The organism is Stenotrophomonas sp. YJH_SMC_36 (assembly GCF_059369935.1).
Genome location: NZ_JCAFTD010000001.1, coordinates 1 through 56,644, shown reverse-complemented (window position 1 = coordinate 56,644; position 56,644 = coordinate 1). Strand labels below are relative to the sequence as shown.

The window sequence follows — 56,644 nt, the reverse complement described above, 5'->3', positions numbered from 1 at the left end:
ATCGACGACGCATGGAGCGGAATCCCTCCAGCCGTGAAGAAGAACCACTCCCACCGGTCGATCCATTGGGTATTGAGGACAGGCGAGCGCTGAAGATCTTCCGGGATGGGGGCCAACCCATCTTCACCGATGCAAAACCGGCATCGGCCATGGATGGAAAAGCCGACGTCCTCGACGTTATCGCGATGGCCACCCGGCGCGAGCCCCGCTGGAGCTACCTGCGTCGCCGTCAGGTATTTCGCATCACGTCCGCCGCGACGAATACTGTAAGGCCGTCTGGGCCACTGGCGCAGCCGTCCGCGGCCATCAGGCCACTCGGAATGAGCCAGCGTCTGATGTATCCGGACGGTTCACCATGAGCCGCTCTGTCTGGGCCCTGGGTTTTCTGCTGCTGGCCCTGGCCTGGTCCGTACTGATGGTGCTCTACGCAACAGACCCGGCAGAGAGCGCCGGCACTGCGGCGCTGGTACCGTGGCTGGCAGGTATGATCGTGGCCGCTCTCGCATGTACGGCGGGGCATGCGCTGCAGCAGGCGTTTGTGTCTCCGCCGGCTCGCCCTTCCCCACAAGCGCCCGCGCAGGCACCATCAAGCGTGGTCGCCGCACTCCATGTGCGCGCGTGCCACGCGTGGATTGCGGGTTGCCCTGCGGCGGAACTGGCGTCCGCGCAGGCGCTTGATCAGTACACCACGCCTGCAGCGCGTAGCGACGTTGACAACGACTCCGCTGAACACGGCATGCGACTGCAGGTGCAGCTGGCCCTGGCAATGGACATGCTGGCCTCTCACGTCCCGGATGGTGGCCCGTTGCCGATCCTGACGCTGGCACCGCCAGTTACAGGAACCGGCCGCTATGCGGCCCGGCATTGGCCGGGCCTGATGAAAATGCAATCCGATCAGTCTGCTCGACTGCTGGTGCGCGAACGCGATCTGGACGGCCCCTCCCTTGTGCCGCTGCTGCAGGACCTGCACAAGATGATGGATGAGACAACCCTGTTGGACAGCATCGCGCTGCTCAGCATCGATGGGCGCCTTGTCCGCGGCGACACAGCGCAGCAGACGCCGCGCCAAACTCCCAACGACAGCATCGTGCTGCTCTGGGTCAGCCGCGAGCAGCTGCCGTCACGCATCCGCAATGAGTCCGTTGCCGGAGCGCGTGCTGACACAGATGCCCTGCGCGTGCCCTACCAATGGTGGCGAGATGAAATGGAGTCGATGATCCCACCGCGCTTCGCCACACCCGAAACCCATGTCCACCCGAGTTCGACCTGGCGGCAAGCCATGTCTGGCGAGATGACGGAGGGCGTTCCAGACCGCGCCACGGGTGCACATGACCCCTGGTATCCCGCACCGTGGACACACGAGCAGGTTGTGCAGTGGGACGCTGCTCCCGTGTTGGCATCGCTGCCACCTCCGGCCTTCATCCCGATCCTGCCGCACATGGACGTTCCGACATCCGCGGGTCCCCTTCAGCAGCGCATCGCAGAAGCGTGGAACGCGCTTGCCACCAGCCTGCCCGACAGTTCGCTACATATCTGGTACGACAGCCACTCTGAGCCAGGTTGCCTCCACGCATTTCGGCTTGCCCTGGCTGGTCTGGCCGAGCCCATCAACCTGGTCGACCCGGAACACGCCACGGACATCCATTCCCGGGTGGGAGTGTTGGGCAGTGGTGCAGGCGCGTCGATGCTGTCGTTGGCCATACACAGTGCAGGCAACCATGTGGTCGTCGTTGCATCCGCAGATGGACTGCTGCTGCAGCCGGTCCTTTCGCGCATCCCATCCAATCAGTCGCTACACGAGGAAACTGCATGAGAACCTATACCGCGCTGCTTCTGGCATGGGTGCTACCGATCACGCTGGCAGCATGCAAGAAAGACGCCCCGCAGGCCGCTGAAGCTCCTCCCCGCCCCTGGTACGCCCCGGAGCCCTGGAAGGCAGGCCCCGAAGTCCCGCAGCCGCTGCTGCAGACTGTCTGGAAGCTGAGCCACCTTCCGCTGGACGACCATCACCCTGCCGTACAGCTGGACCCTCGCTCCCAGGCGGGCTTTGTCATCTTCGAGGCCGATGGCAGCCGTCTCACCGGCTTCGCGGGTTGCCAGCCGCTGACCGGTGTCTACCATCTGGAAGGCGAGCAGACGCTGGCCATTGAAGCCGTTGCCCGCACGGGTGCGCGCTGCCACAAGGCCATGTTCGACACGGTGGGTGACCGCTTTGCCACCGCACTCAGCACCGCAACCGGCTACCGCTTGGGCAAAGACGACGCGGTGCTGGAACTCCTGGACGGTGAACGGGTGACCGCCACACTGATCTATCGCGAACCGCCTCCGGGCCGGTGGTGACGCCATGCGCTCTCCCATCTGCCAAGGCGATTCCACGACGGGCGGCGGCGAGGTTATCCGCTGCCAACTCGCTGCCACCCACCGCATCAATGGTCATCCGTTGGCGGTGAGGGGCGATTACGCCACCTGTTCCCTCCACCCCGGCGAGCACAGCTTCGTCGAGGGCAGCAGCACCCATCTGGCCATGGGTCTGCCGATCGTGCTGGAAGGCCACCGGCTCAGCTGCGGCTGTCATGCCATTGCCGGCAAGGCCGCGCACATCGAGGTGGGGTGAGCCCCCCCGATGATCCGCATCCCCTCCACGCGCAGCGCGGATCTACCCGCACTTCGGCAGATCCACGCCTTCCCTGGATGCGCCCCCTTCCAATCAGAACTCCGCCGCCACCGTCATGAACACCTGCCGCGGTGCGCTGGCGTGGATCGCGTAGCGCTTGCCTTCCGGGTCGGTCGGCGCGAACGAGCTCAGCTGGCCGGCGTAGCGCTTGTTGGTCAGATTGGTCGCGTTCAACGAGACCCGCACGTTGCGCAGTCCCAGCCCAGGGCCGAAGTCATAGCCGGCACCCGCATCGAAGGTGGTCACGCCCGGCACCGACTGATCGTTGGTGTAGGTGTAATAACGCTTGCCGGTGTACTTGGCACGCAGGCTGGCGAAGAAGCCATCGCGGTTCCAGCTGATTTCGCTGGAGGCCATGCGCTGCGGCGTGTCCACCGTGATCTTGCCGGCCACCGGCACCACCGCGCCGCCGGAGATGTAGTCATCTTCGTAGGTGGTCTTGTTCCAGGACAGCGCGTTGTACCACTGCAGGCCATCGACCGGCTTGAGGATGAAGGTCAGTTCCGCGCCGTGGCTCTTCACCGAGCCGACGTTGATGAAGCGTGTCACGCACTCCGGTCGGGTGCCCACTTCGATGCTGGAGCACGGGTTCAGTGACAGCAGGCGGTTGTCGAACGTGACGTTGTAGGCGGCGATCGAGGCCTGGTACTTCTCGCCGAACGTGCGGAAACCGGCCTCCAGGCTCTTCGACTTTTCCGGTTCCAGGTCGGCGCTGGCAGCGAACGATTCCGGTGCCACCTGCAACGGGCCGCCACTGCCACCACCGACGAAGGCGGCGATGTTCTCGGCATACGAGGCGAACAGCTCGTTGTTGGCGTTGAGCTTGAAGCCCACGCCCAGCTGCGGCAGCACCGACTCCTTGGCCGTCAGCGTGCCGGACGCCAGGCGGGTCTCCACGCCCGGGCGGGCCGTGGCACGCATGCGGGTGTTCGGGCTCTTGATGCCGACATCAACGGTCAGGCGCTGGTCGAGGAAGCGCATGCGGTCCTGCACGTAGAACTGCTGCGTGCGGATGTCGTAGTCCTGGTTGAACAGCAGGCGGTCCGGATTCTTCAGGTACAGATCGTCCAGGAACGGACCGCTGATGTAGTAGAAATTGCGCGACACGTTGTGGTCGTTCTGCTCGTACCACAGGCCGGCTTCCAACTCGTGGATGCCAGCCGTCCATGACAGCGCTGCGGTCACGCCGTCGCGGTTGATCGTGTAGTTGGTGCTGCGGATGGAGATCGGCAGCATCCGGTCGGTGCCGGGGTAGGACGGCTGGCCCGGCGCCCACCAGTGACCCTGGCCGCGGTTGTCATGGTGGTAGGCCAGCAGTTTCAGGCGGCCCTGCTCGCCCAGGCGAAGGTCGGCATCGATCGAGTACAGGTTGTCATCGCGCAGCGCACGGCTCTGGTAGTACGCATCGTCGATGCTGGTGACGCCGCCACTGTAGGCACACCGCGCCGGATCACGCGTAGCCGGCGCGCAGTAGGCTGCGGCCACCGCGCGGTTCCAGTCCGGCGCATAGATGTTCCAGTCCCAGCCCAGGCCCCGGGCCAGCATGTCCTTGGACAGGTAGGCGTAGTTGGCCTGGCTGGCACGCGAGGTCGCCACGAACGCGCCAAAACGATGGTCGCCCACGTTCCACACGGCCTTGGCATTGAACTGGCGGGTGGTCTGGTTCTGATGCGGCGCGGCCCACATGTCCTGGTCCTGGTGAACGCCGGAGACATACGCAGAGAAGCCGTTGAGGTCGCCCGTATCCACGCGCAGGTAACCACGGCGCTGATTGTCGTCGCCGACGGTGACGCTGGCACGGCCGCCGAACTCGGTGGACGGATCGGCCGAGAAGTACTGGATGGTGCCGCCGAGGTTGCTGGTCGAGGCCACGCCGAGTGAACCGATGCCCTGCGACAGCTCGGCGCCGGCCAGGTTTTCGGCGATCAGCGCACGGGCGATGCTCAGGCCGTTGTAGTTGCCGTAGCTGTTGTCGCCCAACGGAATGCCATCGAGCGTATAGCCCAGCCGGCTCTTGTCGAATCCGCGCAGGCTGATGGTCTGCGACTCCTCATTGGCGCCGAACGCATCGTTGGACTGCACCGACACGCCCGGCAGCCGATCGAGAATCTTCTGGCCGCTGGTGCCTGGCGGGAGCACCTGCTTGTCGACGCTGGTGATGCGCTGCACCTGACGGGTCTCGCCTTGGCCGATCACCGAGACGGTATCCAGCGTCTGCGCGCTGGGCGCGGCGTCGATATCGGCGGCGAAGGCGCTGGCAGCGGCGGAAAGCGCGATCGCTACGGCGATCGTCAGGTGTCGAGTCTGCATGGTGGTCCGTTGCATGGGGGATGGGCACCGGCGTACGTGCGCGATGCCGCCCCACTATGCGAACGGAACATGAAAGCTTCTTTACGGAGGTGTGTGCCCGCTGGACGCAGTTCCTGCACGAACATCACTCCGGCGCCAGCTGGTCCATCCGTATCCGGTTGGCAAACAGCGAAAACGCCAGCATGCCGGCCAGGCCATTGGCCCGGCTGACCCAGTGCGGCAGCCAGCGTGGTGGCTTCAACACCCCGGCCTGGAACAACGGTGCGAACGCGATGGCGTCCTGCAGGCTCATCTTGCCCGCGAACAGCCACCGGCAGACCTGCAGGCGATCCTCGGCCAGCATGTGGCGGAAGAAGGTGTGCACCGATACCAGCCCGCGCAGGTACACGGTGTCCTTGGTGAAGGCCAGCCCGCCGCCGGGGGGCACCCCGCGGAACACGCGCTGGGCCGATGCGAAGCTCTCTTCCGGGTTCTGCCCGGCATCGCAGAAGTAGCGGAACACCTCGATGAAGTCGGCGCCCTCGCGGGCCATCGCGATGGCTTCGGTACGCAGGCTGATCCGCTTCAGGCGCTCGATGTCGATGCTGCCGGTGATCTGCTCGGCAAACGTGGCCAACCCTTCCTGGGTAGCCGTCACCCGCGGTGAGGACAAGGCCAGGCTGGGCAGCACCGGTTGCTCCCGGCCATTCAACGCGGTCAGCGAATGCACCAGCGCTTCGTGATGGAACAGCTGTGCACGATCGTAGGCGCTGAAGCGCGCACTGGTACGCAGGCGGATCCGCGTCGGTCCGGCGGCCGCCTTGGACACCAGTTCCGGGTCCAGCTGCACCTGGATGATCCGCGATTCGAAGAAGGCATCCAGATCGTTCTGCAGCTGCAGTTGCAGCGCGATCGCAGACACCGGCACCTGTTCTTCCGGCGCCAGCAGTTCATGGTCCAGCTCGGCCGCGATCTGGATGAAATGGCGCGCTGCATCGCGCGTGCTCGGGCCATTGCCCGGCAAAGGCTGTTCGGGGGCGCCGAACAGCTGCACCGAACAGGTGTCCACCGCTGCGGTACCCAGGCCCTCCAGCAGGCGTGCGGCCAGGTCCCAGCTGTGCGCGGACTGCTGCACGTAGTGACCCAAGGGATGCCCCGCGTCGCAGTCGGCGGCGATGGCTGCCAAGGTGCGGCGTTCCTCGCTGAAATCCAGCTTCGGGTAGTCCACCTTCGGCAACTGCGGTTGCCCGCGCGCGACGCTGTCCAGGAACGGTGCCTGCACCGTCGCCGGCCAGCTGGTCAGGCCCAGCAGGCGGATGCCACCCACGGCCTCGACCAGCCGCGCGTCGAGCGCCGCATGGTGGGCCACCTCGCGATCCAGCACGGCGGTCGTTTCCATGCGCGGACTATAGCGCCCTGCCAGGCCGTGCGCTGTCCACCGCGGGCCCCGGCATCAGCGGGGGCGTTACCCCGGCAACCCGGGATGAATCTCCATGCAGCCGCGCCCGTGGCCGGCTGCCTCATCAACGACGTCGCGGCTTTCCTGCCGGACGGAACTGCTGGCCCTTGCCTTTCCTGCCACCACGTTCCTGCGCGGTCTCGGCCTGGCGCACGGCCAGCTTGGCGGCGGCGGCCGCCACTTCTTCCTTCAACTTGAAGTAGTTCAGCAGCCGGCTTTCCTCGATCTCACCCGCGTCGATGGCCGCCCGTACCGCACAACCGGGCTCCTGGTGATGCGAGCAGTCGCGGAAGCGGCACTGTTCGGCCAGTGCTTCGATATCGGCGAAGCCCCCTTCGGCCAGCGTCTCCTCGCCGGTCGGCTTGAGCTCGCGCATGCCGGGCGTGTCGATCAGGCAGGCGCCGGTCGGCAACGGCATCAGCGCACGATGAGTGGTGGTATGACGCCCGCGTGAGTCGTTGGCGCGCACCGCATTGGTCTTCATCCGCTGCTCGCCAAGCAGCGTGTTGGTCAGCGTGGATTTGCCGGCGCCGGAGGAGCCCACCAGCACCACGGTGCGGCCCGGCCCCAACCATGGCTGCAGCACAGCCACGCTGCCAGCATCCAGGCCATTGATGGCATGCAGGGCGATCCCCTGCATTTCCAGTTCTTCCAGCACCGCCAGCGCATCTTCGCTGTATTCGGTCTGGTCGGCCTTGGTCAGCACCACCACCGGTTCGGCACCGCCGCCGCCCACCAGCAGCAGGTAGCGCTCGATACGGCGTGGATTGAAGTCCGCATCCAGCCCGCAGACGATGAACACCGTATCGATGTTGGCCGCGATCACCTGCTGGTGATAATGCTCGCCGGCGGCACCGCGCTTGATCGCGGTGCGACGTGGCAGCAGCGCCACGATGCGGATGCCGTCGAGCAGCACCCAGTCGCCGACCGCCGGCCGCTCATGGCTGGGAAAGCGTGGCCGCAGCCATTCCGGCAGCGATTCGGCTTTGATCGCAGCGTCCGGGGCGTCGGCCACGACATAGTGCGTACGGTGCTGCTCGATCACCCGGGCCGGGCGGGCCTGCGGGTGCTCGGCCATCATGGCCTGCCAGTCGGCCTGCTGCGCCGGGCCCGGCCAGGGCCAGCCGATGGTCTGCAGGGCGGTGAAATCGGGGGTCTGGGTCATCGCCTCCATTCTACCCGTGCCAACGCCGCTCCAGCCCAGCAGCGGCGGGCCCTGGGGGGCCTTGCCATGCAGTGCAGCAATTCCGCTACCATGGAACCTCCATGCCATCCGACGGCTCACCGACCATGTCAACCTCCGCGCCCAAGCCCCTGGCCACCCGCGAGCGCCTTTCCGAAGTGCGCTACGAAATCCGCGGAGAACTGGCCCGGCGAGCCCGGGAGCTGGAGGCGCAGGGCCGCAAGCTGATCAAGCTCAACATCGGCAACCCCGGCAATTTCGGCTTCCGCGCCCCGGAACACCTGCAGCGCGCGATCGCCGACGACATGGGTCGCACCGATCCCTATACCCACCAGCAGGGCCTGCCGGTGGCGCGCGAGGCGATCGCTGCCTACTACACCCGTCGCGGCGCTCCCGACGCGCACCCGGACCGTGTGTTCGTCGGCAACGGCGTCAGCGAACTGATCGACCTGTCGCTGCGTGCGCTGCTCAACCCCGGCGATGAAGTGCTGGTGCCGTCCCCGGACTACCCGTTGTGGTCGGCCTCCACCATCCTCAACGACGGCCGGCCGGTGTACTACCGTTGCGCCGCCGAGAACGGCTTCCAGCCGGACCCGAGCGAGATCGAGACCCTGGTGTCCTCGCGCACCCGCGCGATCGTGCTGATCAATCCGAACAATCCCAGTGGCGCCAGCTACCCGCGCGAACTGCTTGAACGCGTGGTGGACATCGCGCGCCGGCACAACCTGCTGCTGCTGGTCGACGAGATCTACGACCAGATCCTGTATGACGAGGCGGTGTTCCAGCCGGTCGCACCGCTGGCGGGCGACCATCCGTGCCTGACCTTCAGCGGCCTGAGCAAGGTGCATCGCGCCTGCGGCTGGCGCGTGGGTTGGGCGCACCTCAGCGGCGATGACGCACGCCTGGGCGACTTCCGCGCGGCGATGGACCTGCTCAGCGCGCTGCGCCTGTGCGCCAATGTGCCCGGCCAGTACGCCATCGAAGCTGCGGTGAACGGGCCCGATACCATTTCGGCACTGTGTGCCCCGGGCGGGCGCCTGTACGAAACCCGCCGCGCGGTGATCGAAGCCTGCGAGGCCAGCGAGCATCTGTCGCTGGTGGCCCCCGCCGGCGCGCTGTATGCCTTCCCGGCGGTGGTCGGCGCTGCCGCCAAGGGCTTCGACGATCACACCTTCGCCCTGGACCTGATGGACAACGAGGGCGTGCTGGTGGTGCCCGGTTCCAGCTTCAACGTGCCCTACCGCAACCACTTCCGCGTAACCCTGCTGCCGGAGGCCTCGGTGATGCGCGATGTGTTCGCCCGCATCGACCGCGTGCTGGCCCGCCGCGCCGAGGATGCAACCAAGGTCGTACCGATCAAGCCACGCCGTTCGGTGGCCTGAGTCGTGGGCTTGTCCTATCTGGCGCTGGGCGACTCCTACACCATCGGTGAGGCCGTCGCGGTCGAAGGCCGCTGGCCCCATCAGCTGGCCGCCGCGATGCGCGCACAGGGCGTCGCGCTGGCCGATCCGCAGACCATCGCCACCACCGGCTGGACCACGGACGAGCTCGATGCCGGCATCGACGAGGCCGCCCCGCAGGGGCCGTTCGACTTCGTCAGCCTGCTGATCGGGGTCAACAACCAGTACCGCGGCCGCCCGCTCGACGAATACCGCACGCAGTTCCAGGCCCTGCTGCAGCGCGCGATCGGTTTTGCCGGCGGCCGTACCGATCGGGTGCTGGTGCTGTCGTTTCCCGATTGGGGCGTGACGCCGTTCGGCGCCAGCAGCGGCCGACACCGTGGCCGCATCGGCATCGAAACCGACGCGTTCAACGCGGCTGCGGAGCAGGTCTGCAGTGGCCTCGGCGTCGACTTCGTCGACATCACCGACATCAGCCGCGTCCACGGTCACGACCCGGCGATGATCGCCGAAGACGGTCTGCACCCCTCCGCGCGCATGTATGCATTGTGGAGCGAGCGCGCCTTGCCGGTCGCCCTGCGCCGGCTCGGCGACGCCGGCTGACCCGATGGACGGCACGCCACGGAATGGCACGCCCCTGCCCTGCTCCCCGCTGACCGCCCCGCAGGCCCGCGCGATCGCCGAGGCGTTCCGACCTGCACAGGCCTGGGGCAGCCGCCGCGACTATTACTACACCCGCGGCAAACTCGGCAGCGATCCGTTGTACGACGGCGTGCTGCAACAGCTGCCCGAGGATGGCCAGCCGGTGCTGGACCTGGGTTGCGGACTGGGCCTGTTCGCGCATGTGCTGCGCCAGCGCGGGCGCGGCCAGCCCTATCTCGGGGTGGACGTGGACGCCGCCAAGATCGAGCGGGCGCGGCAAGCCGGTGAAGGCCTGCCGGCCGTGCGCTTCGAATGCCTGGATGTGCAGGCTGCGCTGCCGTCGCACGTCGGTCATGTACTGCTGCTGGACGTAGTGCAGTACCTGGATGCCGGACCGCAGCAGACGCTGCTGCGTGCCGCAAGCGCGCGGGTGTCCCCCGGAGGACGGCTGCTGCTGCGCACGCCGCTGGCGACCGGTGATGGCCGGGACCGCACCACGCGGGTCGCGGACCGCCTTGCCTGGCTGGTGGGCTGGATGGGTACCCGCCCGCGGCACTATCCCCAGCCGAAGACCCTGCTGGCGACACTGAGCGAAGCGGGATTGCGCGTCGCCGCACCACGGCCGCTGCACGGGCGCACACCGTTCAACAGCTGGCTGGTGGTGGCCGAACGGCCTGGATGACGCCTGGCGTGGCCCGACGCTACCGGAGCCTGCCCAATCCCCTGGTAGCGCCGGGCCGTGCCCGGCGGATTCCGTGCGCGCCGCTGCGCTATACCGAAGGCAGCGTTGCCTTCAATCCACGCTGATCCAGTGCCTGCAGCACGCGTTCGATGATTACCAGGTTGTGGCCATGGGCGGCCCCCTCATGCAGCAGCACGATGGCGCCCGGGCGAAGATCCGGCAGCAGGCGCTCCAGCACGCGCTCGGGCGTACAGCCGACACCATCGAAGCCGCGGGCGCTCCATCCCACCCGCACCAGGCCCAGGCGGCGCAGCACCGGGCCCACGAACGGATTGGTCATGCCCACCACCGACCGGTACCAGCGCACCGGCGTGCCCGACAATGCCTGCAGCGCATGCTGGCAGCCTTCGATCTCCGCACGCATCGCCTTCGGTCCCAGTCGCCAGAAGCGCGCCTGCGGATGGCTGAAGCTGTGGTTGCCCAGATCGTGCCCGCGGCGCAGGATCTCGGCCACCAGCGCCGGCTGGGCCAGCGCCCGCTCGCCCACCAGGAAGAATGTCGCCCGCGCCTGATGCCGATCCAGCAGATCAAGCACGGCCAGCGTGTCCGCACCGGGACCGTCATCGATGGTCAGCCAGACCGCGTCGTCCGCCTGCGCCAGGCGGCTCAGCACCGGCGTGTAGAAGCGGCTGTTGGGCAGGAACACCGGCACGATGAACAGCGCGTGGCTGGCCACCATCAGCGGCAGACCCCAGTGCCATCCCGCCAGCACCCAGGCCAGGATCACCCCCAACTGCGACGCCACCAGCCAGCGCAGCCAGCGCCATGGCCGGGGCGGAATGCGATGCAATGTTCCTGCGCTGCTCATACCCCATGATGCCATGAGGGGTAGAATCGAAGATTCGAATTACTGGACCCCCGACTTCCCATGTCTCTCGATCCTGCCCTGCGTTCGCGCATCGAATCCCTCCTCAACGCCAACCGCGTCGTGCTGTTCATGAAGGGCCAGCCGTCGATGCCGCAGTGCGGCTTCTCGGCCAAGGCCGTGGGCGCGCTGCAGGACCTGGGCGTCGAGTTCGCTCACGTCAACGTGCTGGCCGACCAGGAAATCCGTGAAGGCATCAAGGCCTACGGCGACTGGCCGACCATCCCGCAGCTGTACATCGACGGCGAACTGGTCGGTGGCAGCGACATCGTGCTGCAGATGGCCGCCAGCGGCGAACTGAGCAGCGTGCTGGGCCTGCCCGCGCCGGACCGCACCCCGCCGCGCATCACCGTCACCCCGGCCGCGGTGGAGATGCTCAAGGGCGCGCTGGCCGACGCCCCGGGCGCCGCCCTGCAGCTGAGCATCGATGCAGGCTTCCAGCCCAACTTCCAGCTCGCTCCGCATGACGAGGCTGCGATCGCCGCCGAATCCAATGGACTGCGCGTGCAGTTCGACCTGGCCAGCGCGCGCCGCGCCGAAGGCATCACCATCGACTGGGTGGACGACATCCGCGGCAAGGGCCTGGCCATCGACAACCCGAATGCGCCCAAGCCGGTGCAGGAAATCAGCGTGCGCGACGCCGACGACCTGGTGCGCGCCGGCAACGCGATCCTGGTGGACGTACGCCCGGCTGACGAGCGCGCCATCGCCGCCGTCGGCGTGCCGTTCAAGGTGTTCGACGGCAACGGCCGCGCCGAGCTGGAAGCACTGCCGAAGGACACCGCACTGGCCTTCCTGTGCCACCACGGTGGTCGCAGTGCGCAGGCTGCCGAGCAGTTCCGCGCGCTTGGCTTCACCAAGGTCTTCAACATCACCGGCGGCATCAACGCCTGGTCCGAAGAGGTGGACAACGGCGTGCCGAAGTACTGATCGGCTGCAGCGCGGAACAGGAGAACGCCGGCGCACGCCGGCGTTTTCCGTTTCCTGCCTGCCGCGCGCGTGGCTGGCGCCGCCCGGTCAGCCGGCAAACCCGCCTTCGGCCAGGTAGTCCAGTTCCTCCGGCGTGGGAATGCGGCCCAGCACGGCGTTGCGGTGCGGGAAGCGGCCAAAACGGCGGATGATGTCGCGATGCAGGTCGGCGTACTGCAGGTATTCCTTGTCACCCAGCGCGTCGAACATGGCCACCGAACGGTCCTGGTCCAGCGGATCCTCGGAATGCTCGAACGGCAGGTAGATGAAGGCCCGCAGCTTCGGAACCAGCTGCAGGTCCAGCCCTTCCTCGATGGCACGCATGGCGTAGTGCCGGGCCAGCCCATCGGTGGCGTAGGAGTGGGCGGTGCCACGGAAGCAGTTGCGCGGGAACTGGTCCAACAGCAGCATCAGGGCCAGCGCACCCTCGGCGCTGCCCAGCCAGTGTTCGCGCGCACGCGCGGCCGCAGCGAAATGCTCATCGAGGAACAATCGGCGGAACTGCGCGTCGAACGCATCGTCGCGGGCGAACCACTTCGCAGGGCCCGCCTCCTTCCAGAATTCCACCACCTGCGCGGCAACGTCCATTACCTACTCCCGGGCCCGGACGTCCCGCGCCCGGCCCTCATCATCATTCGTCGAAGCGCAGATGGCGGACCGACTTGCCGTTGCGCCGGATAAGCTTAAGCGCCTCGATGCCGATCTGGATATGGTTTTCCACGAACTGGGAGCTGACCTTGGCATCGGAGGCTTCGGTCTTGACCCCGTCGGGAATCATCGGCTGGTCCGAAACCAGCAGCAGGGCGCCGCTGGGGATGTGGTTGGCGAAGCCGGCGGCGAACACCGTGGCCGTTTCCATGTCGATGGCCATGCAGCGCATCGCGCGCAGCCGTTCCTTGAATGCCTCGTCGTGTTCCCAGACCCGCCGGTTGGTGGTGTAGACGGTACCGGTCCAGTAGTCGTACCCCAGATCGCGGATCATGGTCGAGACCGCGCGCTGCAGGGCGAAGGCCGGCAGTGCCGGTACTTCCGGTGGCAGATAGTCGCCCGAAGTGCCTTCACCACGGATCGCGGCGATCGGCAGCACCAGGTCGCCCAGCTGGTTCTTGCGCTTCAGGCCCCCGCACTTGCCCAGGAACAATACCGCCTTGGGCATCACCGCCGACAGCAGGTCCATGATGATCGCGGCATTGGGGCTGCCCATGCCGAAGTTGATCATCGTGATGCCATCGCTGGTGGCGCTGGCCATGGGCCGGTCCAGGCCGACGATGGGCGCACCGGTCAGTTCGGAGAAGGTGTGCAGGTAGCCGCCGAAGTTGGTCAGCAGGACGTGCGGGCCGAACTGGTCCAGGGGCACGCCGGTATAGCGCGGCAGCCAGTTGTCGACGATTTCCTGCTTGCTCTTCATGCTCGGTCCGGAACGGCGGGGACCGCCTATTTTCGGCCAGTGGGGCGACGCCGTCGAGGCACGCGGTCGCACCCTGTGAAGAAGGTCACTTGGCAAGCCCACCGCTGCCCGGCTAGCGTCAGCGGTTGCTTACGTAGCCGAGGGGATCTGCATGACGTCGACGTTGTTGCGCGCCGGGCTGGGGCTGGCGCTGGTTACGCTGGCCGCCGCGCCAGCACTGGGCGCCTCGCGCTTCATGGCCGATCCTTACCCCAGCACCTATCGGGCGCAGCCCGATGCGCCGGTGCTGATCCACAACGCAACGGTGCTGACCGGCACCGGCCAGCGCCTGGACAATGCCGACGTCCTGCTGCGTGAGGGCCGCATCGTTGCTGTCGGCCAGCAGCTGCAGGCCGAGGCCGATGTCACCCGCATCGACGCGCAGGGCAAGTGGGTCACCCCCGGGCTGATCGACGTGCACTCGCACCTGGGCGTATATCCAAGCCCGGGGGTGGGCGCCCACAGCGATGGCAACGAGATGACCGCACCGGTCACGGCCAATGTCTGGGCGGAGCATTCGGTGTGGCCGCAGGATCCCGGCTTCGCTGCCGCCCTGGCCGGCGGCGTGACCAGCATGCAGGTGCTGCCCGGCTCGGCCAACCTGGTCGGTGGCCGCGGCGTGACCCTGAAGAACGTTCCGGCCATCACCTACCAGGCGATGAAGTTTCCCGGCGCGCCGTGGGGCCTGAAGATGGCCTGCGGCGAGAACCCCAAACGCGTCTATGGCGAAGGCAAGGGTGTGACGCCTGCTACCCGGATGGGCAACGTCGCCGGCTACCGCGCAGCCTTCATCGATGCCGCCGACTACATCACCAAGAACACGCCCAAGGCAGCCAAGCGCAAGCGCTGGTTCGGCAGCGACAAAGGTGACAGCGCGGGCGATGCCGGTGGCAAGCGCGATCTCAAGCTGGACACCCTGGCCGGCGCGATCCAGGGCGACATCCGCGTGCACATCCACTGCTACCGTGCCGACGAAATGGCCACCATGCTCGATCTGGCCAAGGAATTCGGTTTCAAGGTGGCAGCGTTCCACCACGGCGTGGAGGCCTACAAGCTGGCCGACCGGCTGGCGGCGGACGGCGTCTGCGGTGCACTGTGGGCCGACTGGTGGGGCTTCAAGATGGAAGCCTTCGATGGCATCCCCGAGAACATCGCGCTGGTGGACCGGGCGAAGAACAGCTGCGCCATCGTCCATTCCGATTCGCCCGAAGGCATCCAGCGCCTGAACCAGGAAGCCGCCAAGGTCATGGCCGCCGCGCGCCGCGCACGCATGGCCCCGATCACTCCTGAACATGCGATCACCTGGATGACCGCCAATGCCGCCAAGGCGCTGGGCATCGAGCGCCAGACCGGCACGCTGGAGCCCGGCAAGATGGCCGACGTGGTGGTGTGGAACGGCAATCCCTTCAGCTCCTACGCATTGGCCGAGCAGGTCTATGTCGATGGCCGCCGCCTGTACGACCGCAATGCGTTGCCGGCAACGCCGCAGTCGGACTTCCAGCTCGGGCAGGAGGTGCACTGATGGCCGGTTCCATGCAGATGGCAAGGTCTTCCAGCCGCAACCGGGCATGGCTCGGCGCTGCGATCATGGTGCTGGCAGCCATCACCGGCACGGCATCGGCACAGGATCTGCTGGTGCGCGGCGCGACGGTTCACACCGCCAGCGCACGCGGCAGCCTGCAGTACGCCGATGTGCTGGTGCAGGGCGGCATCATCCGTGCCGTGGGTACGGGCCTGGCCGCACCGGCCGGCACGACCGTGGTTGAAGCCGATGGCCGCCCGCTCACGCCCGCGCTGTTCGGTGGCATCGCCGAGATCGGCATCGAGGAAGTCTCGGGAGAAGCGAGTACGGTCGACAGCAGCCTGAAGATCGGCGAGCAACCGCTGCGTCCGGAGTTCGACGTGACCCTGGCCTACAACCCCGCGTCGGTGCTCATTCCGGTGGCGCGACTGGAGGGCATCGGCTTCACCGCGCTGGGCGCCGTCACCGGCGGTGGCTTCGTGGCGGGCCAGGGCGGGGTGATGCGGCTCGATGGCAGTGCCGACCCGCTGGGTCCACGTGCGCTGTTCCTGCGGCTGGGCGCCGCAGCGTCGGAACTGACCGGTCATTCGCGTGCAGCACAGTGGATGCTGCTGCAGCAGATGGTGGATGAAGCGCGCGGCCAGGTCGCCGCCGATTCACCGCACGCCGTGCTGACACCGGCCGGTCGCCGCACACTGTCGCGCTATCTGGCCGGCCAGAGCCGCATCGTGGTTGAAATCGATCGCGCTGCCGATATCCGCCAGCTGCTGCGCTGGGCTGCACGTGAAAAGGTGAAGATCGCCCTGTCTGGAGCCAGCGAAGCCTGGCAGCTGGCGCCGGAGCTGGCTGCGGCCGGCGTACCGGTGTTCGTCGACGTGCTGGCCAACCTGCCGGCCAGCTTCGACCAGATCGGCGCCACCCTGGAAAACGCGGCACGACTGCAGCGTGCGGGCGTGCCCGTCAGCTTCGTGCAACGTGGCGATGCCTCGCATAACGCACGCAAGATCCGCCAGCTCGCAGGCAATGCGGTAGCCCATGGCCTGCCCTGGGCCGACGGGCTGGCAGGCCTGACCCGGGTTCCCGCACAGGCGTTCGGGGTGGCCGACCAGATCGGCAGCATCGAGCCCGGCAAGCGCGCCGACCTGGTGCTTTGGGAAGGCGACCCGCTGGATGTGGCGCACTATGCCGAACAGGTCTGGATGGGCGGGCGGCCGATGCCGATGCGCTCGCGCCAGACCGACCTGCGCGACCGCTATCTGCAGCGCAACGCGCAGCCCTGACCGACGAGGAAAGCCCCATGGCCCCGCTGCACTGGTACTTCGATTTCGTCTCGCCCTACTCCTACCTGCACTGGCAGAAGGTCAAGCAACTGCCCCAGTTCGCACAGGTACAGCCGGTGCCGATCGCCTTCGGGGCGGTGCTGCAGCAGCTTGGCAATCTCGGCCCGGCCGAGATCCCGGCCAAGCGGCGCTTCATCTACCGCCAGTTGCTCTGGAACGCGCAGGCGGAAGGCGTGACGCTGCGCTTCCCGCCTGCCCACCCGTTCAACCCGCTGGCCGCTCTGCGGCTGTGCCTGGCCGCAGGCGGCGGCGCGCAGGCCGTGGACGTGCTGTTCGACTGGATCTGGCGCGAGGGCAACGCCGCCGACAGCGCCGAGGCGCTGCGCGAACCCGGCGCGCGGCTGGGCATCGCGGATGTGGCGGCCGCCACGGCAACCGCAGAGGTCAAGGAGCAGCTGCGGCGCAACACCGAGGCTGCGCTCGCGGCCGGCGTGTTCGGCGTACCGACCTTGGCCATCGGCGACGAGCTGTTCTGGGGCAATGACGCGCACCCGCTGATGGCCGCTGTGCTGGCCGATCCGGACCTGCTGAAGCAGCCGGAATGGCAGCGGGTGGAGGCCCTGCCGATCGCGGTACAGCGCAGACGCTGAACAGGGCGCCTGCGCTTCCCTCGCGCGCGGGCTCCCGTTTTGAGATATTTTTCACACTTCCGAACCAACAACCGCCCTGGAGGGGGAGCCGCGGATGCGCATCGGAATCGTCGTCGACTCGGCCTGCGACCTGCCGCAGGCGTTCATTGCCGAACACAACATCGTGCTGCTCCCGATCACCGTACGGATCGGCGAAGCCGTACTCGCCGACCACCGCGACGAACAGGCCACGCTCAGCTTCCTGCACGCACACGTGGCCGAACATGGTGCCGAGGCGGAGACCATCCCCTTCAGCGTCAACCAGATCCGTGACCTGTTCCTGCAGCAGCTGGTGATCGACTACGACCACGTCTTCTGCATGACCATCACCAAGACCCGCAGCCCGATCCACGACAACGCCCTGCAGGCCAGCTTCGCCATCCTCAACGACTACAAGCCGGTGCGGCAGGCCGCGGGCTACAACTCGCCCTTCGCACTGCGCGTGCTCGACACCCAGAACCTGTTCGCCGCGCAGGCGGTGACGGCGGTGGAGGCGGTTCGCCTGCGCGACAGCAACGCCAGCGTGCAGCAGATCCGCGAGCGGCTGGAGGAACTGGCCGGCAACGTGCATGGCTACATGGTCACCCGTGACCTGTATTACATGCGGGCCCGCGCGCGGCACAAGGGCGACCGCAGTGTCGGCCTGCTCAGTGCCGCGCTGGGCAGCGCACTGGACATCAAGCCGGTGCTGCACGGCTACCGCGGTGAGACCGGCCCGGTGGCCAAGATCAAGGGCTTCGACAATGCCGTGCAGAAGCTCTTCGCTGTGGTCGGCCAGCGCGTGCGCAGTGGACTGATGACACCGACAGTCTGCGTCAGCTATGGCGGTGAGCTGGAGGAGCTGCGCGCCCTGCCCGGCTATGCGCAGCTGACGGACGTCTGCGCCACCCACGGCGTCACCGTGTACGAATCGGTGATGAGCCTGACCGGCATGGTCAACGTCGGCAAGGGCGCCGTTACCGTGGGCTTTGCCGATGGACCGCATCGGTTCGAATGAGGGCGGGCGACGCCTGCATGCAGGTGCGCCGGATGTACACAAGCATTGCACCGCGTCTATGCCAGCCTTGCCGCACTTCAAGGAGATCACCATGCCTGCGCAGTATCACATCAGCCTTCCCGACCCGTCCAAGGCCCGCGGCAACGACCCCGACCTGTCCTTCCATTCGCAGGGCGCCGCCGGCTTTGCCGAAGAACTGCAGGACGCCCTGCGCAGCGGCGCGCTGTTCGAGCGCTGGAAAGCCAAGCAACCCGATCCGGATGCAGTGGAGCCGCAGTGGGGCGTGACCGACCCGGACGCCACCGTAACCGGTGAGCAGAAGGACCTGCGCATCAACCTGGTGGCCACCACCCGCATCGACAGCGATGTGTTCAAGCAGCGCCTGCGTCTGCTGGCCGGCCATCACTGGGAACTGCGCGACGTGCGTTGAGCGGCGAACGCGCTGGCGTCTGCTGGGCTTAGCCCGTCGAAGCCCTCATCGCGCGGACGTGGGGCGGGCCTGGCCGTATTCGGCCCGCAGCGCATCGCCACGGATGAAGTCCGTCATCAGCTGGAAGTACCCGGCCGGCTGCCGTGTCGATACACGTTCCCCGGCCGCATCCAGCTCGAACTCGTACATGCCATGATCGGCGTCTGCATACACGGCCGTGTAGATCGGCCGTCCCTGGCCCTGCAGAACCGCAAGACGCCTGAGCGTCTCTACCGGCGGCGCATCGCGGTCCTGCCCGCCAAAGATCCACAACTGCGGCACCTGCAGATGCGTGAGCACCGGTAAAGGGTCGTAATGGGCCGGCACCCCGTCCAGCAGCCGCGGCCCCTGCTCGCGCGCAGTGACCTCCGGAGTCGACAACAGATACCCGGCAATGTTCCCGCGTACCGCAGGGAACCAGGGCGCATGCTGGTAACGCTGCTTCACCTCCGCCAGTACATCGAATCCCTCGGTGAATCCGCTTTCGACGATGGTCGCCACCGCATCGGCGATCTGCATCGCCTGCGCAGTGGCTTCCGCGCCCTGGCCGGCCCGCTGCATGTCGAAGGCGATCGCCTCGCGGTCTTCCTCCAGCGGCGAGACCGCCAGGCCGAAGCTGATCACGATGAAATCCACAGGCTCGATGCGTGCCGCCAGCGGCGCCACCCAGCCACCCTGGCTGCCGGCCTGGTAGCCGACCCGCTGCGCACGTGCCCCCGCCAACCGGCGTGCTTCGCGCGTGGCCAGGATCAGATCATTGGCCAGGGTCAGGTAGTTCTGCGTGTACCGCCCGCCAGAGCGTCCCGTGCCCCGCTTGTCGTACGCGAACACGGCGATGCCGGCACTGGCGAACTCGCGCTGCAGCGAGTAGCGCTCCAGCGCGGAGCTGTTCTCCGCACCATGCACCAGCACCACCAGTGGAACCGGCGCATCGCCCGGAGGCAGCGTCAGCCGCCCCTGCAGCGTTGCGCCGGCACCGCTGAAACGGGTGTCGATCTGCCGCAGCGGAATGCGCTCGCCCTTCATTCCATCGACGCTGATGCCGCGCTTCCCACAGTCCTTGAGCACCATCCGGTGCCCGTCCGGCTGCCCGGTCCAGCCGCGGGTACTGGTCCAGGCATCGCCCGCGGTGCGCTGCAGTGCGCCGCTGCGACCATCTGGCGTGCGCCACCGCAGTTGATCGCCCGCACCCGGGCCGATGTCCAGCGTACTGCCATCGGCCATCCGATAGCTCGCAGCGGCGCAAGGCGACGCCGCCGTGGCCGCGACCGCCTGCGCACTGAAGGCCATCGCGCTCCACGCGGCCAGCGACACCAGGGTTCTGTGCATGTCTGCTCCTCTCCACACTGGTGGGTGACGGTGAACCGGCTCCCGCGTGATCGCCAGCGCGGTGCGACGGAGTGCGGGTACCGCCGACGAAGGCGCGTCCGCGGGCGACAGCCACCAGCGGCGGAACCGCGTTCCCTTGGCGAATGCGCGGGGCGGGGTCTAGCGGCCGTCTGCACCGGCCGGCGCTGCGCCCTGCATCGCCACACGATTGCGTCCCGCGCGTTTGGCCACATACAACGCCGCATCCGCATCGGCGAGCAGCTGCCCGGCATCGGCTGTTGCCGGCGGATGCAGGAATGCGATGCCGATGCTGATGCTGACCCGCCCTTCCGGCAGCTGCAGCGCTTCCACCGCGCGTCGCAGCCGCTCGGCCAAGGCCTGTACGCCGTCCAACGCCGTGCCTGGCACGATCACCGCGAATTCCTCACCGCCGTAACGCGCCACGCTGTCGCCCGCACGCCCGGCGCTGTGCTGCAGCAGCGCCGCCACGGCCTGCAGGCAACGGTCGCCGGCGGGATGACCATGGGCATCGTTGAACGCCTTGAAATGATCGATATCGACCAGCAGCAGCGCCAGTTCGCTGCCGCTCCGCCGCGCCCGGTTCCATTCGGCCTGCAGTTCGGCATCGAACTGGCGGCGGTTGGCTACGCCGGTCAGGCCATCCTGGCGCGCGAGCTGGTCGAGCCCGGCCTGCCGTTCCAGCAGATCGATCTGCAGAAGCGCACTGCGCAGGCTGAAGCCCAACGTGGCCAGAACGAATCCAGCCAATGCCAGGGGCCTGGCATGGTCCACCACCAGGGTGCCCACCACCAGCAGCAGCAGCGGCAGGATGATCGGGCCGCCGGCCTGCACCAGCCGGGCCAGCCGTGGCTGCAGCACGAATCCGGTGGCCGGCGACCGCCGCAGTGCCAGCAGCGCCAGCAACAGGAACGGCACGTCGATCAGCAGATCGTTGTAGGCGCCGAAAGACTGTTCGGAGGTGAAGTGGTTGATGTAGTAGGCCACCAGCAGATAGGCCAGCGCGTACAGCGCCAGCGCGCGGAACACGCTGCGTCGCTCCGGGACATCACAGGACACCCAGCGCACGATGGCAAAGACAGCGATGCACAGGTTCTGGATATCGAACATGCGCTGCATGTTGGCCAGCGCCTGGTCGTCGATGCCGACATGGTCGGCAAATGACTGGGTATGCACGAAGAACAGCACGCCCAGCAGGGCCGCCATGATTCCGTCGATCACGCTGATGGCCCAGCGCTCCCGCCGCGAGCGGGCCAGGATGAACACCAGCGGCACGCCATACAGCACGTAAAGCAGCAGGCTGGCGCCCGGGGTGATGTCGGGGCGGTCGGCACGGAGTGCATCGAGCATGTTGATGCCCATGCCCCCCGCCCACAGCAGCAGTGCCAGCGCGATGGCACGCCAGCCCAGCGCGGCGCGATCCGCACGCGCGCGCCACAGGCATGCGGCGGCGGCCAGCAGCGGCGCGCCGGTGAGGAACACGAACGAACCCAGGCCTGCCGGCCCCGGCCACAGGGCCACGACCAGGCCATGGCCGAACACGTACAGCAGCGCCAGCACTACCGGCATGCATCCCCCACTGCGCAAGCCTGTCTGCACGCACGATAGCGCGACAGGCCGCCATGGAGGCGTGATCCACGCCACACCTGCTTCCCCTGCCCCTGCGCCGGGCATGGCGCGGCGCTACATCGACGCAGGCGGTCCGTCGCGCCGGGGCATGCGCGGTTGCGTCCCCGGGACCGCAGCTGTCACGCGGGCTATTCAGCCGTGCAGCGCGCGGGCGTGGTGAGCGATGTGCTCGCCGATGAAGCTGGCGATGAAGTAATAGCTGTGGTCGTAGCCATCCTGCAGGCGCAGGGTCAGCGGATGGCCGACGGCGTCGCAGGCCTGCTGCAGGCGCTGCGGTTGCAGCTGGCTCTGCAGGAACTCATCGGCCCCGCCCTGGTCCACCAGCAGCGGCAAGCGTTCGCTGGCCGCAGCGATCAGTTCGCAGGCATCCCACGCGGCCCAGTCGGCGCGGTTGTCGCCCAGATAGGCCTGGAACGCCTTCTGTCCCCAGGGCACCTGGCTGGGGGCAACAATCGGCGAAAATGCCGACACGCTGCGGTAACGCCCCGGATTGCGCAGCGCGACCACCAGTGCACCGTGACCTCCCATCGAGTGACCACTGATCGCGCGTGCCCCGGTCACCGCGAAGTTCGCCTCGATCAGCGCCGGCAGTTCCTGCGCCACATAGTCATGCATGCGGTAGTGCTTGGACCACGGCTCGCGGGTGGCGTTGAGGTAGAAGCCGGCACCCTTGCCCAGATCGTAGCCCTCCGCGTCGGCGACATCGTCGCCACGCGGGCTGGTGTCGGGCGCGACCAGAATCACGCCATGTTCGGCCGCATAGCGCTGCGCGCCCGCCTTGGTGATGACGTTCTGTTCGGTGCAGGTCAGTCCGCTCAGCCAGTACAGCACCGGCAGCGCCTGCGTTTCCGCCTGCGGCGGCAGGTAAACGGCGAACTGCATGTCGCAGCCCAGCGTGGACGAGGGATGACGGTACACGTCCTGCCAACCGCCGAAGCAGGCACGATGTTCGATGCGTTCCATGGTGTCTCTCCAGAAGGGTGGCAGCCCTGACGGCCTGCCACCCGGGATGGCTCAGTAGTGCACGACCGAACGGATCGACTTGCCTTCGTGCATCAGATCGAAGGCATCGTTGATCCCGTCCAGATCCATGGTGTGGGTGACGAACGGCGCCAGTTCGATGTCGCCCTTCATCGCGTCCTCCACCATGCCCGGCAGCTGGCTGCGACCCTTGACGCCACCGAAGGCCGTGCCCATCCACTTGCGGCCGGTGACCAGCTGGAAGGGACGGGTGGAGATTTCCTGGCCGGCGCCGGCCACGCCGATCACCACGCTCTGGCCCCAGCCACGGTGCGCGCATTCCAGCGCCGCGCGCATCACGTTGACGTTGCCGATGCACTCGAAGCTGTGGTCCACGCCCCAGGTGGTCATTCCAACAATGACCTGCTGGATCGGCTTGTCGAAGTCCTTCGGATTGATGCAGTCGGTCGCACCGAACTCACGCGCCAGCTCGAACTTGGACGGATTGGTATCCACCGCGATGATGCGGCCGGCCTTGGCCTGGCGCGCGCCCTGGATCACGGCCAGGCCGATGCCGCCGAGGCCGAACACTGCCACGCTGTCGCCTTCCTGCACCTTGGCCGTGTTGTGCACCGCACCGATGCCGGTAGTGACACCGCAGCCGAGCAGGCAGACATGTTCCGGGTTCGCCTGCGGATTGATCTTCGCCAGCGAGACTTCGGCCACCACTGTGTACTCGCTGAACGTCGAGCAGCCCATGTAGTGATAGATCGGCTCGCCGTTGTAGCTGAAGCGGCTGGTGCCATCGGGCATCACGCCCTTGCCCTGGGTCGCGCGTACCGACACGCACAGGTTGGTCTTGCCACTCTTGCAGAACAGGCATTCGCCGCACTCGGCGGTGTACAGCGGAATCACGTGGTCACCCGGCTTGACGCTGGTCACGCCCTCGCCTACTTCCACCACGATGCCGGCACCTTCATGGCCCAGCACCACCGGGAACAGACCTTCCGGATCATCCCCTGACAGGGTGAACGCATCGGTGTGGCAGACGCCGGTGTGGGTGATCTTGACCAGCACTTCGCCGGCCTTCGGCGGGGCGACGTCGATCTCGACGATCTGCAGCGGCTGGCCGGGAGCAAAGGCGACGGCGGCACGTGATTTCATGGTGGGATTCTCCAAAGACAGGCAGTAACAGATGGACGACGCTATGCTGCGCCGTTGCTTATTTCAGGTACGAGCGGATCAGCCCGCTCATCTCGCGCACGCGCTCGGCGCGCTGTTCATCGGACGATGCGGGTTGTCCGAACTCTTCGCGCAGGTGGGCTTCCATCACCTCGGACATCAGCCCGTTGACCGCCCCGCGGATGGCGGCGATCTGCTGCAGCACGGGCCCGCAGTCGGCGCCGGCTTCCAGCGCACGGTCCAGTGCATCGCACTGGCCGCGGATGCGGCGCACGCGGGCCAGGACCTTCTTCTTCTCTTCGGGAGAGTGCGGCATGGCAGGGTGACTCAGGAACTATACTGGGGGATAGTATACACAGGTGGCGGAAAGGTACATCCTGCGCCTCAGCGCAGGCGGTGCGCGGGTACGCCCTCGTGCGTCATCTTCACCGGCAGGATGCGGCCCTGCGCGTCGAAGTACAGGCGATCGATCGCGGTGACGCGGGCATTGCGGTCGGTCTGGTCGAGCGGCCGGCGGTGGTAGACGATGTACCACGTGTCATCGCCGGGCGCGTGGATCAGGGAGTGGTGCCCGGCGCTGGTCGCGATGGCCGGGTCCTGCTGCAGGACCCGGCCGATGCGTGTGAACGGCCCGGTCGGCGCGTCGGCGATCGCATAGGCCACCGAGTAGTCCGGCTCGCCCCAGCCGCCTTCGGACCACATGAAGTAGTAGCGACCGCCCCGCTTGAACATCAGCGGACCTTCCACGTACTCCGGCGCCGGCGTGATCTCCTTGAACAGCATGCCGTCGTCCCAGGGCAGCAGGCCGCTGAAATCCGCCTTCAGGCGCACGATGTTGGCGTGCTTCCAGCCGCCATAGATCATGTACCAGGCACCATCGTCATCCTTGAACACATACTGGTCGATCGGCTGCGCGCCATTGTGGAACGCGCCCACCAGGGGCTTGCCGAGCAGATCGCGGTAAGGCCCTTCGGGCTGGTCGGCCACGGCCACGCCGATGCCACCGGTCTCGCCGTCGTTCTGGATGTCATTGGCGGAAAAGAAGAAGTAGTAGCGCCCGTCGTTGGCCACCACCGAGGGTGCCCACAACGCCTGCCTGGCCCAGGGAATGTTCTCGATGGACAGCACGCTGTCGTGCCGGCGCCAGTGCACCAGGTCGGGCGACGAAAAGGCATCGAAGGCAACCTGTTCCGCATAGGGCCGCGAGCGCGTGGGGAAGATCCAGTAGGTGCTGCCGAATACGGCCGCCTCCGGGTCCGCGTACCAGCCCGGCAGGATCGGATTGCCGGACATCACCGGTGCCTGGCTGTCACGCGCATCCGCGATGCCGACGCCAGTGGCTGCGAGCAGCACGGCCAGTGCGGCCCCCCTCCCCCATTCGCGCAGTCCCATCAGAGCCACTCCCATGCAGGTTCGATCGCTCGAGTCTAGAACGATCGCCGGCGCCTTTCCGGGACACGCTGCCTCAAACCGCGCACCCTCTTGATCGACGGGAATCATCGGCGCATGGTGCCTGGCACAACGCAGGACCCGGGCCATGATCCCCTTCATCATCAATCTGGACGTTCCGGACCTCGCGGCCGCCGAGGCGTTCTACACACGCGCCTTCGGCCTCCATGCCGGGCGCCGTCTCGGCCCGGAGGTGCTGGAACTGCTGGGCGGCCCGACCCCGCTCTATCTTCTGCAGAACGAAGCGGGCAGCGCGGCTACCGTCGACGGTGACGTGCGGGATTACGAACGTCACTGGACCCCGCTGCACATCGACTGGATCGTGGAGGACCTCGACGCCGCGCTTGCCCAGGCGTTGGCGGCAGGCGCGGCGCTCGAGCAGGCGCCACGCGAGCGTTCATGGGGGCGCATCGCAATGCTGGCGGATCCGTTCGGACACGGCTTCTGCCTGATCCAGTTCACCGGCCCCGGCTACGACGCCTTGCTGGATTGATCGGCGGAGTGCACCGGGCCCGCCGCCAGCATCAACGCACGTAGGCGAATGATTCGTCCAGCCGCTCGAATCCGATCAGCTGCTGCACCAGCGCCTGCGCCTGGTCCTCATCGATCTCTCCCTGCTCGATCTCTGCGCTGCGTGCAAACAGGGCCTCCAGCGCAGTGGCCTGGTCGTCCCGCAGCCACGCGCGATGCGAGCCCAGCCAGCGCTGGAGATTGTCGGCCAGGTCACCGTGCGACAACAGCGTGTAGGGGGCCTCGTAGTCCGCCACCGCCTCCACCATCTTGCGGAACAGGAAATCCTGAAGGTTGCGGGCCAGTACGTCAGCGCGATCATCGTCGTGCCACACCAGCAGCACCGGCGGCTCGTCGCAGCCCGGCGCATTGGTCCAGAAGCAGTAGCTGTCACCGGCCCCCGTGCGGGCGAACGGCAGCAGCTGCAGATCCTGGCGCAATGGGTTGTAGTGATCCTCTGCAGTCAGCTCCTGCCAGGCCTCGAGCAGTTCGCCACGCTCAAGCGGCTCGTAATCCTGCGCATACAGCAGAATCGGCGGTACCGGTTGCAGCTCCGGAAGGCACACCTGCGCCCATTGCGGATGGGTCGCCCCCCAGCTCAGCCGGTCTTCCGTATCGAGCCGGTGGTAGAGAGCAGGAAAGGTCTGGCCGGTGGCCAGTTCGATCTCGGCAAGCGTATGCATGAACGTCCCTGTGATTGGATCGGCGCGCACTTTACCTCGACAGGCAGCGTCCGCGCAGGCATGGATCTATTCGCGCAGCATGTCCACGAATGCGCGCAAGGCCGACGCCATCTGCCGTTGCCTGGGGTAATACAGCACGAAGCCGGGAAACGGTTCGCTCCAGTCCTGCAGTACCGCCACCATCCGCCCGGCTTCGATGTGTGGGCGCGCGGCATCCTCGAGCACATAGGCCAGGCCGAAGCCATCCAGCACCGCGCGCATGATGGTGGTCTGCTCGCTCAGCGTCAGTCGCCCACGTACGTCGATTTCCAGCGACTGCCCATCGCGGTCGAACTGCCACTTGTACAGGTGACCGCTGGCGAAGCGGAAGCGGATGCATTCGTGCTGCAGCAGGTCGCGGGGATGCTGCGGCGCCGGGTGCTGGCGCAGATACCCGGGCGAGGCCACGATCATGCCGTGCAGGGCCGGGCCCAGCGGCACGGCCACCATGTCCTCGGGCACGAACTCATGCAGCCGCACGCCGGCATCGAAGCCTTCGGCAACGATGTCCACCAGCCCATCGTTCTCGGTCAGCTCCAGGCGCACATCGGGGTGCGCGCGCAGGAAGCGGGTCAGGCGTGGGCCGAGCTGGGTCGGCACTGCCGCGCGGGCCGCGTTGATGCGCAGCAGGCCCGTCGGGCTGTCCCTGAACTGGTTCATTTCCTCCAGCGCCTCGTGCACCTGGCCCAGCGCTGGCTGCAACCGGTCCAGCAGGCGCTGCCCGGCCTCGGTCAGGGCCACGCTGCGGGTAGTGCGATGGAACAGGCCCACCCCCAACCGCTCTTCCAGTGCCCGGATCGCATAGCTCACCGCCGAGGTCGACAGGGCCAGTTCGGCGCCGGCCCGGCGGAAGCTGCGGTGGCGGGCCACCGCCGCGAAGGCGGCCAGGTGGGTGAGATTGTCAGTGGCCATGATTGTGCAGTCTGCCTTGATGAATCATGCCGATATCCACGCTTTGTGGGCGGGTATGAGGGGCGTATTGTAAAACGCCTTTCCACAAACCCCGCCAAGGATTCCCCATGTCCCTCGCCCATGGTTATGCGGTGCGTACCAATACCGCTCCGCTCGAGCCCTTCACCTTCGAACGCCGCGCCGTCGGCGCCAACGATGTCCGCATCGAAGTGCTGTACAGCGGCATCTGCCACTCCGACCTGCACCAGGCCCGCGACGACTGGGGCGGCGCGGAGTACCCGATGGTTCCCGGCCACGAAATCATCGGCCGCGTGGTCGAAGTCGGTCCGGCCGTCACCCGCCTCAGCGTCGGCGATATCGCCGGCGTCGGCTGCATGGTGGATTCCTGTCGCCATTGCGATGCCTGCGACCACGACCTTGAGCAGTACTGCGAAAAGGGCCCGACCTATACCTACAACAGCCGCGACCGCAATACCGGTGAGCTGACGATGGGCGGCTACTCCGACCACATCGTGGTCGAGCAGCGCTTCGTGGTGAAGGTCTCCGAGACGCTGGACCTGAAGGCCGCCGCGCCGCTGCTGTGCGCCGGCATCACCACCTACTCGCCGCTGCGCCACTGGAAGGTCGGCCCCGGCCAGAAGGTGGGTGTGATCGGCCTGGGCGGTCTGGGCCACATGGGCGTGAAGTTTGCCAAGGCGATGGGCGCCACCGTAGTGATGATCACCACCACCCCGGAAAAGGGCGCCGACGCCAAGCGCCTGGGCGCGGACGAGGTGCTGGTCTCGCGCGATCCGGCGCAGATGAAGGCGCACGCCAACAGCTTCGACTTCCTGCTCAACACCGTGCCGGTCAGCCATGACACCAACCCGTACATGAGCCTGCTCAAGCGCGATGCCACCATGTGCCTGGTCGGCGTCATCACCGAGCTGGACCCGCCCCTGATGGGTGCCAGCGTGATCTTCGGCCGCAAGCACGTCACCGGCTCGGCCATCGGCGGCATGGCCGAGACCCAGGAAATGATGGATTTCTGCGCCGAGCACAACATCGTCAGCGATGTTGAGGTGATCGACATCAAGGATGTCAACCACGCGTGGGAGCGCATGGCGAAGAACGATGTGCGCTATCGCTTCGTGATCGACATGGCCAGCCTCAAGGCCTGACGGCCCGGCTGATGGAATGAAAAACCCCGGCGTGGAGGCCGGGGTTTTTTCTGCGCGCGACACCCGCCGGGCATGGCCCGGCGCTACCGGAATCATGGCGGGCATGGCCCGGCGCTACCGGAGCCATTGTGGGTAGCGCCGGGCCATGCCCGGCGGCCGCATTCAGTACGCGAATTCCCGGAACACCGGGTCCACGTTGCCGTGCCAGCGACCATGGAACAGCGCCAGCTTGCGCTCGGCCGGTGTCAGGCCGGATTCGACGATCTCCTGCAGCACATCCAGGAACTTGCTCTCGTCCTGGCCATCGGCATTGCGCGCGGCGCGGCGCTTCAGGCCTTCAACGGAAATCTTCACCGCCTCGCGCGCCAGATCGCGCACGGTGCCATCGCGGAACGGCAGGTTCATCGCATGCTTCGGCACGCCGTCGCGCAGGACATGGCGCTCGGCCAGGGTGAAGTCACGCACCAGATCCCAGGCCGCATCCAGCGCGGTGTCGTCGTACAGCAGGCCGACCCAGAACGCCGGCAGGGCGCACAGGCGGCTCCACGGACCGCCATCGGCGCCCCGCATCTCCAGATACTTCTTCAGGCGCACTTCCGGGAACGCCGTGGTCGTGTGGTCCGACCAGTCGCGCAGGGTCGGCAACTCGCCCGGCAGCACCGGCAGCCGGCCCTGCATGAAATCGCGGAAGCTCTGCCCGCTGGCATCGTGGTAGATGCCATCGCGGTAGGAGAAGTACATCGGCACGTCCAGCAGGTAATCGACGTAACGCTCATAGCCGAAGCCATCCTCGAACACGAAGTCGAGCATGCCGGTGCGGTCGGCGTCGGTGTCGGTCCAGATGTGCGATCGATAGCTCAGGTAGCCGTTCGGCTTGCCTTCGGTGAACGGCGAGTCGGCGAACAGCGCGGTGGCGATCGGCTGCAGTGCCAGCGAAACGCGGAACTTTTTCACCATGTCCGCTTCGCTGGCGTAGTCCAGGTTGACCTGCACCGTGCAGGTACGGGTCATCATGTCCAGGCCGAGCGAACCGACCTTGGGCATGTACGCGCGCATGATCCTGTAGCGGCCCTTCGGCATCCACGGCATCTCATCGCGCGCCCACTTCGGCTGGAAGCCCATGCCCAGGAAGCCCAGCTGGAGCTCGCCGGCCACCTGCGCCACTTCGTTCAGATGGGTACCGGTCTCCACGCAGGTCTGGTGGATGGTCTCCAGCGCCGCGCCGGACAGTTCCAGCTGGCCGGCGGGCTCCAGCGTCACCGACGCGCCATCGCGCAGCAGGGCGATGGTGTTGCCGTTTTCCTGCACGGGTTCCCAGCCGAAACGGACCAGGCCGTTGAGCAGGGCCTCGATGCCACGCTCGCCTTCAAAGGCCGGCGGTCGCAGGTCGTCCAGGCGGAAGCCGAACTTCTCGTGCTCGGTGCCGATGCGCCACTGCGCGCGGGGCTTTTCGCCGGAGGCGATCACCTCCACCAGCTGCGAGCGGTCGGTAATGGGCGTATCGGCGACGTGGCTGGGGCTCGACAAGGGGAAGACTCGCTGTACGGTGACGGGGGATGTGGGGCTGGGAGCCTTCCATCGCAAGGGCGCACTATAGCGTGGCGCCCCGTCGCAGCATGCGACGGAGACGGGTTTCAGCATCCTACCGACGACCTCTTGACCCTCGTACACTGCAAGGCATGACCCGTCATTCGCGCCATCCGGAACGACACAGGGCCGACCGCGTCGGCTGGCTGCGCGCCGCCGTGCTCGGCGCCAACGACGGCATCGTTTCAGTGGCAGGGCTGGTGGTCGGCGTTGCCGCCAGTGGCGCATCGGCCAGCACCCTGCTGGCCACCGGCCTGGCGGGCACGGTCGCAGGGGCGATGTCGATGGCCGCCGGCGAGTACGTCTCGGTGCAGACCCAGGCCGACACCGAAGGCGCCGACCTGGCGATGGAGAAGCGCGAACTGCAGGACGATCCGCACAGCGAGCTGGAAGAGCTGGCCGCCATCTACCGCCATCGCGGCCTGGCCCCGGCGCTGGCGCGGCAGGTGGCCGAGCAGCTCACGGCCCACGATGCCCTCGGTGCGCACGCTCGCGACGAACTGGGCATCACCGATACCCTGCGCGCCCGGCCGCTGCAGGCCGCACTGGCCTCGGCCGCAGCCTTCACCTGTGGGGCGGCCCTGCCGGTGCTGACCGCACTGCTGGCACCGGCCGACTCCGTGGCAGGGGTGACCACCGCCAGCACCCTGCTGGGCCTGTGCGTGACCGGCGCGATGGCGGCCCGCGCTGGAGGTGCGCCTGCCCTGCGCGGCGCCCTGCGCGTCATGTTCTGGGGCGCACTCGCAATGGCTGCAGCCGCCGGCGTCGGCCGGCTGCTGGGAGCCCACGTGACATGACCACGATGCTGCCCGCCGCAACGGCGCTGCTGGCCGAGATGTCTTCGCTGGCCGGTTGTGATCGCGCCGAGGGTTATGCCTGCATCACCGCGCGGCGCGAACATGGCGCCAGCTCGGTGGAGATCCCGCAACCGCAGTTCGCGATCCTGCTGGAAGGACGCAAGCAGGTACGTACCGCACACCAGACGCTGGAGTTCGCGCCCGGCGACATACTGCTGCTGACCCAGCGTTGCCGCATCGACGTGGTCAACCGTCCAGACCCGCGCAGCGGCCGTTACCTCAGCGCCATCGTGCCGCTGTGTGCGGAAGTGCTGGCCGCGGCGCGGACACTGTGGAACGAGGAACTGCCCAGCGCCGGTCCGTCGATGGCGCGGTTGTCGCTGGCCGAACATGGCGCCGTGCTGCGTCGCTGGCGGCAATCGCTGCAGGATGGCCATTACAGCGACGCCCGGCTGGCCCTGGCCTCGATGGTGCTGACCCTGTGCCGGCAGGGCCACGGCAACCTGCTGCTGCCCACGGCACCGACGCTGGGTGAGCAGATACGGGATCGCGTCGCCGCTGAACCTGCGCGCGACTGGCAATCGCGTGATCTGGAGGAGCAGTTCGCACTGAGCGGCGCCACCCTGCGTCGTCGGCTTGCGGCCGAGCGCACCAGCCTGCGCCAGCTGCTGACCGAGGCACGACTGGCCCACGCCATGCAGTTGCTGTACACCACCGACCTGCCGCTGAAGACCGTGGCCGCACGCGCGGGCTACCGTTCCGCGGCCAGCTTCAGCAAGCGCTTCGCCGAGCAGTACGGACTGGCTCCTACAGACATCTGAGGGGGTCAGGCAGGGCTGCGCCCTGCACCCGCAGAGGCAACGGCCGAAGCAACAGCAACAGCGGGCTATCCGTGGGAGGGCGGGGCACTGTGGATGGCCAGGACACGCCGTAAACCCATCCATGGGGGCTCGATGGCGCCATCCATGGCGCCAACGGTCCTGCCCACCCACAGTGCCCCGCCTTCGACAGATTCCGGCGGCTGATCGAACGAATTTCCGGGGTCAGATCCGTTTTCCTGCGGAAAACGGATCTGACCCCAAGAGCATTTCCGACAGATCGTGGAAAACTGTCGAAGGCGGGGTGGGTCCGGTTGCGGGGGCGTGAGCGCCATGGATGGCGCGACCGAGCCTACAGGGACGTATTTACGGCGTCCCCCGCAGCCGGACCCACCCCGCCATCCACGGATAGCCCGCTGTTGCTTCGGCCGTTGCCTCTGCGGGTGCAGGGCGCAGCCCTGCCAGCCCCCACTCCCTGAGCATTCCGCGCAGCGGTTTGAGCGCCGCGCGCACGCCGGCCACGGCACGCTAGCCGCAACGGAACCGCCCTTCTTCCATCGAGAACCCTCATGACCCTGCATCACCTGCCGCTGCGCGGCGCCCTGCTGCTGGCCCTGGCTGCGCTGCCGCTGACCGCACTCGCCGAAGCCACCTCACCCGCACCCACCCGGCAGATGCCCGGCGTCTATCACCACCGCATCGGCACCCTGCAGGTCACCGCCCTGTTCGATGGCGTGGTCGCACTCGGCCGGCAGGAAGTGGTCGACGTGCCGCCGACGCTGGTCACCCGCCTGCTGGAAGGCCGCTATGTCCCCGAAGACAGCAAGGGCCTGCAGACCGCGGTCAATGCTTACCTGATCCGCCAGGGCAATCACCTCACCTTGGTCGACACGGGCACCGCACAGTGCTTCGGTCCCGGCCTGGGCCAGGTACTGGGCAACCTGCGTGCCGCAGGCGTGGATCCCGCCGAGGTGGACGACATCCTGCTGACCCACGCCCACCCCGACCATCTGTGCGGCGTGCTCGACGCGCAGGGCAAGCCGGCCTATCCGAACGCGACGGTGTGGCTGTCCAGGGCCGACGCGGACTACTGGCTCAACCCGGCCAGCGAAACCACCGCACCGGAGGGCGTGCGCTTTGCCTTCCCGCTCGCCCGAACCGCCGTGGCGCCTTATCAGGCCAGCGGCCACCTGCGTACCTTCCAGCCTGGCGATGCCCTCCCCGGCGGTGCCCTGGCGATGGATACCCATGGCCACACCCCCGGCCACGTCTCTTACCGGTTCGACAGCCAGGGCCAGTCACTGCTGGTGTGGGGCGACGTGCTGCACTTCCACGCGGTGCAGTTCGCCCACCCGGAAGCCGCGTTCGAGGCCGATTCGGACCGCAAGGCGGCCACGGCCAGCCGCCGCAGTCTGTTGCAGCAGGCCACCGCCGGGACGTGGTGGGTGGCGGGTGCGCATCTGCCTTTCCCGGGCCTGGGCCACGTGCGCAGGGACGGCCAGGCCTATGCCTGGGTGCCGGCGGAGTATTCGCCATTGTGAGAGTGTGCCGACCAAGGTCGGCACCCACCGATCCGGTAGCGCCGGGCCATGCCCGGCGGGCGAGAGGTTATTCCAGGCCCAGCCAGCCACCGATCACGGCACGGGCTTCGTCCACGCCGGTGCGGTCCTCACCGGAAAACACCTGCACGCTGACGCTGTCGCCGTAGGCCGACTGCAGTTCCTTGCGCACCTTCTGCAGTGTCTGCATCTGCTGGCCGCGGCCCAGCTTGTCGGCCTTGGTCAGCAGCGCATGCGCCGGCAGGCCGCGCTGTACGGCGTAAGACAGCATCTGGCGGTCGTAGTCCTTCAGCGGGTGGCGGATGTCCATCACCACCACCAGCCCCTTCAGTGCCTCCCGGGTACGGAAGTACCGGTCGATGAAGGCCTGCCAGTGCGCCTGCAGCTCCAGCGGCACCTTGGCGTAGCCGTAGCCGGGAAGGTCGACCAGGCTTGCTTCCGGGGTGATCTGGAAGAACACCAGCTGCTGCGTGCGGCCGGGGGTCTTGGAGACGCGGGCCAGGGCATTCTGCCGGGTCAACGCATTGAGGGCGCTGGACTTGCCGGCGTTGGAGCGGCCGGCGAAGGCCACTTCGGCCCCTTCGTCGGGCGGCAGCTGCCGCGCGTTGTGGGCCGAGAGGTGGTAACGGGCGCGTTCAAGGAGCAATGACATGCGCATAGGATCGCATGTTGCGGCGCCGCGCGCCCGTGCCGACGGCCCCAGCGGGGATTTTGCTGCACTGCTTCGTTGACCGTGCGTGGAAACGCCGTTGATAATCCGGACGATGCCGGCGGCCACCGCCCGGCCCGGTCCATACGGAGCTTTAGCATGCGCCACGCTCGCGTTCTTGCCGTATCCGCCCTTGCCACTGCTGTCGTTGTTGCCGCCGCTGCGTTCGCGCAGACCACGTTGACCCCGCTGCCCGACAACGGGCCGATCAACACCGCCTCGCTGGAGGTGGATTTCAGCAAGACGACCTGGGGCGATGCCAAGGCTGGCCAGGGCAAGGCTGCGGCCTGCGCGGCCTGCCATGGTGCCGACGGCAATTCCACGGTCGAGATGTACCCGTCCATCGCCGGGCAGAGCGAGCGCTATGTCGCCCAGCAGATGGCCCTGATCGCCAACGGCCAGCGCAGCTCCGGTGCGGCAGTGGCGATGGTGCCCTTCGTGCAGAACCTCACCCCGCAGGACATGCGCGACATCGGCGCGTTCTTCGCCACGCAGAAGGCCACCGCCGGCATCGCCGACGACACCGCGGTGACCGAAGGCCCCTACAAGGGCATGAAGTTCTACCAGATCGGCCAGCAGCTGTACCGCGGCGGCGACGCGTCGCGCGGGCTGCCGGCCTGCATGGCCTGTCACGGCCCCAGCGGCGCCGGCAACCCGGGCCCGGCCTACCCGCATATCGGTGGCCAGCACGCCAGCTATGTCGCGCGCCGCCTGCAGGAGTACCAGGCCGGGCAGACCAACGAAACCGACAAGGCGCACTTCCAGATCATGGCCGCGGTGGCACAGAAGCTGACCGAACAGGAAGTGCAGGCGCTGTCCAGCTACCTGCAGGGCCTGCACAACCGGGCCGACGACGTGGCCACCGAAGCCACACCGGCACGACCGGCCGCCGCCCCCTGACCGCCACTGGTCGGCCCGGGCCGCCACCACGGCCCGCGCCTGCGGTATGTTTCCTTCACGCCGGCGACTGCGCCGGCGTTGCTTTTTCAACGGAGATGCGTGTCGATGAGGTTGATTCCCCGCCTGCTGTTGTCCCTGCTGGTGCTGCTGCCGATGGCCGCCAGTGCCGCCCCTGCCGCAGCCCCGCTGGTCGAAGGTCGCGACTACGAGCGCATCGCCCAGGCCGGTCCGTTCCAGCCGCTCGCCGGCAAGATCGAAGTGGTCGAGGTGTTCGGCTACACCTGCCCGCACTGCGCGCGTTTCGAACCACAGCTGGAAGCCTGGGCGGCCAAGCTGCCGGCGGATGTGCGCTTCACTCCGGTGCCGGCGGCGTTCGGGGGCGCCTGGGATGCCTGGGCGCTGGCCTATTACGCCGCCGAAGAAGTCGGCGTCGCCAAGCGCAGCCATGCGGCAGTGTTCAAGGCTCTGCACGAGCAGGGCACCCTGCCGATGCAGAATGTCTCGGCCGATGAGCTCGCCACCTTCTACAAGGCGTACGGCGTGGCGCCCGAGCGTTACACCCAGGCCCTGCGGGGCGACGCCGTGCAGAAGAAGGTCGACGCGGCGCGGGCATTCGCCCAGCGCACCCGCATCCCCGGTACCCCGGCGCTGATCATCAACGGCCAGTATCTGGTCCGCGGCAACAGCTTCGACGACCAGCTGCGCATTGCCTCGGCGCTGATCGCCCAGGTCCGCGCCAACCGCGGCCGCTGAACCAACGCCCACTCCCGACACGGCGCTGTCGCCGCCGCGTGTCATCATTTCCCCCTGGCCGGCGCCCGCCGCCGGCCCCACCATTCCAGATGCTGGAGACGCTTCCATGAAGATCCGCTACGCCCTCGCACTCGCAGCGCTGCTGCCGATCCTGGCGGCCTGCAAGGCCGACGACGGCACCGCCAACACCTCCGCCGCCCCGGCCGAGCCGACCACCGCCCCAGCCAGCACCGAGCCCGCTGCGGCACCGGCCGCTGACAGCGCAGGCGCGGCCCCGGTAGCCGAAGGCGAGAAGGCCGCCGAAGCCGCTCCGGCGGCCGCTCCGGCCCCGACCACCACCGCACTGACCGGTCCGGCGCCGGTGGCCGGTGAGGACTACCAGGAAATTCCGAACGGCCAGCCCTTCCAGCCGGTTGCCGGCAAGGTCGAAGTGGTCGAGATCTTCGGCTACGTCTGCCCGGCCTGCGCCGCCTTCCAGCCGCTGGTCGGCCCGTGGAAGGCCGGTCTGCCGGGCGACGTGAACTTCGTCTACGTGCCCGCCATGTTCGGCGGCACCTGGGACGACTACGCCCGTGCCTTCTATGCCGCGCAGACGCTGGGCGTGCAGGAGAAGACCCACGAGGCGCTGTACGCCGCCATCCACTCGCAGAAGACCCTGAAGGGCGAACGCGGCCGTGATTCGGTCGAGGACATCGCCAAGTTCTACGCCGGCTACGGCGTCGATCCGAAGCAGTTCGCCGCCACCATGGGCAGCTTCGCGGTGAATGCCAAGACCAACTCGGCCAAGCAGTTCGCGCAGCGCAGCCAGATCAGCGGCACCCCGTCGATCATCGTCAACGGCAAGTACCTGGTGAAGGGCAAGAGCTTCCCGGACATGCTGCGCATCGCCGACCACCTGATCGCCCGCGAGCGCGGTGCGGCCCAGGCTCACTGATCCAAGAGAAGCTGTCCCCGGCCGTGAATTCCCCCTCTACACGGACCCTGCGCCTGCTGACGGCCAACATCCAGGCCGGCTCCAGTACCCGCCGCTACAGCGACTATGTGACCCGCAGCTGGTCACATGCGCTGCCGGCGGGTCGCAAGCGCAGCAGTCTTGATGCGATTGCCACACTGGCGCGTGGGCACGACATCGTTGGCCTGCAGGAAGCCGATCCAGGCAGCCTGCGTTCGGGCTTCACCAACCAGACCCACTACCTGGCCCAGCGTGCCGGCTTCAACTACTGGAGCCACCAGCCGAACCGGCGCATGGGCGGGGTTGCATCCAGTGCCAACGGCCTGCTGAGCAAACTGGAGCCGGTGGAGGTGCAGGACCACGCCCTGCCCGGCCGCATCGGCGGGCGTGGCGTGCTGCTGGCCAGGTTCGGTGATGGCAGGGACGGCCTGGCCGTGGCCGTGGCCCACCTCTCGCTGGGTGCCGGTTCGCGGATGGCACAGCTCGGTTTCATTGCCGAGCTGCTGTCCGACCACCCCAATGCCGTGCTGATGGGTGACTTCAACTGCCTGGCCGAACGGCCGGAAATGCAGGTGCTGTACCAGAAGACCCGGCTGCAGCCTCCAGGCTGCATCGTGCCGACATTCCCCAGCTGGCGCCCGGACCGCGCCATCGACCACATCCTGGTCAGCAGCAGCCTGCAGACCCGCGCGGTCGAAGCCGTACCGGCGGCCTTCTCGGACCATCTGGCGCTGGCCATGGCCATCGACGTACCGGCCAGCGCCCTGCGCTGATCGGTAGCGCCGGGCCATGCCCGGCGAACGGAACCCAATCCGCCGGGCATGGCCCGGCGCTACCCCGCCTGCAATGCCGGCGCCTTCGACCGCCGCGCCGTCATCGTGCTCCCCACCGAAGCCACCACGGTGCAGCCGATCGCCAGCCACTGCAGTCCATGCAGGTGTTCGTGCAGCAACAGCATCGCCCACAGCGCGGCCACCGCAGGCTCCATGCTGATCAGGATGCCGAAGGTTTCCTTCGGCAGGCGCTTGAGCGCCACCATCTCCAGCGACATCGGAATCGCACTGGACACCAGTGCCACCAGCAGGCCCGCCAGCAGGATCTTCGGATCGAGCAGGGCCGCGCCGGCATGGATCACCCCGACCGGCACCACCACCAGCGACGCCGCCAGCAGGCCCAGCGACACCGAATGGCCTGCATGCAGGTGGCCGGCGCGCTTGCCGAACACGATGTACAGGCCCCAGCACGCCGCCGCACCCAGTGCATACAGCACGCCCACCGGGTCCAGTGCCGCCGCACCGCCCAGCGGCAACAGCAGGAGCAGGCCGACCACTGCGCATCCCACCCACAGGAAATCGATCGGGCGCCGTGACGACAGCATCGCCACGGTCAACGGCCCGGTGAACTCGATGGCCACCGCGATGCCGAACGGGATCGTGCGGATGGCCATGTAGAACAGCAGGTTCATCAGGCCCAGCGTGAGCCCGTAGCGCAGGATGGTGATCGCATCCGCGCGGCGGGTCTTCCAGCGCCAGGGTCGCCAGAACAGCAGCAGCAACAGTGCGGAGAAGCCCACGCGCAGCGCGCTGGTGCCCTGCGCGCCGATCAGCGGGAACAGGTGCTTTGCATAGGACGTGCCAACGGACAGCGCCGTTACCGAGCCGAGCACCGCCAGCGCCGGCAACATCGGCGCGAATCGTGAAGTCTGCATGCGTCCAGTCTATTGCGTCGACGGCGAGCACTTGGCTCAATTACCGGCCCGTCCATGCAACTTCTGCTCGCCATGGCCACTGCCCCCGTGCTGGACAGCTTCGACCGCGCCATCCTCGCCCTGCTGCAGCGGGACAACACGCTGCCACAGCGGGAGATCGCCGAAGCCGTGCACCTGTCGACGCCGGCGGTGCAGCGGCGGGTCAGGCGTCTGCAGGACAGCGGTGTGATCGCGGCCAATGTGGCCGTGGTGGCGGCGGCGCGGATCGGCCGACCGCTGACCCTCATCGTCGAGGTGCGCATGGTCAGCGAGCAGCGTGATCGCGTGGCGCCGTTCAAGCAGCGCGTGCAGGACGACCCGGCGGTGCAGCAGTGCTATGCCATCACCGGTGACGGCGATTTCCTGCTGGTGCTTTCGGCCACCTCGATGGAGGAATACGACGCCATCAGCGAGCGGCTGTTCGGTGGCGACGACAACATCGAACGATTCCGCACCGCGGTGGCACTGTCCACGCTGAAGCGCAGTTTCGAAGTCCCCCTGCAATGAACCGGCCTCGACACCCACCGCGCCATACTGGCGCGGCATGAATCCTTCGCCCCGCACACCCTCCACGTCTTCCGCCCGCCTGCTGCGCCGTTGGCTGCTGCGTGCGTTCCTGCTGGTCGTCACCGTCGTTGCCGCCCTGTCCGTCTGGAACAGCCGCTGGGCCGAAGCGCCGAAGATGCTGTGGTCATTGGCCCGGATGCCACCGGCCACCGAGCTGCCGGTACCGGTGGACGGCGTGCGGCCGCCGATACCTTCGGCGCGCCGCGCGGGCGAGACCGCAGCCATGCCGGCATCGACATCTTCGCCGCGCGGGGTACCCCGGTCCGCAGCGCGACCCCGGGCGTGGTTGCCGAGGTGCGGGAAGGCGGCCTGGGCGGCCGTCAGGTCTGGGTGATCGGCCCCGGCCGCGAGCGCTACTACTACGCCCATCTGGAGAGCTGGGCCGCAGGCCTCGCCCGCGGCCAGGTCGTAGCCGCGGGCGATCTGCTCGGCCACGTCGGCGACAGCGGCAACGCCAAGGGCACCCCGCCGCACCTGCACTGGGGCATCTACGGCGCAGACGGCGCACGGGATCCTCTGCCACTGCTGCGCCGCTAAGCCGCCGGACGGCGGTCGTCCCCGGCACCCGGACGATCCTGCCCGCGCGCCCCTGTTCATGATTTGTAAATAGGAATAGTTCGTATTAACATTCCTTTCGATTGCAGCGTCGCCAGGAAGGCGCGCCCGCCTTTCCCCTACCCTTAGCGCCTCGCCTCCTGGATGTCGGCCGAACGCGCATGCTCGTCCAGGAATCCCATGAACCGTCCTGCATTCCGTATCCCGCAGCCTCAGCGGCTGTCCGTTGCCGTGCTCGCCGCACTCTGCGCCATCGCCCCGACCGCCTTCGCAGAAACTGCCACCGATGCGACCACCCTCGACAAGGTGGTGGTCAAGGGCGAGCGCGCGGAGGGCTACTCGGTGCGCCGCACCTCGGCCGGTACCCGCTTCGACCTGACGCCGCGCGAGATTCCGCAGTCGGTCAGCATCATCAGCCATCAGCGCATCGAAGATCAGAACCTGGACGACATCATCGACGTGCTGGCCAACACTACCGGTGTGACCAGCACGCAATCGGACAGCGAGCGCACCGAGTTCTATGCGCGCGGCTTCTACATCGACAGTTACCAGTTCGATGGCCTGCCCACGCAGATGGTGCAGAACTGGAGCTACGGCGATTCCGGCCTGGACCTCGCCCTGTATGACCGCGTGGAGGTGGTGCGCGGCGCCACCGGCCTGCTCAGTGGCGCAGGCAACCCGTCTGCCTCGGTGAACCTGATCCGCAAGCATGCCGACAGCGCCGAGCTGGCTGGCAGCGTATCGGTGAACGTCGGCAGCTGGGGCCGTACCCGTACCACCGTGGACGTGGGCAGCGCGCTGAACACCAGCGGCACCGTGCGTGGCCGGGTGATCGGCAGCTACCTCGACACCGACGCGCAGATGGACCGCTATAACCAGCACAAGACGCTGGGCTACGCGGTGATCGACGCCGACCTGACTCCGGACACGCAGTTGAGCGTGGGCTACGACTACCAGCAGAAGCGCGCCAATGGTGCGACCTGGGGCGGCTTCCCGATGCTGTTCTCCGACGGCTCGGCCACCGGCTACGACGAATCGTTCAACGCCAGTCCGAACTGGACCTACTGGGACACCACCAGCAAGCGCGCGTTCGCCACCCTGCAGCATGCCTTCAGCAATGGCTGGAAGTTCAAGGTCGGTGCGACCCACGATGAGACCAAGGCCGACGACAAGCTGTTCTACCCGGCCTACAACGACTGGACCAGTGGTGCCTCGTTCTTCGACAGGACCACCGGCGCCGGCATTTCGCCGTCGGCCGGCTTCTACAACACCGAGCGCAAGGTCAACGCAGTCGATGGCTATGTCGACGGCCCGTTCCGGCTGTTCGGCCGCGATCACCAGTTCATGGCCGGCCTGAGCTACAACAAGCGCGAGTACGCCAACTACGGCGACTACCAGATTGGCGGCCCCGGCCAGAGCTGGGACCCGTTCACCAGCTACCTTGGCTGGACCGGCGACATCTCCGAGCCGAACTGGAACCCGCTGGCGCTGGCCAGCGAAGGCACGATCACCCAGAAGGCCGGTTACATGGCCACGCGCCTGTCGCTGGCCGACCCGCTGAAGCTCATCGTCGGCGCACGCTACACCGACTGGAAGAGTGAAGGCGAAGGTGCGGACCGCTCGCACAAGGTCACCACGCCCTATGCCGGCCTGGTATTGGACATCAACGATACCTTCTCCACCTACGCCGCCTATACCGAGATCTTCCAGCCGCAGACACTGAAGGACCGCAACGGCAGCTACCTCGATCCGGTCGATGGCAAGAGCTACGAAGTGGGCGTCAAGGGCGCGTGGTTCGACAACCGCCTCAATGCTTCGCTGGCGGTGTTCCGCATCGAGCAGGACAACGTGGGCCAGGCCACCGGTGAGCCGGTGCAGGGCAGCCAGAACGAATTCGCCTACCGCGCCGCGCGCGGCACGGTCAGCCGTGGCTTCGAATTCGAACTGAACGGCGAGCTGGCCCCGGGCTGGAACGCGACCTTCGGTGCCTCGCGTTACGTGGCCAAGGATGCCAACGATGCCGACATCAACACCAACCTGCCGCAGACCGCGCTGAAGCTGTTCACCAGCTACACGCCGCAGTCGCTGCAGGCACTGACGGTCGGCGGTGGGGCGAACTGGCAGAACCGCATCTACTATGCGGTGCCGGCCTACGGCCGCATCGAGCAGAACGGCTATGCCCTGGTCAGCGCCTTCGTGCGCTACCGCATCTCGCCGGAGTTCAGCGTGCAGGCCAACCTCAACAACCTGCTGGACAAGCAGTACCTCTCGCAGATCAACGGCTACGGTGCGTACGGCGATGGCCGCAACGGCTCGCTGACGTTCACCTGGTCGTTCTGATCAGCTGCAGGGCGCAACCGCCCCGCTCCTGTAGCGCCGAGCATGGGCTCGGCGCTACACCCGCAAGGCAGCGCCGGAGTGTCCGGCGCTGCCCCTCATCACATCAGAACCGCAGGTCCGCGCGCATGTACCAGTAGCGGCCACGCGGAATGTCATAGGTCGACGCGTCATAGCCGTTCAGCGAGCACGACAGGCAGATCGGCGGATCCTTGTCGAACACGTTGTTCAGGCCAGCGGTCAGCTGCAGTCCCTTCATCCAGTCGATCCTGTAACCCACCTGCAGATCATGGAAGGTGGTCGCCGAGAGCGTGTTGGTGCCCGCCACCTGGTTGCTGCACACCGGGAACGCCACGGCGTCGCCACAGTCTTCGGTCAACTCGGAGATGTGCCGCACCGTCCAGTTCGCGCTCCAGTTGTCCAGTGTCCAGCCGATGCTGGCGTTGCTGGTCCATTCCGGAATCGAGCTGTCGGCCACTTCCACGCCCGGCTTCTGTGGCTGCCGCTGGCCGGCCGCACCGGTGGCCTCGTAACGACCGACGAAGGTGTTCTTCCAGCCCAGCTTGAACTGGCCGATCGAGGTCTGCGGCAGGGTCCAGAACAGGTCCACGTCCCAGCCATCGGTCTTGATCGAACCCAGGTTGGTCAGTCGGTTGTTGAAGCTGCTGACCGCGCCGGTGCTGGCACGGGTGATGCCATCGCAGTACACCGGATCCAGCGTATCCACACACAGGTCCAGCTGGGTCTGCGCGTTGATCGCCTGGATCGCGCCATCGATGTTGTGGCGGTAGAACGTCACTTCCACGTCGAAGCGCTCCGACCAGGAGGTGTTGTTGCCGAACCACGGGCTCCAGACGAATCCGGCACTGAAGCTGCGTGAACGCTCCGGTTCCAGCTCGCGGTTGCCGCCGGTGGTCACCGAGATCTGCGAGTTGGCCTGCTGGAAGCCGGCCGGCACGCCCAGCGCGGCACAGTTGGCGGCGCTGCCACGCGGCGGCGTGCCGCCCAGGCCGATCGAGCACGGATCGAACAGCTGCAGGTCCGCGCGCGCGGCCGAGCCGTACAGTTCGCCGATCGACGGCGCGCGGAAGCCTTCGGCATAGGTGGTGCGCAGCACGAAGTCATCGGTCACCTGCCAGCGCAGGCCGTACTTGGGCGTGAACTCACCACCGAAGGTGGAGTAATCCGAGTAGCGGCCTGCCAGACTCAGGTCGAGCTTCTTGCCCAGTGCCGAATCGGCGAAGATCGGCACGCTCAGTTCCAGGTAGGCTTCATTGACGTCGTACGAGCCGGAGGTCGGCTGCGACGGCACGCCGTTGTAGTGACCGATCACCGTCAACGGGTCGGGCTGGTACCAGCCTTCGTACTTGCGGTACTCGTAACCGGTGGCGAAGGACAGCGGGCCGGCCGGCAGGTTGAACAGATCGCTGGACAGATTGGCGGTGAACAGACTCAGCTCGTTCTGGCTGCGGTCGCGTACCACCGGCTGGATCCAGCGCAGCATGTCCGGGGTGATGGAACCGGCACCGCCGAAGATGTTCAGCGGCACGCAGCCCGGCGTCGCCGCACATGCGGCAGGATCGCCCAGCGCCAGGTTGACGTTGTAGATGTTGTAGCTGCCGTAGTTGGTCTGTTCGGCCTTGTTCTTGCTGTACATGCCGTTGACGTCCCAGAACCAGCTGCGGTCGGCCGCCTGGAAGTTGCCGACCAGGCCGGTGGCGAAGTACGTGGTGTTGACCTCCTGCTCGAACACGCGCGCGCCACCTTCCACCGGGCGGCGGCCGACCAGGCTCATGTTGCCGGACGACACCAGGTCGAAGCCGAACGGGTTGTAGGGATTGAGCGCCGAGATGGTGATGTTGTCGGCCAGCGGATTGCCAGTGGCGCCATCGGGGCCGAAGAACAGCGGCTCGGGGCCAGCCTGGTTGGTCGACTCGCGACGGTTGCCCAGTGCCTTGACGTACCACTGCACGTTGTCGGTGATGTCAAAGCGGAACTGACCGAAGAGGCCCTTCCGCTCCGACGGCGTCAGCACCATGTTGTACTCGGCGAAGTTGAAACGGTCAGCGCTGGTGAAGCAGTGGTAGTCGTCAGTGCGGTTGCAGCCGGCACTGCCGTCATAGCGTGGATTGCTCACGCCGGTGTTGGGCACGATGTTCTGCTGCGCGCCCGTGTTGGGGTCGACGAAGGCGAAGCGGCCCTGCGGAATGGCACCGCTGCCGAAGGCCAGGCCGGTACCGGGAATCGGGAAGCGCGACTGTTCACGGTCCTTCGCATACACCGGATCCTGCTTGGTCCAGCTGGCGCCGAGGAACAGACTGAAGCGATCACCGCTCTTGCCCCAGGCCAGGTCCACGCCCTTCTGCGTGCCGTCGCCCTTGCTGTATTCGCCGTAGTTCAGGGTCACCTGGCCGCCATCGAAATCACGGCGGGTGATGATGTTGACCACGCCGGCGATGGCATCGGAGCCGTACAGCGACGACGCGCCGTCTTCCAGCACTTCGATGCGCTCGACGATGGCCAGCGGAATGGTATTGAGATCGGTCGCGGCGCCGACACCCGACGCCGATGACTCATTGACCCAGCGGATGCCATCGACCAGCACCAGCACGCGCTTGGCCCCCAGGTGGCGCAGATCGACCTGCGCCGAACCCGCACCGACGCCGCTGCCATCCGGGGGGAAGCCGAAGTTGCCGGACGAATTGAACTTGGCATTGAGCGCCGAACCGGAGCCGGTGAGCTGCTGCAGCACTTCGCCGATCGAACTCAGGCCGGTGCGCTCGATGTCGCCGCGCGTCAGGGTCTGGATCGGAACCTGGCCCTCCACTTCAGCGCGCTTGATGCGGGTACCGGTGACTTCGACCGCGTCCAGGTTGGTGGTGGACTGTGCGGCGGCGCCCAGCGGTGCCAGGGCAGTCACGCACAGGGCGACGGCAACCGCCAGGGGGCGGTGGTGCAGGTGATTCATTCGCTCTCTCTCCAAAGGAATGTCGGGACATTGGCTGCCGTACGCCCCTCCTGCATGGCGGCAGCGTCTCCTTTGTAAACAAGTAGTCAAAATCACGGCGTGATGACCGACACCCTTTCACGCGGGCTTGACGCGATTGACGGGCAATCGCATCAGATAGCGACAGATTCTGTGCCGTGTCCCAGCCTTGGCGCGCTGACCACGCGCCTGTTGCGACAGCAGGTGCCGGCATCCGCGGAGTGCTCCAAAGCACTCTTGGTTGAGGGGCTGTCCATCGACAGCCCCTCATCCGCTGCTCAGCGCACGAACGCAATGCGCTCCATGCCGGTGGCCTCGGCCGCCGCCAGGATCCGTGCCATCCCTTCGTACTCGGCCGCCGGATCGGTCGCGATGCGCAGCTCCGGCAGGTTGCCGGCGTACTTACCCGCCTGCGCCTGCAGGCGCGACTGCAGATCGGCAATGGCCAGAGGCTGGCCGTTCCAGCTGAGCTGGTTGGCTGCATCCAGACGCAGTTCGATCGGTGGCGGCGGGTCCGGCCGGGCGACCACGCGATCGGTCGCCTGCGGCAACTGCACTGCGATCGGCCGGGCCACGATCGGTGCGGTCACGATGAAGATGATCAACAGCACCAGCATCACATCCACCAATGGCGTGACATTGATCTCCGCCAGCGGGCCATTCCTTCCTGCGCTACTGAACGCCATGTGCCGCTCCCTGCAGCCGGGCGGTTCGCCCGGCTCTGACGTTACGCCGGCATCCCGCCGTTGCGGCAGAGGCTGCATGCACCTGCATTCAGCCGCCGTTGCCTTTGTCTGGCGTGCACGCGATGCGAAACTGAATTCAGCCAGTGCCCGCTATGCTGGCGCCATGACCCGACGCTCTTCGACCGCCCTGTCCCTGCTCCCGCTGGCCTCCCTGCTGCTGATCGGCTGCGCCGGTGCCCAGTCCCTCGATGCCCAGAACGCGCAGCTCAAAGCCGCCATCGCCGCTGCCGAACGCGGCCAGTTCGATCCCGGCCAGGCCGCCGCGCTCAGCCGCCATCCGGCCTATGGCTGGCTGGAGTACGCCAATCTGCGGCGCAACATCGACACGGTCGACACTGCGCAGGCGCAGGCCTTCCTCAAGCGTTACGAGGGCCAGGCCGTGGCCACCACCTTCCGCAGCGTGTGGCTGCCTTCGGTGGCACGCCGGCAGGACTGGCCCACCCTGCTCGCCAACTGGGTGCCTACCGACAATCTCGGCCTGCGCTGTGCGCAGTTGACCGCCCGACAGGTGACCGGCGGCGTCGATCCGCAATGGATCAGCGACGCCCAGGAGCTGTGGCGCCGGAACGGCAAGTCACTGCCCGACGGCTGCGATGCGGTGTTCGCCGTGCTGCAGGCCCAGGGGGGCCTGAGCGACGCACTGCGCTGGGAGCGCATCGACGCGGCCGCCGACGCGCAGCAGCCGGCGGTGATGCGCAGCGCCGCGCGTGGACTTCCCGCCGCCGACCTGGCGCTGGCCAACACCTATGCCGCGTTCGTCGACAAGCCCAATGCCAGCGCACTGAACTGGCCGCGCAATGATCGCAGCCGGCGCATCGCCACCGACGGCCTGGTCAAGCTGGCCAAGGCCGATCCGGATGCCACCGAGCAGCAGCTGCCGCAGTACGCGCAGGCCCTGGGCCTGAGTGCCGAGCAGCAGGCCCAGGTGCGCTACCAGATCGCGTTGTGGACGGTCGCCTCCTACCTGCCTGATTCCGCGCGGCGCCTCAATGCAGTCCCCGACGCCGCCTACGACGAGCGCCTGCATGAATGGCGCGTGCGCGAAGCGATGTCGCGTGGCGACTGGCCGGCGACCCTGGCGGCAATCCGCAAGATGGGGCCGAAACAGCGCAACGATCCACGCTGGCGCTATTACGAAGGACGCATGCTGGAGAAGACCGGGCAGGCACAGCAGGCACAGTCGCTGTTCCGGGAGGCCGCGCGCACGCCCACCTTCCACGGCTTCCTCGCGGCCGACAAGCTGCAGCAGGGCTACACGCTGTGCCCGTGGAAACCCAACGACAGCGAACAGGCCAAGGCCGCAGTGGCTCGCGATCCTGCCATCCAGCGCGCAGTGGCGTTGTTCCAGATCGATCGCGCCGGCTGGGCGGTGGCCGAATGGAACAGCGCGCTGTCGCGCTTCGATGACACCCAGCGCCGACTGGCCGTGCGGGTGGCCCAGGACAACGGCTGGTTCGACCGCGCGGTGTTCTCCCTCGGCAAGCAGCCGCAGGAGCAGCGCCTGTATGACCTGCGCTTCCCGCTGCACCATGACGCCACGATCCGCCGCGAATCGGCGCGCAATGCCATCGACCCGGCCTGGGTCGCTGCGGAAATCCGCGCAGAAAGCATCTTCACTCCGCGCGCGCGCTCGCCTGCCAATGCGATGGGCCTGATGCAGGTGCTGCCGGCCACCGGTGCCGCCGTGGCGAAGTCCATCGGCCTGACCGGCTACGGCGGTGCCGACAGCCTCTACGACCCCGACACCAACATCGCCATCGGCACCGCCTACCTGCGCCAGCTGATGAACAAGTACGACGGCCTGCCCTATGTGACCATCGCCGCCTACAACGCCGGTCCGACGCCTACGGCACGCTGGCAGAGCCAGCGCCCCGGTTTCGATCCCGACCTGTGGATCGAGACGATCAGCTACAAGGAAACGCGCGAGTACGTCGCGCGCGTGCTGGCCTTCAGCGTGATCTACGACTGGCGCCTCAACGGTGACGCCCTGCCGCTGAGCGACCGCCTGATGGGACGCCTGGTCGACAAGCGCAAGAGCTTCAGCTGTCCGGCGGACGCGGGCCAGGGCGGCGACTGATTCGGCTCTGCGCGCCGGGCATGCCATCATCCCCGCCATGAAGATCTATCTTGTCGGCGGCGCCGTGCGCGACCGCCTGCTGCAGCGTCCCGCCGGCGACCGCGACTGGGTGGTGGTCGGTGCCACGCCCGCGCAGATGGAAGCGCAGGGCTTCAGCGCCGTGGGGCGGGACTTCCCGGTGTTCCTGCATCCGCAGACCGGTGAGGAATACGCCCTGGCCCGCACCGAGCGCAAATCCGGCCGCGGTTATCGCGGTTTCGTGGTCGATGCCGATCCGGCGGTAACGCTGGAAGAGGACCTGCAGCGCCGCGACTTCACCATCAATGCCATTGCCTGCGACGAAGACAGCGGTGCGCTGGTCGATCCTTACGGCGGCGTGCGTGACATCGAGCAGCGCGTGCTGCGCCACGTCGGTCCTGCCTTCGTTGAAGATCCATTGCGCGTGCTACGCGCGGCCCGCTTCATGGCCCGCTTCGCCCCGCTGGGGTTCACCGTTGCCCCCGAAACCATGGCGCTGATGCGCGAGGTCGCTGCCAGCGGTGAGCTCGACGCGCTGGTACCAGAGCGCGTCTGGCAGGAACTACGAAGGGCGCTGGCAAGCGAACGGCCTTCGGCGTTCCTGCGCACCCTGCACGAGGCGCACGCACTGGGCCCGGTCCTGCCCGAGCTGGAAGCGCTGTATGGCGTTCCGCAGCGTGCCGAGTTCCATCCGGAAATCGACACCGGCCTGCACCAGGAGATGGTCAGTGACATGGCAGCGGGACTGGCCCCGGGCGATGACCTGGTCGGCTTCGCCGCGCTCACCCACGATCTCGGCAAGGGCCTCACCCCGCCGGAGGAATGGCCGCGCCACATCATGCACGAGCAGCGCGGCATTACGCCGCTGAAGGCGCTGTGCGCCCGCTTGAAGGTCCCGGCCGAACACCAGCAGCTGGCGGAAGCGGTCTGCCGCGAGCACTTGAACGTGCACCGCATCGACGAGCTCCGCGATGCCACCGTGCTGGAACTGCTCGGTCGCTGCGACGCGCTGCGCCGGCCCGAACGCATCGCGCGCATCGCCCTGTGCTGCGAGGCCGACAAGCGCGGACGGCTGGGATTCGAGGACAGTGACTACCCGCAGGGCGAAACGCTCAAGCGCCTGCATCAGGCGGCGCTATCGGTACAGGCACGGGATCTGGATACGACGCACCTGAAAGGCCCGGCGATTGGTGAAGCACTGGCCAGGGCGCGGGTGAAGGCGATTGCGGCGGCTCGGTAATCCCCTATTTTCAGGTTCTCCTCCCATCTGAGGGGAGAGGCTCACGGCCGACACGCCAGATCGTGGTTGTCGAGACTACAAACCGGGGCAGGTCAAATGCCGACGCAGCCAATCTTGCGTCAAGTCTTTGGAGCAGCCCACGCCTCAGACTCCGACAGCTTTCGCCCTAAGGCCGCCATTGCCTCATCCGGGAACTTCGGAAGTCGGCCCGTGCTGAACGTCTTGAACTTCTCGCCCGGGTCCAAAGCCGGGCCGGCATCGTTCATGTATTGGCGAATGTGCTCCCAAAGCTGCAGCAACTCGAAATCGTCCCCCCACCCCTTGAAGCCGATATTCACCTCACTGGCGACCTTCGTGGGGTCGTCTTCACGTCCGAAAACCATCGTCAGGATGTATGTCCAGCGAGCAGAACTCATGCCAGCAGTGACCTCGAGAATTCTGTATGTTCGAGGTTGAAGACTCTCCCAACTGTGCCGTTCAAACTTCACCGGTTGAAATTCAGAGATCCGTATGAATGACGGCATCTTGGGCACAGACACCCATACCTCCTTAGTCCCCCTATTAAATATGACCGGAAAATCGGACGGCATTAGAACCAATCCGCGGAAAAGCACACTGAATGTACTAAACCCAAAAAATAATCCGAACAAGCCAGCACATCCAATGCCAAGGGCCAACCCTGGCTCTTGAGCAAAACCCTCCCCAAGCTTGATAATAAGATGCGCGCAATAAATGCCAATCAAAATCATACAGAACGATGGAATTAGCCCAAACCACGCAAGAGCGGATAAGCTGGAAGCTCCTCTCAATCCACTTACAACCACTCCATTCTCATACACCCCCAGTATTACATCTGACGATGAGGGGCCACTGTGAACTCGGGCACCGTCAGCGGAATTCAGGATCCGGCGCGGTTGAGCTACACCAACCTGCCCGGCGCCATTAGTTCGCTTCTTTGCAAAATCCGTATCAAAGAAGGGCTCCTCGCCCTCCCACTCTTCAACCAGAACGTCGCCATACCGCTTCCTGGGTCTATTCATTCACCCAAAATCCTCTCGTAGACCGACCTCCTCCGTTTTTCAGCAGCGGGGCTCTTTAGAGCTCACATTTCATCTGGCCCGCCGCCAATAACAGGGCCATTAGGCCCTCGTAATTTCCCAAGCCTCGGATTCCGAGAGCTTTCGCCCCAAGGCCGCCATTGCCTCATCCGGGAACTTGGGAAGTCGGCCCGTGCTGAAGGTCTTGAACTTTTCGCCTTGGTCCAAAGCCGGGCCGGCATCGTTCATGTATTGGCGAACGTGCTCCCAAAGCTGCAGCAGCTCGAGATCGTCTCCCCAGCCTTTGAAGCCGATATTCATTTCACAGGCGACCCTTCTTGGATCATTTTTTTGACCAAATACTAAGGTAAGAATATAGATCCAGCGGGCAGAGCTCGCCCCTGGAGTAACCTCTAAGATCCTATACGTTCGAGGTTGAAGATCTGCCCAGCTGTAACGTTCAAACCTCACCGGATGGAGCTCAAGTATCCGGACAAACGATGGCAGCGTAGGAACAGCCACCCATATATCCTTCGCACTCCTATTAAAAATTACAGGAAAGTCCGATGGCATTAACACAAGAACACGAAATAAAAAACTAATTAAACCAATACCAAACAGAAATCCAGCTATTGAAATAAAGAAAAAAGAAATGGCAATACCGGGCTCAAAAACAGCATTGGCGCCCAATCTAAACAGTACATTTGCACAAAAGATCGCTACTGCAATAAGACCTAAAGCAGGAAGGAATCCGAACCACGCCAGTATAGAAAGACTTGCATTACCTCTCAGCCCACTGATCAGGATACCGTTCTCATAGGCCGCCAGAACAACTTCGGACGACGAGGGACCACTATGAACTCGGACATCGTCAGTAGAATTCAGAATCCGGCGCGGTTGAGCTACACCAACCTGCCCGGCGCCATTAGTTCGCTTCTTTGCAAAATCCGTATCAAAGAAGGGCTCCTCGCCCTCCCACTCTTCAACCAGAACGTCGCCATACCGCTTCTTGGGTCTATTCATTCAACCAAAATCCTCTCATAGACCGACTTCCTCTGTTTTTCAGCAGCGGGGCTCTTTAGAGTTCATGGTTCATCTGGCCCACCGCCAATAGCAGGGCCATTAGGCCCTCGTAGTTTCCCAAGCCTCGGTTTCCGAGAGCTTTCGCCCTAAGGCCGCCATTGCCTCATCCGGGAACTTGGGAAGTCGGCCCGTGCTGAAGGTCTTGAACTCTTCGCCCGGGTCCAAAGCGGGGCCGGCATCGTTCATGTATTGACGAATGTGCTCCCAAAGCTGCAGCAACTCGAAATCGTCTCCCCATCCCTTGAAGCCGATGTTCACCTCACTGGCGACCTTCGTGAGGTCGTCTTCACGTCCGAAAACCATCGTCAGGATGTATGTCCAGCGAGCAGAACTCATGCCAGCAGTGACCTCGAGGATCCTGTATGTTCGAGGTTGAAGACTTTCCCAACTGTGCCGTTCAAACCTCACCGGAATAAATTCAAAGATCCGTATGAATGACGGCATCGAAGGAACTGTCACCCAGACATCCTTCGTTTTCCTGTTAAAAATCACCGGGAAATCCGATGGCATCAGCACCAGAATACGAAACAGAACACTGAATCCACTAGTTCCAAAGAGTGCACCGAACAAGGTCCCAAATGCGAAGCCAAACGCAACGCCGGGCTCATGCACCAGAAACTCCCAGCCCCCCTTGAGCAAGACAGAGGCACCAAAGAACGAGGACGCGACGAGACCCAGGGCTGGAAGAAATCCGAACCACGCAAGTAATGAAAGACTTGCGGACCCTCTCAGGCCGCTAATCATGATGCCGTTCTCATAGGCCGCCAGAACAACATCGGACGATGAGGGGCCACTGTGGACTTGATCGCCGCCAGTGGAATTCAGGATCCGGCGGGGTTGGGCCACACCAACCTGTCCGGTGCCGTTAGTCCGCTTCTTTGCAAAATCCGTATCAAAGAAGGGCTCCTCGCCCTCCCACTCTTCAACCAGAACGTCGCCATACCGCTTTCTGGGTCTATTCATTCAACCACCATCCTCTCATAGACAATAACGTCCCCTCCATCAAGAGCGTCTCGAATTGTGAGCTCCACCGCCAAAGCCGAGAATCGACTACTCTCGACATGGCCGGATATTGTCAATGCCTCAACCGAGACATGATCCATCCTGCCTTCTGATACGCCCTGGCCCCAGTTCTCTCCGGCATTGCCCAACTCATCGGTGGAATAGCGGGCGATGCTCTCCATCCCTGCCGCGCCCTGACCGCTCACAAGAATATTTATTCCCAGCCGTTTCCGAATCTGATCTACAAGCTTAAGCGTGACCAAAAACTCCCTAGTGAACCTTGCACCGGAGTCATGGGCGGTCACGCGTTTCACTGCATCACCGATGATCACGTCATCCGCAGATGCGACATTCTTCCAGCTGAACGCGCTTCTATACTGCGCATCCACCTCAACACCCAAAAGAACTTTATTGAGTTCTCCAAGTTCTTCCTCCTGCGTGACCCAACGGGTCGAGATCCACCTCCCCCAAATAGTCCTGGCCGCCCAATCCTCGAGAGGAAGCGTCATTAGAAGCGAGGCAACGAAACCGAGCGCAAGTCCGAGAATCACAAGGACGATGCCCCACCCAAGCCATGAAGTAGTTGTGCCAAAACTCTGAACAAAGATGGATGCTGCGTATAGAGCAAGAGCGAACCCACCAGCGAACAGCGATACCCCTTCTAGGAAATGCACTACAGCAGCACCACCGCGCCCATTCTTCAAATCGTCCGCAGAAGCAACAAAGGCCTGCGCCGAATCAATGAACGAACCAATAGCCGCAAACAGAGCAACCGTGGCCTCCAGACGCTTGGCAAGCCCCTTCTTGAGAACATTCTGCGCGTACGATTTCGCGACATCGAGGAATGCCGAGACCACTCCTAACCCTGCCGAGAAGAAACTGAAGATGGCATCTCTGCGCTCCTTCGCTGTGCCAACCTCCATCTTCTTCCATGCTTTGGCTACTTCCATCGCGTGAATGATGCCGGCACCGGCACTCATCACCGTGGGCACATCGGCAATCACCTTGGGGGTGGCCGAAGCCAGGCTCATCAGACCGCTGGACCCCATCGTGATGGGAGCAGCCGCAACTACAACTCCCGTCATCATCGATCCCGGTGCTGGCCGCGCATTTGCCACGGATTGCCCCGGCTGGACCGTGGATTGAAGCGCGCGCAGTTGCTCTTCACTCTGGTTGGTCCACAGATGCAGCTTCACTCGCGTATCAGCCGCTTCACCGGCACCTGCAAGCTGGAGCGAGCTTCCGCTTCCAATCACCAGGCTCTTCACGCCATTGCGCTTGCCGGCCGGCGTGTCGGCCGCAGCCGCAGTGAATGCCCTTGAGACCTCCCGCCACGCGCGCCCTGCCATCCGCAGAGGGGCATCAACAATCAGATGTGTAATCTGCGGGGCTGCTCGTTTGACCATACTGCTCAACAAGGCCATGACACGGTCGTACAGAAGCGGGGAGAGCGTCTTCTTCACTTTCCCTGCGCCAAGCGCTACGGCGCCCACCATCGCGATCAGCGGGCTGGCATACGCACGTGCAAGAATCCGCAGCGTGTCAACGTGCTTCACGGCCAACGCGGCCGCCTTCCCGCCCTGGTTGGACTCGCTCAGCTTCTCTGCCAGATCAAGCAGATTGTTGAGAACCTCAGTGGCCTTGTTTCTCTGGCCCTCTTCGACGCTCCACCCGGAAAACTGCTCAAACGCGTCTTTCTGATTGCCCAGCATGGCCCTGACCAGCAGATTGTCCTTGTTGCTGGGATCATCCTTTACGAAGTCGGCGTACCACTCCACAGCCTCGTCGTCGATGGGCCCGCCGTGCAATAGGTTGGCGACCACCTGGCTGTAATAGATGCCATCTTCGGGGCTCGTCTCATCGAAATCGAACCCGGTGACCAGCTTGCGGCCATTCCACGACAGAAGATCGCGGTGATCCCCCTGGATGTGCTTGCGCAGTGCCTTGTCTTCAGCGGAGTACCTACCAAACTCCTTCAGGTAGTCTTCCCAGCCCAGTGACTTTCCGGTGACGGTGTCGCGAGTTTTGCCGGACGCCTTCTTCTTGATCTTATCGATCAGCTCAAGCGCGTCGGCCTCAAAAGCGCCGCCGGCTACGTGCACAGTCCCGTAGCCGTTCTGTCCGCTTGAGGCGACGCCTTTACCCCACGGGCCGTTCATGGGAATGGCGAGCGGCGACCAGCTGGCGGACGAAGGAACGATGCCTGCCTTCTGGCGGGCCTCGAACTCTGTCTTCGTTATCATTTCCGCACGAAGATCCATTGCAGACATCGCAGGCGGATTGCGATCACGGAAGTCAGCCTCCCGCACCCTGGCCTGCTCAACCAGCATCTGCTGAAGCCCCACCAGCGTCACTGCAGTCTGCAGGCGTCGGGCACCGTCCTTCTGCGCCATCAACCACGTCACAGCCTTGCTGGGCAGTGTCAGGCGCAGATGCGCGGCTTCGTGGGCCATGCCGACCGGGTCGCTGACACCCAGGATCAGAGGCTGCCTGGCGGCTGGATCCCTGGATGCGCCCGCGATTGCAGCCGCCGCCGCGGCAACGTCCTTGGCGGACTCGCGCCGCTCTTCGGTCTGCGCATCTTCCGAAGCCGGCTTCTCTGGGACCTTGCCATTCTTGTCCAGCGCTACCTGCCCTGGACGATGGGGATTTCCGCGCAGGCCTTCAAGCAAGCGACCGCGCTCGACGTCGTAGTCCGCAATTGCGCCCTGTATCGCACCATCCGTGAGCGCCAGCGCACGGCTGCTTTGACCGGTGGACGCGTTCAGGCGAGTAAAACGCTGGTTCAGAAGCTCCGGGTCTGCCGCGTAGTTCTGCCTTACCTTCACGGATAGCGGCACTTCGCTGAAACCTATCCAGACCTCACCAGCACGGGAGGGCTCTTTGATGTTGATCAGCATAGCGGCGGCATAGCCCGCCGCGCGCTCACAACTGAAGCGCGGCATTTCCTCTGGCAGAGGTGGATTCTCCAACGGAATGGGGCTGACATAGCCTGCCTCGTCGACAGCGTAAGCCTCCCAACCTTCTCCACCGATCAGCGCATGCATTGCTGGAGTCTGATAGTAGACGTAGACGTACCCTGTCCTCAGCGCACGCATGACATAGTCGGAGAACTTCAGGTCGGGCGCGGAAAGCCCGGCCATCAGTTGACGTGTCTGCACGGCTGATCTGGCCGCGTATCGTGCTTCCGCCAGCCCCGGCCGGGTAAGCAACACGGGCAGACCAGACTTGACACATGACGCGCAACCGCCAGCACCGCACGTCTTGGTTCTCCTGGCAGCGGTGATGGCGTTGCTCGAATATTGATTGCTATCACCTGAAGCCATGAATGCTCCCTCCTTGAGTGGCCTCCAGATAGCGAGCGCCGGATCGGCCTTGTCGGACGGCCAGTGCCATGGCGTCCCACCTGCTATCGGGAATCGCAGCAAGGGCCAAAGCGAGATTCGTGGCCTGTGCCTGGGATGTGGCAACAAGTCGCCGAAGCTCTGGCGACCTGAGAACGTGATTGTCTACCTGCAAGGCGTACGCTCCGAGGAGCACGCGATCATGCAGGCTTTGGGCGCCAGCGGCCTGCGCCTCGGATAGCGCGAACTCGGCCAGATCGAGGTAGTTCGCCGGAACGGTTGGTGCGAATCGCCGCCATCCTCTGAGCATGCTCTGCACAGCCTCGCACTCGTCAAGCATGCTCCCATCGAACTTCCATAGGAGCCCAGTGCGCTCCCGCTGTGGTGTCATTGACACGCGGAGTTCAGCGACACTCGAATCTCGCCCCAACACCAGGATCTGCGTCGTGGGTCCTGCCATGAAGGCCTGCTGGGCGGCGTCCAGGCGGCGCCAGAGCCACTTGAGTACCCGCCGATCCGCAAGGCGCAGATACCGGCGCCCCTGCCCGGCTACTCGAATCGTACAGATCGTGGCCCAATGTCTGGCCATCTCATCAGGCTCGGAGTCGAAGCCGACCCAAGGCCCAATGGCGAACCCGTGCTCTGCCTCACTATCGGGGTTCCGCTGCTCTTCCATTGCCTCAAGGCAGGTGGCGTGCAGCAGCGCGACGCCATCAGAGGTTGCTTCCAGCAGAAGCAGGTACGGAAGGCGCGATGGCGTTTTGTCACGAAGCGGCACATTGATTCTGAGTTTGGTTGCTCCCAGCTCCGCGACAAGCCCATCATCAAGTGGGTCGCGCACCAATGGATCGATGATTGCGCCTGCCCAGCGCGGCTGGCGCGGACCATGCAATCTTTCACCCACATCCCGGATCAACGATTCAAGCGAGTGATGATTCATTTCAGATAGTTGCAGCGCCGGCAGCTGCCAGCTGACTGTCCTTGGTTGGGCACGCTTTGAGATCTGCGGCAAGCACGGCGAGTTGCCCCACCACACTCGCCGGCCCCAGCCATTCGCGCTGGCTCGCCTTGAATTCCACCTTGCCCGGCGCGCCCAGTTCGATGTTGTCGCCCTCGATCCGGATGTAGGCGCCGGCCGCCGTCGCCAGCAGATGCTTGCTCGGTGCCGACAGCTGCACGTCCGCTTCGGTGCTGGCGATGCGTACCTGCGTCTTGGCCGCCACGATCGCCTGGTTCTTGTGCGCACGCGCACTCACCTTGCCCTGTGCCGCATGCAGCGCGATGCCGCGCTCCTGGTTCGGGCTCTCGCCGCTGGGTTCCATGCCGGCGGTG

The 56,644-nt window shown here is 66.0% G+C and carries 51 protein-coding genes and 1 pseudogene (1 of these 52 cut by a window edge); 27 read left to right on the top strand and 25 right to left on the bottom strand.

Annotation, left to right across the window (positions count from 1 at the left end; translation table 11 throughout):
- The 4 genes in view from AC5P76_RS00260 to AC5P76_RS00245 are tightly spaced (at most 4 nt apart) and all read left to right on the top strand, a layout consistent with a single transcriptional unit that may run on beyond the window.
- Window positions 1-359, top strand: partial view of a T6SS phospholipase effector Tle1-like catalytic domain-containing protein gene (locus AC5P76_RS00260; protein WP_253118289.1) — the 3' end only. Its footprint begins 1,630 nt before the window's first position; only the last 359 of its 1,989 coding nucleotides appear in the window; its start codon lies beyond the left edge, outside the window; it ends in the stop codon at window positions 357-359.
- Entirely contained in the window at window positions 356-1,813 is a 1,458-nt protein-coding gene (locus AC5P76_RS00255; protein ID WP_253118288.1) for a DUF2875 family protein, read from the top strand. Before AC5P76_RS00260 ends, AC5P76_RS00255 begins: the two co-directional genes overlap by 4 nt.
- Window positions 1,810-2,340: an META domain-containing protein gene (locus AC5P76_RS00250; RefSeq protein ID WP_253118287.1), complete on the top strand. Its 531-nt coding sequence runs from the start codon at window positions 1,810-1,812 to the stop codon at window positions 2,338-2,340. The genes AC5P76_RS00255 and AC5P76_RS00250 overlap by 4 nt, the downstream gene beginning before the upstream one ends.
- A gap of 4 nt (window positions 2,341-2,344) precedes the next feature.
- Complete coding sequence (locus AC5P76_RS00245; protein ID WP_253118286.1) at window positions 2,345-2,614, top strand: PAAR domain-containing protein; 270 nt, start codon at window positions 2,345-2,347, stop codon at window positions 2,612-2,614.
- A 93-nt stretch (window positions 2,615-2,707) separates the two neighbouring features.
- Here the strand turns inward: AC5P76_RS00245 and AC5P76_RS00240 are convergent, their stop codons facing one another.
- From AC5P76_RS00240 to rsgA, 3 genes are all read right to left on the bottom strand, one after another.
- Window positions 2,708-4,984 (bottom strand): TonB-dependent receptor, encoded by a 2,277-nt coding sequence (locus AC5P76_RS00240; protein ID WP_253118285.1) that lies wholly within the window; start codon window positions 4,982-4,984, stop codon window positions 2,708-2,710.
- Window positions 4,985-5,108: 124 nt separating this feature from the next.
- A complete protein-coding gene (locus tag AC5P76_RS00235; RefSeq protein ID WP_065175125.1) occupies window positions 5,109-6,362 on the bottom strand; it encodes a flavohemoglobin expression-modulating QEGLA motif protein in 1,254 nt (417 codons plus the stop codon).
- A 124-nt stretch (window positions 6,363-6,486) separates the two neighbouring features.
- A complete protein-coding gene (gene rsgA, locus AC5P76_RS00230) occupies window positions 6,487-7,596 on the bottom strand; it encodes a ribosome small subunit-dependent GTPase A (RefSeq protein ID WP_495222577.1) in 1,110 nt (369 codons plus the stop codon).
- Window positions 7,597-7,712: 116 nt separating this feature from the next.
- Here rsgA and AC5P76_RS00225 point away from each other — a divergent pair, with 116 nt between their 5' ends.
- Genes AC5P76_RS00225 through AC5P76_RS00215 form a run of 3 tightly spaced genes read left to right on the top strand, consistent with a single transcriptional unit; the run spans window position 7,713 to window position 10,329 of the window.
- A complete protein-coding gene (locus tag AC5P76_RS00225; protein ID WP_065175207.1) occupies window positions 7,713-8,987 on the top strand; it encodes a pyridoxal phosphate-dependent aminotransferase in 1,275 nt (424 codons plus the stop codon).
- A 3-nt stretch (window positions 8,988-8,990) separates the two neighbouring features.
- Window positions 8,991-9,608, top strand: coding sequence for an SGNH/GDSL hydrolase family protein (locus AC5P76_RS00220; RefSeq protein ID WP_065175127.1), 618 nt, complete (start codon window positions 8,991-8,993; stop codon window positions 9,606-9,608).
- Window positions 9,609-9,612: 4 nt separating this feature from the next.
- Entirely contained in the window at window positions 9,613-10,329 is a 717-nt protein-coding gene (locus AC5P76_RS00215; protein ID WP_253118284.1) for a class I SAM-dependent methyltransferase, read from the top strand.
- A gap of 88 nt (window positions 10,330-10,417) precedes the next feature.
- On the opposite strand, the gene AC5P76_RS00210 is transcribed toward AC5P76_RS00215, so the two are convergent.
- Window positions 10,418-11,197: a polysaccharide deacetylase family protein gene (locus AC5P76_RS00210; RefSeq protein ID WP_253118283.1), complete on the bottom strand. Its 780-nt coding sequence runs from the start codon at window positions 11,195-11,197 to the stop codon at window positions 10,418-10,420.
- Between the two features lie 60 nt (window positions 11,198-11,257).
- Between AC5P76_RS00210 and grxD the strand changes: the two genes are divergently transcribed.
- Window positions 11,258-12,184, top strand: coding sequence for a Grx4 family monothiol glutaredoxin (grxD, locus tag AC5P76_RS00205; RefSeq protein ID WP_053517428.1), 927 nt, complete (start codon window positions 11,258-11,260; stop codon window positions 12,182-12,184).
- Between the two features lie 87 nt (window positions 12,185-12,271).
- Here grxD and AC5P76_RS00200 read toward each other — a convergent pair whose 3' ends face one another.
- Both AC5P76_RS00200 and AC5P76_RS00195 read right to left on the bottom strand, forming a co-directional pair.
- Window positions 12,272-12,811: a DUF924 family protein gene (locus AC5P76_RS00200; RefSeq protein ID WP_111186169.1), complete on the bottom strand. Its 540-nt coding sequence runs from the start codon at window positions 12,809-12,811 to the stop codon at window positions 12,272-12,274.
- 43 nt (window positions 12,812-12,854) lie between these two features.
- Window positions 12,855-13,631, bottom strand: a complete 777-nt coding sequence (locus AC5P76_RS00195; RefSeq protein WP_065181732.1) for an AMP nucleosidase — start codon at window positions 13,629-13,631, stop codon at window positions 12,855-12,857.
- Between the two features lie 151 nt (window positions 13,632-13,782).
- Between AC5P76_RS00195 and AC5P76_RS00190 the strand changes: the two genes are divergently transcribed.
- The 5 genes from AC5P76_RS00190 to AC5P76_RS00170 all read left to right on the top strand — a co-directional run bounded on the left by AC5P76_RS00190 (window position 13,783) and on the right by AC5P76_RS00170 (window position 18,588).
- Window positions 13,783-15,192, top strand: coding sequence for an amidohydrolase (locus AC5P76_RS00190; RefSeq protein ID WP_065175130.1), 1,410 nt, complete (start codon window positions 13,783-13,785; stop codon window positions 15,190-15,192).
- Between the two features lie 11 nt (window positions 15,193-15,203).
- The gene (locus AC5P76_RS00185; protein WP_445394572.1) at window positions 15,204-16,472 is read left to right on the top strand and encodes an amidohydrolase family protein; all 1,269 of its coding nucleotides are present in this window, start codon (window positions 15,204-15,206) and stop codon (window positions 16,470-16,472) included.
- Between the two features lie 17 nt (window positions 16,473-16,489).
- Window positions 16,490-17,122, top strand: coding sequence for a 2-hydroxychromene-2-carboxylate isomerase (locus tag AC5P76_RS00180; RefSeq protein WP_065181734.1), 633 nt, complete (start codon window positions 16,490-16,492; stop codon window positions 17,120-17,122).
- Between the two features lie 94 nt (window positions 17,123-17,216).
- Entirely contained in the window at window positions 17,217-18,158 is a 942-nt protein-coding gene (locus AC5P76_RS00175; protein WP_053517434.1) for a DegV family protein, read from the top strand.
- 91 nt (window positions 18,159-18,249) lie between these two features.
- A complete protein-coding gene (locus AC5P76_RS00170; protein WP_053443843.1) occupies window positions 18,250-18,588 on the top strand; it encodes a hypothetical protein in 339 nt (112 codons plus the stop codon).
- Window positions 18,589-18,633: 45 nt separating this feature from the next.
- Here the strand turns inward: AC5P76_RS00170 and AC5P76_RS00165 are convergent, their stop codons facing one another.
- From AC5P76_RS00165 to AC5P76_RS00140, 6 genes are all read right to left on the bottom strand, one after another.
- Window positions 18,634-19,956: an alpha/beta hydrolase family protein gene (locus tag AC5P76_RS00165; RefSeq protein WP_445394110.1), complete on the bottom strand. Its 1,323-nt coding sequence runs from the start codon at window positions 19,954-19,956 to the stop codon at window positions 18,634-18,636.
- A gap of 159 nt (window positions 19,957-20,115) precedes the next feature.
- Window positions 20,116-21,543 (bottom strand): GGDEF domain-containing protein, encoded by a 1,428-nt coding sequence (locus tag AC5P76_RS00160; RefSeq protein ID WP_065181735.1) that lies wholly within the window; start codon window positions 21,541-21,543, stop codon window positions 20,116-20,118.
- A 192-nt stretch (window positions 21,544-21,735) separates the two neighbouring features.
- Window positions 21,736-22,566 carry an S-formylglutathione hydrolase gene (gene fghA, locus AC5P76_RS00155; RefSeq protein WP_065181736.1) on the bottom strand — a complete coding sequence of 277 codons (831 nt, stop codon included), beginning with the start codon at window positions 22,564-22,566 and terminating at the stop codon, window positions 21,736-21,738.
- A 51-nt stretch (window positions 22,567-22,617) separates the two neighbouring features.
- The gene (locus tag AC5P76_RS00150; protein WP_495222575.1) at window positions 22,618-23,727 is read right to left on the bottom strand and encodes an S-(hydroxymethyl)glutathione dehydrogenase/class III alcohol dehydrogenase; all 1,110 of its coding nucleotides are present in this window, start codon (window positions 23,725-23,727) and stop codon (window positions 22,618-22,620) included.
- A 58-nt stretch (window positions 23,728-23,785) separates the two neighbouring features.
- Window positions 23,786-24,061, bottom strand: coding sequence for a metal/formaldehyde-sensitive transcriptional repressor (locus AC5P76_RS00145; protein WP_445394108.1), 276 nt, complete (start codon window positions 24,059-24,061; stop codon window positions 23,786-23,788).
- 68 nt (window positions 24,062-24,129) lie between these two features.
- Complete coding sequence (locus AC5P76_RS00140; protein ID WP_445394107.1) at window positions 24,130-25,152, bottom strand: glycoside hydrolase family 43 protein; 1,023 nt, start codon at window positions 25,150-25,152, stop codon at window positions 24,130-24,132.
- Window positions 25,153-25,282: 130 nt separating this feature from the next.
- On the opposite strand from AC5P76_RS00140, the gene AC5P76_RS00135 reads away from it, so the two are divergent.
- Window positions 25,283-25,687 carry a VOC family protein gene (locus AC5P76_RS00135; RefSeq protein WP_111186172.1) on the top strand — a complete coding sequence of 135 codons (405 nt, stop codon included), beginning with the start codon at window positions 25,283-25,285 and terminating at the stop codon, window positions 25,685-25,687.
- Window positions 25,688-25,718: 31 nt separating this feature from the next.
- On the opposite strand, the gene AC5P76_RS00130 is transcribed toward AC5P76_RS00135, so the two are convergent.
- The gene (locus AC5P76_RS00130; protein WP_262100455.1) at window positions 25,719-26,387 is read right to left on the bottom strand and encodes an SMI1/KNR4 family protein; all 669 of its coding nucleotides are present in this window, start codon (window positions 26,385-26,387) and stop codon (window positions 25,719-25,721) included.
- Window positions 26,388-26,453: 66 nt separating this feature from the next.
- Window positions 26,454-27,338: a LysR family transcriptional regulator gene (locus AC5P76_RS00125; RefSeq protein WP_065181739.1), complete on the bottom strand. Its 885-nt coding sequence runs from the start codon at window positions 27,336-27,338 to the stop codon at window positions 26,454-26,456.
- 107 nt (window positions 27,339-27,445) lie between these two features.
- On the opposite strand from AC5P76_RS00125, the gene AC5P76_RS00120 reads away from it, so the two are divergent.
- A complete protein-coding gene (locus tag AC5P76_RS00120; RefSeq protein WP_053517445.1) occupies window positions 27,446-28,498 on the top strand; it encodes an NAD(P)-dependent alcohol dehydrogenase in 1,053 nt (350 codons plus the stop codon).
- A gap of 162 nt (window positions 28,499-28,660) precedes the next feature.
- Here the strand turns inward: AC5P76_RS00120 and AC5P76_RS00115 are convergent, their stop codons facing one another.
- Window positions 28,661-30,025, bottom strand: coding sequence for a glutamate--cysteine ligase (locus AC5P76_RS00115; RefSeq protein ID WP_065175138.1), 1,365 nt, complete (start codon window positions 30,023-30,025; stop codon window positions 28,661-28,663).
- A 152-nt stretch (window positions 30,026-30,177) separates the two neighbouring features.
- On the opposite strand from AC5P76_RS00115, the gene AC5P76_RS00110 reads away from it, so the two are divergent.
- From AC5P76_RS00110 to AC5P76_RS00100, 3 genes are all read left to right on the top strand, one after another.
- Entirely contained in the window at window positions 30,178-30,882 is a 705-nt protein-coding gene (locus AC5P76_RS00110; RefSeq protein WP_065175139.1) for a VIT1/CCC1 transporter family protein, read from the top strand.
- Window positions 30,879-31,703 (top strand): helix-turn-helix transcriptional regulator, encoded by an 825-nt coding sequence (locus AC5P76_RS00105; protein WP_065181741.1) that lies wholly within the window; start codon window positions 30,879-30,881, stop codon window positions 31,701-31,703. The genes AC5P76_RS00110 and AC5P76_RS00105 overlap by 4 nt, the downstream gene beginning before the upstream one ends.
- A gap of 566 nt (window positions 31,704-32,269) precedes the next feature.
- Window positions 32,270-33,241, top strand: a complete 972-nt coding sequence (locus AC5P76_RS00100) for an MBL fold metallo-hydrolase (RefSeq protein ID WP_445394106.1) — start codon at window positions 32,270-32,272, stop codon at window positions 33,239-33,241.
- A 67-nt stretch (window positions 33,242-33,308) separates the two neighbouring features.
- On the opposite strand, the gene yihA is transcribed toward AC5P76_RS00100, so the two are convergent.
- Window positions 33,309-33,911, bottom strand: coding sequence for a ribosome biogenesis GTP-binding protein YihA/YsxC (gene yihA / locus AC5P76_RS00095; protein ID WP_053519877.1), 603 nt, complete (start codon window positions 33,909-33,911; stop codon window positions 33,309-33,311).
- Window positions 33,912-34,067: 156 nt separating this feature from the next.
- Between yihA and AC5P76_RS00090 the strand changes: the two genes are divergently transcribed.
- The 4 genes from AC5P76_RS00090 (at window position 34,068) to AC5P76_RS00075 (ending at window position 37,346) form a co-directional block, all read left to right on the top strand.
- Window positions 34,068-34,868 carry a c-type cytochrome gene (locus AC5P76_RS00090; RefSeq protein WP_065175142.1) on the top strand — a complete coding sequence of 267 codons (801 nt, stop codon included), beginning with the start codon at window positions 34,068-34,070 and terminating at the stop codon, window positions 34,866-34,868.
- Between the two features lie 105 nt (window positions 34,869-34,973).
- Window positions 34,974-35,621 carry a thiol:disulfide interchange protein DsbA/DsbL gene (locus AC5P76_RS00085; RefSeq protein ID WP_053519865.1) on the top strand — a complete coding sequence of 216 codons (648 nt, stop codon included), beginning with the start codon at window positions 34,974-34,976 and terminating at the stop codon, window positions 35,619-35,621.
- A gap of 106 nt (window positions 35,622-35,727) precedes the next feature.
- Window positions 35,728-36,555 (top strand): thiol:disulfide interchange protein DsbA/DsbL, encoded by an 828-nt coding sequence (locus tag AC5P76_RS00080; RefSeq protein WP_253118275.1) that lies wholly within the window; start codon window positions 35,728-35,730, stop codon window positions 36,553-36,555.
- 53 nt (window positions 36,556-36,608) lie between these two features.
- Window positions 36,609-37,346 (top strand): endonuclease/exonuclease/phosphatase family protein, encoded by a 738-nt coding sequence (locus AC5P76_RS00075; protein ID WP_180875876.1) that lies wholly within the window; start codon window positions 36,609-36,611, stop codon window positions 37,344-37,346.
- A gap of 59 nt (window positions 37,347-37,405) precedes the next feature.
- Here AC5P76_RS00075 and AC5P76_RS00070 read toward each other — a convergent pair whose 3' ends face one another.
- Window positions 37,406-38,281: an EamA family transporter gene (locus tag AC5P76_RS00070; RefSeq protein ID WP_197572194.1), complete on the bottom strand. Its 876-nt coding sequence runs from the start codon at window positions 38,279-38,281 to the stop codon at window positions 37,406-37,408.
- A gap of 72 nt (window positions 38,282-38,353) precedes the next feature.
- Between AC5P76_RS00070 and AC5P76_RS00065 the strand changes: the two genes are divergently transcribed.
- The 3 genes and pseudogenes from AC5P76_RS00065 (at window position 38,354) to fhuE (ending at window position 41,782) form a co-directional block, all read left to right on the top strand.
- The gene (locus AC5P76_RS00065; protein WP_253120431.1) at window positions 38,354-38,827 is read left to right on the top strand and encodes an Lrp/AsnC family transcriptional regulator; all 474 of its coding nucleotides are present in this window, start codon (window positions 38,354-38,356) and stop codon (window positions 38,825-38,827) included.
- 37 nt (window positions 38,828-38,864) lie between these two features.
- Window positions 38,865-39,424 (top strand): annotated as a pseudogene (locus AC5P76_RS00060) (M23 family metallopeptidase).
- Between the two features lie 198 nt (window positions 39,425-39,622).
- Window positions 39,623-41,782, top strand: a complete 2,160-nt coding sequence (gene fhuE, locus AC5P76_RS00055) for a ferric-rhodotorulic acid/ferric-coprogen receptor FhuE (protein ID WP_253120434.1) — start codon at window positions 39,623-39,625, stop codon at window positions 41,780-41,782.
- A gap of 103 nt (window positions 41,783-41,885) precedes the next feature.
- On the opposite strand, the gene AC5P76_RS00050 is transcribed toward fhuE, so the two are convergent.
- Window positions 41,886-44,747, bottom strand: coding sequence for a TonB-dependent receptor (locus AC5P76_RS00050; protein WP_065181748.1), 2,862 nt, complete (start codon window positions 44,745-44,747; stop codon window positions 41,886-41,888).
- A gap of 296 nt (window positions 44,748-45,043) precedes the next feature.
- Window positions 45,044-45,451, bottom strand: coding sequence for an ExbD/TolR family protein (locus tag AC5P76_RS00045; protein WP_053519873.1), 408 nt, complete (start codon window positions 45,449-45,451; stop codon window positions 45,044-45,046).
- A 163-nt stretch (window positions 45,452-45,614) separates the two neighbouring features.
- On the opposite strand from AC5P76_RS00045, the gene AC5P76_RS00040 reads away from it, so the two are divergent.
- Together AC5P76_RS00040 and AC5P76_RS00035 are read left to right on the top strand one after the other, a co-directional pair.
- Window positions 45,615-47,588 (top strand): transglycosylase SLT domain-containing protein, encoded by a 1,974-nt coding sequence (locus tag AC5P76_RS00040; RefSeq protein ID WP_253120437.1) that lies wholly within the window; start codon window positions 45,615-45,617, stop codon window positions 47,586-47,588.
- A gap of 37 nt (window positions 47,589-47,625) precedes the next feature.
- Window positions 47,626-48,846: a multifunctional CCA addition/repair protein gene (locus AC5P76_RS00035; RefSeq protein ID WP_253120440.1), complete on the top strand. Its 1,221-nt coding sequence runs from the start codon at window positions 47,626-47,628 to the stop codon at window positions 48,844-48,846.
- Window positions 48,847-48,965: 119 nt separating this feature from the next.
- Here the strand turns inward: AC5P76_RS00035 and AC5P76_RS00030 are convergent, their stop codons facing one another.
- The 6 genes from AC5P76_RS00030 to AC5P76_RS00005 all read right to left on the bottom strand — a co-directional run.
- Window positions 48,966-49,595: a DUF6708 domain-containing protein gene (locus AC5P76_RS00030; RefSeq protein ID WP_346475443.1), complete on the bottom strand. Its 630-nt coding sequence runs from the start codon at window positions 49,593-49,595 to the stop codon at window positions 48,966-48,968.
- Between the two features lie 390 nt (window positions 49,596-49,985).
- On the bottom strand, window positions 49,986-50,906 hold the full coding sequence (locus tag AC5P76_RS00025; RefSeq protein ID WP_253120446.1) for a DUF6708 domain-containing protein: 921 nt from the start codon (window positions 50,904-50,906) through the stop codon (window positions 49,986-49,988).
- Between the two features lie 99 nt (window positions 50,907-51,005).
- Window positions 51,006-51,929: a DUF6708 domain-containing protein gene (locus AC5P76_RS00020; protein WP_253120449.1), complete on the bottom strand. Its 924-nt coding sequence runs from the start codon at window positions 51,927-51,929 to the stop codon at window positions 51,006-51,008.
- Window positions 51,926-55,294, bottom strand: a complete 3,369-nt coding sequence (locus AC5P76_RS00015; protein ID WP_253120451.1) for a T6SS effector BTH_I2691 family protein — start codon at window positions 55,292-55,294, stop codon at window positions 51,926-51,928. The genes AC5P76_RS00020 and AC5P76_RS00015 overlap by 4 nt, the downstream gene beginning before the upstream one ends.
- Entirely contained in the window at window positions 55,281-56,252 is a 972-nt protein-coding gene (locus tag AC5P76_RS00010; RefSeq protein WP_253120454.1) for a DUF4123 domain-containing protein, read from the bottom strand. The genes AC5P76_RS00015 and AC5P76_RS00010 overlap by 14 nt, the downstream gene beginning before the upstream one ends.
- Before the next feature lies 1 nt (window position 56,253).
- Window positions 56,254-56,644: DUF2345 domain-containing protein (locus tag AC5P76_RS00005; RefSeq protein ID WP_495222573.1), on the bottom strand; the 391-nt coding region annotated here is incomplete at its 5' end.

Coding starts and splice junctions, on each gene's coding strand:
- AC5P76_RS00255 (WP_253118288.1), top strand. CDS start 356: ATGAGCCGCTCTGTCTGGGCCCTGGGTTTTCTGCTGCTGGCCCTGGCC.
- AC5P76_RS00250 (WP_253118287.1), top strand. CDS start 1,810: ATGAGAACCTATACCGCGCTGCTTCTGGCATGGGTGCTACCGATCACG.
- AC5P76_RS00245 (WP_253118286.1), top strand. CDS start 2,345: ATGCGCTCTCCCATCTGCCAAGGCGATTCCACGACGGGCGGCGGCGAG.
- AC5P76_RS00240 (WP_253118285.1), bottom strand. CDS start 4,984: ATGCAGACTCGACACCTGACGATCGCCGTAGCGATCGCGCTTTCCGCC.
- AC5P76_RS00235 (WP_065175125.1), bottom strand. CDS start 6,362: ATGGAAACGACCGCCGTGCTGGATCGCGAGGTGGCCCACCATGCGGCG.
- rsgA (WP_495222577.1), bottom strand. CDS start 7,596: ATGGAGGCGATGACCCAGACCCCCGATTTCACCGCCCTGCAGACCATC.
- AC5P76_RS00225 (WP_065175207.1), top strand. CDS start 7,713: ATGTCAACCTCCGCGCCCAAGCCCCTGGCCACCCGCGAGCGCCTTTCC.
- AC5P76_RS00215 (WP_253118284.1), top strand. CDS start 9,613: ATGGACGGCACGCCACGGAATGGCACGCCCCTGCCCTGCTCCCCGCTG.
- AC5P76_RS00210 (WP_253118283.1), bottom strand. CDS start 11,197: ATGAGCAGCGCAGGAACATTGCATCGCATTCCGCCCCGGCCATGGCGC.
- grxD (WP_053517428.1), top strand. CDS start 11,258: ATGTCTCTCGATCCTGCCCTGCGTTCGCGCATCGAATCCCTCCTCAAC.
- AC5P76_RS00200 (WP_111186169.1), bottom strand. CDS start 12,811: ATGGACGTTGCCGCGCAGGTGGTGGAATTCTGGAAGGAGGCGGGCCCT.
- AC5P76_RS00195 (WP_065181732.1), bottom strand. CDS start 13,631: ATGAAGAGCAAGCAGGAAATCGTCGACAACTGGCTGCCGCGCTATACC.
- AC5P76_RS00190 (WP_065175130.1), top strand. CDS start 13,783: ATGACGTCGACGTTGTTGCGCGCCGGGCTGGGGCTGGCGCTGGTTACG.
- AC5P76_RS00185 (WP_445394572.1), top strand. CDS start 15,204: ATGCAGATGGCAAGGTCTTCCAGCCGCAACCGGGCATGGCTCGGCGCT.
- AC5P76_RS00180 (WP_065181734.1), top strand. CDS start 16,490: ATGGCCCCGCTGCACTGGTACTTCGATTTCGTCTCGCCCTACTCCTAC.
- AC5P76_RS00175 (WP_053517434.1), top strand. CDS start 17,217: ATGCGCATCGGAATCGTCGTCGACTCGGCCTGCGACCTGCCGCAGGCG.
- AC5P76_RS00170 (WP_053443843.1), top strand. CDS start 18,250: ATGCCTGCGCAGTATCACATCAGCCTTCCCGACCCGTCCAAGGCCCGC.
- AC5P76_RS00165 (WP_445394110.1), bottom strand. CDS start 19,956: ATGCACAGAACCCTGGTGTCGCTGGCCGCGTGGAGCGCGATGGCCTTC.
- AC5P76_RS00160 (WP_065181735.1), bottom strand. CDS start 21,543: ATGCCGGTAGTGCTGGCGCTGCTGTACGTGTTCGGCCATGGCCTGGTC.
- fghA (WP_065181736.1), bottom strand. CDS start 22,566: ATGGAACGCATCGAACATCGTGCCTGCTTCGGCGGTTGGCAGGACGTG.
- AC5P76_RS00150 (WP_495222575.1), bottom strand. CDS start 23,727: ATGAAATCACGTGCCGCCGTCGCCTTTGCTCCCGGCCAGCCGCTGCAG.
- AC5P76_RS00145 (WP_445394108.1), bottom strand. CDS start 24,061: ATGCCGCACTCTCCCGAAGAGAAGAAGAAGGTCCTGGCCCGCGTGCGC.
- AC5P76_RS00140 (WP_445394107.1), bottom strand. CDS start 25,152: ATGGGAGTGGCTCTGATGGGACTGCGCGAATGGGGGAGGGGGGCCGCA.
- AC5P76_RS00135 (WP_111186172.1), top strand. CDS start 25,283: ATGATCCCCTTCATCATCAATCTGGACGTTCCGGACCTCGCGGCCGCC.
- AC5P76_RS00130 (WP_262100455.1), bottom strand. CDS start 26,387: ATGCATACGCTTGCCGAGATCGAACTGGCCACCGGCCAGACCTTTCCT.
- AC5P76_RS00125 (WP_065181739.1), bottom strand. CDS start 27,338: ATGGCCACTGACAATCTCACCCACCTGGCCGCCTTCGCGGCGGTGGCC.
- AC5P76_RS00120 (WP_053517445.1), top strand. CDS start 27,446: ATGTCCCTCGCCCATGGTTATGCGGTGCGTACCAATACCGCTCCGCTC.
- AC5P76_RS00110 (WP_065175139.1), top strand. CDS start 30,178: ATGACCCGTCATTCGCGCCATCCGGAACGACACAGGGCCGACCGCGTC.
- AC5P76_RS00105 (WP_065181741.1), top strand. CDS start 30,879: ATGACCACGATGCTGCCCGCCGCAACGGCGCTGCTGGCCGAGATGTCT.
- AC5P76_RS00100 (WP_445394106.1), top strand. CDS start 32,270: ATGACCCTGCATCACCTGCCGCTGCGCGGCGCCCTGCTGCTGGCCCTG.
- yihA (WP_053519877.1), bottom strand. CDS start 33,911: ATGTCATTGCTCCTTGAACGCGCCCGTTACCACCTCTCGGCCCACAAC.
- AC5P76_RS00090 (WP_065175142.1), top strand. CDS start 34,068: ATGCGCCACGCTCGCGTTCTTGCCGTATCCGCCCTTGCCACTGCTGTC.
- AC5P76_RS00085 (WP_053519865.1), top strand. CDS start 34,974: ATGAGGTTGATTCCCCGCCTGCTGTTGTCCCTGCTGGTGCTGCTGCCG.
- AC5P76_RS00080 (WP_253118275.1), top strand. CDS start 35,728: ATGAAGATCCGCTACGCCCTCGCACTCGCAGCGCTGCTGCCGATCCTG.
- AC5P76_RS00070 (WP_197572194.1), bottom strand. CDS start 38,281: ATGCAGACTTCACGATTCGCGCCGATGTTGCCGGCGCTGGCGGTGCTC.
- AC5P76_RS00065 (WP_253120431.1), top strand. CDS start 38,354: ATGGCCACTGCCCCCGTGCTGGACAGCTTCGACCGCGCCATCCTCGCC.
- fhuE (WP_253120434.1), top strand. CDS start 39,623: ATGAACCGTCCTGCATTCCGTATCCCGCAGCCTCAGCGGCTGTCCGTT.
- AC5P76_RS00050 (WP_065181748.1), bottom strand. CDS start 44,747: ATGAATCACCTGCACCACCGCCCCCTGGCGGTTGCCGTCGCCCTGTGC.
- AC5P76_RS00045 (WP_053519873.1), bottom strand. CDS start 45,451: ATGGCGTTCAGTAGCGCAGGAAGGAATGGCCCGCTGGCGGAGATCAAT.
- AC5P76_RS00040 (WP_253120437.1), top strand. CDS start 45,615: ATGACCCGACGCTCTTCGACCGCCCTGTCCCTGCTCCCGCTGGCCTCC.
- AC5P76_RS00035 (WP_253120440.1), top strand. CDS start 47,626: ATGAAGATCTATCTTGTCGGCGGCGCCGTGCGCGACCGCCTGCTGCAG.
- AC5P76_RS00030 (WP_346475443.1), bottom strand. CDS start 49,595: ATGATTTTGATTGGCATTTATTGCGCGCATCTTATTATCAAGCTTGGG.
- AC5P76_RS00025 (WP_253120446.1), bottom strand. CDS start 50,906: ATGAATAGACCCAAGAAGCGGTATGGCGACGTTCTGGTTGAAGAGTGG.
- AC5P76_RS00020 (WP_253120449.1), bottom strand. CDS start 51,929: ATGAATAGACCCAGAAAGCGGTATGGCGACGTTCTGGTTGAAGAGTGG.
- AC5P76_RS00015 (WP_253120451.1), bottom strand. CDS start 55,294: ATGGCTTCAGGTGATAGCAATCAATATTCGAGCAACGCCATCACCGCT.
- AC5P76_RS00010 (WP_253120454.1), bottom strand. CDS start 56,252: ATGAATCATCACTCGCTTGAATCGTTGATCCGGGATGTGGGTGAAAGA.